Here is a 55,364-nt window from a genome sequence, read left to right as displayed (position 1 = left end):
CGCCGTCGACTGGATGCGTAAGGATCTCAGCATCGTGCTGGCGGAAGCCCGCCGCAATGAGGCCAAGCTTCCGCTAACCGCACTCGTCGATCAATTCTACGGCGACGTCCAGGCCATGGGCGGCAATCGCTGGGATACTTCGTCGCTGCTGGCGCGGCTGGACAGGAAGTAATTTAGTCCGCCGCTCTTTACTAAGCGCCATTGCAAATGTGGCGCTTAGTCCTCCTGCGACTTCGCGGTATCCAGCAGCATGTAGTCCAGCGGCAGTTCCGTCGAATACTTGATCCGCTCCATCGCGAAGGCCGAGGAGACGTCACGGATTTCGATCTTGGCGATCATGCGCTTGTAGAAAGCGTCATAGGCGGCGATATCCGGAACGACGACGCGTAGCAGATAGTCGACATCGCCGCTCATGCGATAGAATTCGACCACTTCCGGGAAGTCGGCGATCACTTCGGAAAAACGTTTCAGCCATTCGATCGAGTGGCTGTTGGTGCGGATCGAGACGAAAACGGTAACCTTGGTGTTGACCTTTTCCGGATCGAGCAGCGCGACGCGACGGCGAATGACGCCATCCTCTTCCATCTTCTGAATACGGCGCCAGCATGGTGTCGTCGACAGCCCGACCTTCTTGGCAAGATCAGCCACGGCCAGAGTGGAATCTTCCTGCAGCAGGCGCAGGATTTTGCGGTCGAGACGATCCATTTCGGCTATCCTTTCGAATTATATTCTCTCTATAGCGCGTTTTTGGCGAAAGAAAAGAAACTTGTTTCAAGAAACGAGGATTTTCACACGTTCTTGTAACACCGGCAGCAACTCCGCCTCGAACCAGGGATTGCGCTTCAACCAACCGCTATTGCGCCAGCTTGGATGCGGCAGCGGCAGAATGGCCGGCGACCGATTGGTCAGAAGGTAGCGCCGCCATTCCGAAACAGTTTCGGTCATCGACGCCATCCGCGCCGCGCCGAGGTGCCAGGCTTGTGCATATTGCCCGATGGCGAGAACGAGTTCGATCTGAGGCATCGCCTCCAGCGTCCTCTGCCGCCAGAGCGGCGCGCATTCCTTGCGCGGCGGCAAGTCGCTGCCGGCTGTGTCATAGCCCGGAAAACAGAAGCCCATCGGGACAATGGCGAAACGATCGGGATTGTAGAAGCTGTCGCGGCCGACGCCCAGCCATTGCCGCAACCGGTCGCCGGATGCGTCATTGAACGGCAGGCCACTTTCATGGACGCGCAGCCCCGGCGCCTGCCCGGCGATCAGGATGCGTGCCGTCTCCGACAACACCGCCACCGGCCTCGGCTCATGCGGCAACCGATATGCCTCGCCGCGCATCGGCGTGTCGCGACAGATACGACAGAGGGCGATTGCATCGCGCAACGCCTGCAACTCATCGCCCGGCATCGTCATTGACCCCATCCCACCAGCTTTCGCAGGTAATCGGCCAGTCCGCCGAGCGGGTCACCGCCGGAAACATGTTCCATCTGTTCCTCGCGTCGATAGTCGCGCGGCCGTTCGAAATCGCCGGCCCAAAGCCCGGCCTCCGCTTGCCGCGCCTGAGCCTCCTCGGCGGCATAACCGCCATAGGATACAGCCATGCCACTGCGGACCATAGCGGCGTTGATGTCGATATCGCCAGCCTTGCAGATCACCAGCAGCCGGCCGTAGCGATCCTTTTCACTACCACGGCATTCGGGCGCACCCGTCTTCATAAGTCGATCAAGGGCCTTGCGCGCCTCTTCGCCGCAGGCCCAGCCTGCATTATTGCGCTGACATTGCTGCCGATATTCCGGCGCATCGATGCCACGCAGCCGAAACCGCTGGCCGCCTTGAGCGAGCGTATCGCCGTCGACGACATAAAACCTTCCGGTTTGAACCAGTTCCGGACGATTGTTCAACTTCAGCGCCAGCAAACCGAGCAACACCAGCAGGGCGAACGTCGTTACGCCGTCACGAAACAGGCGCCCAGATCGCGTCACGCTTTTGCCTCCTTCACGAACAAACCCTTGGTAAAGATGGCAAACAAAACATTTCAGGCAGCATCTTCTTAAGATTTGACCGCTAGTCTGTAGCCTTCCGCAAGCCAAGTTTCAACGCAACCATGAGTACCGGCGTCAGCACATCGACAGATAAAATCATCGTCGACCGATCGCGCAGTCACCGTAACCGGGCTGTGTCGAAGGCCGTGCGGCAGACGCGCGAGCGCCTGCAATCCGGCCATAGCCGGAGTTTCGACCGCGAACTGATGATGATGCATGTCGACACCCTGTTGCAGGGCGCCTCGGTCATGCCGATCTTCGTCATCATCGTCGCGGCCCTCGGCGCCTACCTTACCCGCGACGCGCAAATCTTCATCTGGGCCATTCCGACCCTGACGATGCATGCCGTCAACATGCTGCTTGGCCGCCGTGCGAAGAAGTACGAGATGACCGTCGGGCGCGCCAGGAAATGGCGCCAGATCCTGCTGTTGGGCCAACTCTTCATCGGCTTTTGCTGGGCGTTCTTCGCCATGCAGGACTGCTCCGCCTGCGGTGGCGACAGCTTCGTGCTCTACAAGGGCGCGGCGCTGTTGGTGGCGATCTGTATTACCACCATGGCGAATTTCATGCTGCCGCGTGCGGTGCCCTTCGCCTTCGCCCCGGCAATCGTCGCCCTTGCCGTCAAGGCGACACTGACCCGTGACCCTCTCGATATCACGCTTGCCGCCGCAGTCACCGTCGCCGCTATCTTCTTCACCTTCATCACCAACCGGATGTTTCAGTCCAACCTGAAGATCCTCTCCTTCCAATCGGAGAAGGATGACCTGATCGCCGAGCTCGAGGTCGCCAAATCGATGTCGGATGAGGCCCGCCGCCGCGCCGAAGAGGCCAATCTCGCCAAATCACGCTTCCTGGCCTCGATGTCGCATGAACTCAGGACCCCGTTGAACGCTATCCTCGGCTTCTCCGAGGTCATGTCAGCTGAGGTCATGGGGCCGCTCAACAACGCCACCTATCGCGAATACACCACCGATATCCATCGCTCCGGACAGCACCTGCTCAATCTCATCAACGAGATCCTCGATCTTTCGCGCATCGAGGCCGGCAAATACGAGCTGAACGAAGAGGCGATCTCGCTGCTGGATGTCGCGGAGGATTGCATCGGCATGGTGCAGCTGCGCGCTCGCGGCAAGAATATCTCCATCTCGCCACAGTTTGAGCTACAGCTGCCCTCCGTCTGGGCCGATGAGAAATCCATCCGGCAGGTAATCCTCAATCTCCTGTCCAATGCCGTAAAATTCACGCCCCAGGGCGGTGAGATCACCGTCAAGGTCGGCTGGACTTCCGGCGGTGGGCAGTATGTGGCAATCAGGGACAATGGACCCGGCATACCCGAAGAAGAAATACCGGTGGTTCTGTCCGCTTTCGGTCAGGGTTCGATCGCCATCAAGAGCGCGGAACAAGGAACGGGCCTCGGCCTGCCGATCGTGCAGGCGATCCTTGCCAAGCATGACGGTCAGTTCATGCTGAAATCCAAGCTGCGCGAAGGCACCGAGGTCATCGCCATCCTGCCAGCCAAGCGCGTGCTGCAAAGCCTGCCGGCCGTCGAGGACGCGCCGTCGGTCGAACGCCGCAAGAAAAGCTTTGCCTGACACTTGAGCCGTAGACGACTAGCGGAAAAACAGGTGGTAGCCGATGGTGTACAGCAGATAGAGGCCGGACGCGACGAGCATGCAGAAAACGGCAAAGGATCCCAGATCCTTCGCATGCTTGCCGACATTGGAAATCTCAGGCGAAATCCGGTCGATCACTTCTTCAACCGCGGTATTCATCGCTTCGACCGCGAAAACGCCGAGAAACAGCACGACGGCAATCATGATTTCGCCAAGCGTCGCGCCGACCGCGATCAACAGGATCAAGGCGACCCCTGCGAACAGGAGTTCCTGCCGGAAAGCGGATTCCTGCAGCAGGCGCTGAAAGCCACCCCAAGAATAGCTGGCAGCGGCAAAAAAATGTCGGATACCTGTTTCCTTGGTTACCGCTGATTTCGAAAACTCGGCCATCTTCGCCCTGTCCGCGCAGTCCTGACTGCAATTTAGCTGCCTTGCGAATACAGTCTCGTCATCGCCAAGGCAAGCCGACCACTGAGTCGGCCCCAGAATTTGTTACGGCTTTATGACATAAATCGAAAGTCGGACGGAATTTTGGAGGCGAGGCGCGCAATCGTCGCGCCTCGCTATTTTATCCGTCAGTGTTTGTTGGTAACGCCAGCGCTCTCAAAGGTCGCCATGCCGGAATGGCAGGCGGCAGCGGCCTTGACGATACCCGCGGCAAGGGCCGCGCCCGTGCCCTCGCCGAGCCGCATACCAAGCGCCAGGAGCGGTGTCTTGCCGAGCTTGTCGATCGCTTTCAGATGCCCCGGCTCCGCCGAGACGTGGCCGATCAGGCAATGATCGAGAGCGGACGGATTAGCGGCCTTGAGGATCGAGGCAGCTGCGGTTGCCACGTAGCCGTCGATGATAACAGGGATACGCTCCATGCGGGCAGCGAGAATGGCGCCGGCCATGGCCGCGATCTCGCGGCCGCCGAGGCGACGGAGCACTTCCAGCGGATCGGAGAGATGCTCGCGATGCAGCGCTGCGGCCTTTTCAACGGCGGCGATCTTGCGCTTTAGCATCTCGCCCTCCGAGCCGGTTCCGGGGCCGACCCATTCCGCCGCCGTGCCGCCATAGAGCGCGTAGTGAATGGCGGCTGCGATCGTGGTGTTGCCGATGCCCATTTCACCGATGCAGAGCAGATCCGTGCCGCCGGCGATCGCCTCCATGCCGAAGGCCATGGTCGCGGCACAGTCGCGCTCGGAAAGCGCCGGCTCTTCCGTAATGTCACCGGTCGGATAATCGAGCGCCAGATCGAACACCTTCAGGCCGAGATCATAGGTGACACAGATCTGGTTGATCGCGGCACCGCCTGCGGCGAAATTCTCCACCATCTGCTGCGTCACCGACGGCGGAAACGGCGTGATGCCCTGCTTGGTGACGCCGTGATTGCCGGCGAAGATCGCGACGAGCGGGCGGGTGACGGCCGGCGCTCGGCCAGTCCAAGCCGCGAGCCAGAAGGCAATCTCCTCAAGGCGGCCGAGCGCACCCGGCGGCTTGGTGAGCTGCGCGTCGCGCTCGCGCGCCGCAACCAGCGCTCGGGGATCCGGGCCTGGGAGGTCGCGCAGCAGAGTGCGGAAATCGTCGAATGGCAGGCCGGTAACGCTCATGAATGCCGTTCCTTGTCTTTTGGTCTCAAATCAGGTTTTTTGCGTGCGACTCTATTAGTCTTCGGCACGGGCGCGAACAACTGCAAAAAGCGCCCGATGCTGTCGCGGGAATAACGGTGCGAGAATGAATATTCGGGAATATACGAGCGACGTCGCCCGCGCCGTGGCTTTCTTGAGCCGCATTCCCGTGCCCGCGTCCTTCTTCGAGGGCGATGACGGCAAGCTTGCCCGCGTATCGCGTGCCTTTCCCCTCGCCGGCCTGCTGATCGCCCTGCCCGCCGCAATCACCTTCGGCGTGCTGCTGGCCTTCGATGCCGATCCGCTGATGGCGGCACTTCTGGCGCTCGCCATCCAGACGGTAACGACGGGCGCACTGCATGAAGATGGCCTCAGCGATACCGCCGATGGGCTGGGTGGTGGCAAGGATCGCGACCGGGCGCTTGCCATCATGAAGGATAGCCGCATCGGCACCTATGGCGCGGTGGCGCTGATCCTGTCCTTCGGACTGCGCGCTGCCGCCCTTGCCGCTATCGGCCGTGGCCTCGCTCCCCTCGACGCGGCGCTGACCATTCCGGCCGCTGCCGTCTTGAGCCGCGGCGCCATGGTCTGGCACTGGTATGCCCTGCCGGCGGCCAAGCCGGACGGGGTTGCTGCGTCAGCCGGCAAGCCGGACTATGGCCCCATGCAAATCGCATTGATCGCCGCGCTGATACTTTCGGCCTTTCTGCTCTGGCCGAGCCTCAGGCTTCCAGCCTTTGTCCTTTGCCTTCTTGTTACAGTAGTGGCGGCATTTCTCTTCACCCGCCACGTGCGTCAACGGCTTTCTGGCCACACCGGAGACACCATTGGCGCTGCGCAGCAGATTTGCGAGATCGCCGCTTTCTGCACCCTTGCCATGTGCGTCTGAAGCATCGATATATGATTTTATGCTAACACCTTGCATTCTTGTCTGTTCCATCGATTTAAACACCGGCTATTGCTTCGGCTGCGGGCGCACGCGCGAGGAAATCGGCGGATGGATGACCTATAGCGACGCCGAACGCTTTGATATCATGCAGGTCCTGCCGGACCGTCTCGCGACTGTCGAGCGCAGGCCGCGCCGGGAAACCCGCCGCCAACGGCTGGCGCGGGAGCGCAGCGCCGTATGAACCGCCTGAACATCGCCCTCGCCATCATCGGCATCGGTCTTGCCCTCCTGCTCTTCAACAATAATAGCGGCATGACCTTCGGCCTGCCCAATGACGATTTTGCCCGCATCGTTTACCTGCTGCCCCTTTCGCTCATGATGGCTGCAGGCATCTGGGCAAGCCGCCAAACCGTTAGCCAGTCGCTGCGCAATCTGCTGGTCTGGCTTGTGATCATCATGGCGCTGGCGACCGCCTATGTTTACCGGCGCGACGCCCAGGAAGTCGGTAGCCGGCTATTCGCCGGCCTGGTGCCCGGACATGCCGTCGTCGTCACCACCAGCGAAGGCGGTCAGGAGGTCATCCTCCACAAGCTCTCGAACGGTCATTTCCAGGCACAGGTGATGATCAACGGCCAGCCGATCGACATGCTCGTCGACACCGGTGCCAGCTCCATCGCGCTGTCGCGGGAGGACGCAGAGCGCGTCGGCATCATCCCGGAAAACCTCACCTATTCCATGACCATGATCACCGCCAACGGGCGGGCAAGAGCCGCCCCCGTCGAACTCGGCTCTGTCGCCATCGGCCCGATCGTGCGTCGCGATGTCAAGGCGACCGTCGCCGAGGAAGGCAAGCTCGACCAGAGCCTGCTCGGCATGAGCTTCCTTGAGACACTGGGATCGATGCAGATGCAGACTGACGAATTGCGGCTGCGGGATTGACGGTAATAGTTCGATGAGGCCCGAAGCATTGCGGGCCGAATGCACGCTAGGGATGACGGCATATATCCCAGTATCGGTCCCGAAAGTTCAGTCGTCATGCCACAGACCAAAACCAACGCCACGACGGAGCTTCTGCTCCTTTTGATGCTCGCGACCCTCTGGGGCGCCTCCTACACGTTCATCCGGATCGGTGTGGCGACGATCCCACCGATCACCCTTATCGCAGCACGCACGCTTATTGCCGGTGGCGTGCTATTTGCAATTATCCGCTGGCGAGGGCTCAGCCTGCCGAGAGATCCGTCGGTATGGCGTCGCTTCCTCGTTCAGGCTTGCCTCAACAGCGTTATTCCCTTCACGCTGATCGCCTGGGCCGAACGTACGGTTGATGCCGGCCTGGCGACCATCCTGAACTCCACCACACCGATCTTCACCTTCCTGCTTGCTGCCATACTGCTGCGCAACGAGCGCGTCACCGCATACAAGCTGTTCGGCATCGCCATGGGATTGGCAGGTATCTGCCTCATCGTCGGCTTCGACGCCTTGAACGGCTTCGGTCGGCAATTGCCCGCGCAGCTCGCCGTCGTGCTCGCTTCGGTCTGCTATGCGGGAGCCGCCTTGTTCGGCCGCAATTTCAAGGGCCTCGATCCGATGATGCCCGCCGTCGGTTCCCTACTCTGCGGCGCCGTCATCCTCATCCCGGTTGGCCTTGTCGTGGATCGGCCATGGACGCTCGCGCCCTCCACGGCATCGATCCTGGCACTCCTGGCGCTCGCCATCCTGTCGACTGCGCTTGCCTTTTCGATCTATTTCCGGCTGATCCAAACCCTCGGCTCGATCGGCACCACCGCGCAGGCCTATCTGCGCGTCCCGATCGGTGTGGCCATCGGCGTCGTCTTTCTTGGGGAGCCTCTGACCCAGACGGCTGGCATCGGCCTTGTCTGCGTCATCATCGGCGTAATGGCCATGACGATGGCGCCGCGGAGAAAGACCGTCAGCGAATAAGAGCTGGTGCGACGCTACATCAGTAACGTCAGGTCATCCCATACGAAGATGATGTTTTCGGATCGCCAGACCGGGCCGGGATCAGTGTAATGCCCGGTCATTCGCCCACCGAGCAACTGATAAAACGCTATTGCCGGATCGTTGCCGACGACGACACCGAGCGCCGCGCCGGGATAGTCCAAAGCCGCCAGATGCAGCGCCAGTTCGCGCATGAGGCGGCGACCGACGCCCTGACGCTTGATGGCGGGATCGACGTAGAGCGATCGTATCTCGCCCCGCCCCTCGAAAAGCACCAATGACGGCGCGCCGGCCGCGCCAATGCCAACCAAACGCCCGTTCTGCTCGGCGAGAAGCACCAGCTGATCACGGCCCGGTTCGGACAATGTGGCCGTCCATCTCGCTCGCCGGAAAGCCTCATCCATGATGCGAAAGGCATCGGGCGTGGCCAGCTCCCGATAGGTTTCCCGCCAGACGGCAAGGTGCAGGCGGGCTATGGCCGCAGCATCCTCGGGAACGGCTGGCCGAATAGTGATTTCCATCGTCAACCGGCACCTTCCAGCACGGCGCCTCGCAGCGCTCCCACCAGATAGAGCGACCCGGTCACGAGGATCCAGCCATCATCTTCCGATATCTTCATCGCAGCCCGGTCCAGCGCCTTGCGCGGATCAGGCTCGGCTTCGCAGGCTATCCCCATGGACGTTGCCAGTGTTGCCAATTCATCGGCGGGGTGAGAGCGACCGGACCCGGACGCTTCCGTAAAGACGACATAGGCGACGGATCGGGACAGGACCGTGAGGAAGCCCTCAGCATCCTTGTCGGACGCCAGCGCGACGATGGCGACGCATTGGCCGCTGAAATCGGAAGAGCGGGCAATATCGCGCAGGACAGCCTCGATATTGAACGGAACATGCGCGCCGTCCATCACCATCGGCACCACGCGCCGCGCGGTATTCGACACGGAGGGAAGTGTGAAGGCAAACCGCTCCATTCGCCCCGGCAGACGCGCATTGTCCCTGACCGACTGATCGAGCAGCCGCGCGCCGATTGGCGCGCCGGTCTCGGTGCCCTCGCGCACGCATTCGCCCTGCTGTCCCAGATGATCGAGAACCAGGCCGACCAGCGCAGCATTCTTGTCCGCGATCGTCGCATCATCGGCGATGTCGGTGCGCAGCACGCGACAACCGAGTTCATCGGCACGCTGTTGCAAGACACGACCGGCGGCGTCGGTGGCAAGGAGCGTAGTGGCAAGCGTCGCGCCAGGCTTCAATATGCCGACCTTTTCGCCGGCGATCGCCTCGCGCGTACTCCCAAGAATTTCCGTATGCTCAAGCTCGATATTGGTGACAATGGCAACTTCGCCGAAGACCACATTGCTGGAGTCCAGTCGCCCGCCGAGCCCGACCTCGACAACGGCCCAATCCAGACCCGCATCTTTGAACACGACAAAAGCGGCGGCCGTTATCACATCGAACCAGGTGGCGTCCTCGCCCGGCGTTGCCTCGCGCTTTGCGGCTTCGTAGCTGTCCAGCACCTTCTCCAGCGCTTCCGCCAAGCGGTCGTCCTCGACCTCCTGACCCATCACACTGATACGCTCGTTCACACGATCGACATGTGGCGAGGCATAGCGGCCAACCCGCCATCCCGCCCGCAGCAAGGCGGCGGCGGCAAGCGCGCAGACGGACCCCTTGCCCTTGGTGCCGGCGACATGGATGGCACGGAAACTCTGGTGGGGATTGCCCAGGCGCTGCATGAGATCGAGCATGGGCTCCAGCCCGACACGCATTTCCCCGCGCGGTTTGCGCTCCCAATTGGTCAGCCGATCGAGGCGCGAGAGAACGTCTGGCAGTGAACGGCGCTGGGGGATTGTGGGCATGGAACACCTGCAGAAAGGATCGACTTGGATGCCCAGGCATGCTGCATGGCCGTCATCTCGCCCCCGCTTCCCGATGACCTACCATCCTGCTCCGCCTGCTGTATCGGCGCCGAGTTTATGAGCCGCGAGAACAGCGATTGCAACACTCATGTTTGCGGGAAAAATGTTCCGCCAATCAGTTCCGCAACCGATATCCCGTCTTGAATATCCACCAAAGGGTCGCAAGGCAGATGACGAGGAAAAACGTGATCATGGCAAGGCTCAACACCGGGTTGACGTCGGCAATGCCATAGAAGCTCCAGCGGAAGCCGCTGACGAGATAGAGTACCGGATTAAGGTGACTGACCGCCTGCCAGAAGGGCGGCAGCATGTTGATCGAATAGAAGCTGCCGCCGAGGAAGGTCAGCGGCGGTACGACCAGCATGGGAATGAGGTTGAGCTGCTCGAAATTCCCAGCCCAGATGCCGATCATGAAGCCGAACAGGCTGAAGGTCACCGCCGTCAGCACGAAGAACAGGATCATCATGAACGGATGTTCGATGGTGATATCGACGAAGAAATTAGCCGTCAGCAGGATGATCAGCCCGATCAGCATGCCCTTGGTCGCGGCCGCGCCGACATAACCGAGCACGATCTCCGTCATGGCGACGGGCGCGGACAGAATCTCGTAGATCGTGCCGGAAAATTTCGGGAAGTAGATACCGAAGGAGCCGTTGCTGATGCACTGGCCGAGCAGCGTCAGCATGATCAGCCCCGGCGTGATGAAAGCGCCGTAGGAGACGCCCTCAACCTGCTGGATGCGCGAACCGATCGCGGCACCGAAGACGATGAAATAGAGCGACGTTGAAATGACCGGCGAGACGACGCTCTGCAACAGCGTGCGGCGCGTGCGCGCCATCTCGAAACCATAGATAGCCTTGATCGCCTCGAAGTTCATTTGCTCTCTCCTACCAGCGATACGAAGATGTCCTCGAGCGAGCTCTGCCGCGTCGACAGGTCCTTGAAATGAATACCCTCGGCCGCCAGGCGCGACAGCAGCACCGCGATGCTGGATTGCTCGTGCTCCGCATCGAAATCGTAGATCAACGTCATGCCGTTCGGCCCCAGCGACAGGCCGTTGCCATCGAGACAGGTCGGAACAGATTCCAGCGGCTCCGCCAGATCTAGGATAAGCTGCTTGCGGCCAAGCTTGGCCATCAGCGACTTCTTGTCCTCCACCAGCAGCAGCTTACCGCCATTGATAACGCCGACACGGTCGGCGATCTCCTCGGCTTCTTCAATGTAATGCGTCGTCAGGATGATGGTGACGCCATTGGCACGCAGCCGCTCGACGACGTGCCACATATCCTTGCGCAGCGTCACGTCGACACCCGCCGTCGGCTCGTCGAGGAAGAGGATCTCGGGCTCATGCGAAAGCGCCTTGGCGATCAGTACACGTCGCTTCATGCCGCCGGAGAGCTGGCGCAGCATGTTGTCCTTCTTGTCCCATAGCGACAGGTCGCGCAGAACCCGCTCGATGTGAGCCGGATTCGGCTTCTTGCCGTGCAGACCGCGTGAAAAGCTCACCGTGTTCCATACCGTCTCGAACAGGTCGGTGGTCAGCTCCTGCGGAACCAGCCCGATCATTGCGCGCGTGGCACGAAACGCCGTCACCACGTCATGACCGCCAACGATCACAGTGCCGCCACTCGGATTGGCGATGCCGCAGACGATGGAAATCATTGTCGTCTTGCCGGCGCCATTTGGTCCAAGCAGCGCCAGGATTTCACCCCGTTCTATATCGAGGTCGATACCCTTCAGCGCCTGAAACCCGTTGGAATAAGTCTTGGTGAGACTACGGATGGAAATGATCGGGGCCATGATGCAGGCAAAGTCCGGCTTTGTGATTATTTTCGCGGCGTTTGCCCGCTATATAGCCGGGAACAGGCTTTTACCATCCCGCATGACGGAACAGTGCGTTCGCCTAAACGAATAAGTTGTCATCAAACCGTGACTTTCGTCGGGCATATGTTTGCTTAGGTGAGCAACGGTTGTCGCAACCCCGCCCAACGCCTCTTGGTGACAGCGTCAGCGCCGATGATACTTGAAGACTGATTGCCCTCGTATCCATATTTCATGCGTCATTGCGCGATATAGTTTTTTTCCGGAGCCAGCAAAGATCCCCTGTCGTTGCTGAGCGCCACTATAGCCGGCCTTCGTGCCGGCTTTTTTCTTTTTTGCCGGCTAAGTACCGATCAAGCATCGAAAGGCCCGCGGATCACCAGCTGCCGTTCACGCCGCAACCGGCCGGCGGCAACGTCTTGTTTTCAAAACGTGCCTTTAGCATCGCACAGCCCTTCTCGCGGATCGGACCTGGCATCATCGTGTTGAGACCAATGCCGACTTCATCGAACGGATCATCCGCATAGGCGACATAGGCATACCAGCGGCCGCCGATCACGAGAACAATCGCAACAAGGGCAGCGACCAGCGCCCTTCCAAAGCTACTCTTCCTTCTCGGAACGTCTTCCATCGGATGGGTCTCCTAATTTAGCGAGCCGCAGTTAACTGCGATTCCCTTCATAGGTAAACCGCGTTTATCCCAGCAAACCGGCCATTACATGCTGCAATAACGTCGCCCGCCCTTGCGATCCCTGAGATCGAAGTGGAAATGGTTCCAGTGTTCGGGATTGCTGCCGGGGCCGAGCACGGTGTCGAAATAGCGGCAGCTGTCGCTCCGCACCGCCTTCAGCAGCCGCCCTTCGCGGAAGGAGAACAGCCCCTTCTTGCGCACATCGATCACATGGCCGTTTTTCAGGACGAAGGTGCCGACATCTATGGCGTTGCCATGGGCATGTTCCGACATTGGGTTGTAGCGTTGCCGGCTATTGTTCATTCGCCGGCAGGAATAGCCCCCCAAGGGAACGATCGTGCCGATGCCTGACCAGTAGCGCGTGCGCGCCGCCGGTGCCAATTCGTTCTTGACCCATTTCGCGAAGGCAAGCGTCACCTGGCAATTCAGGGTCACCGCCGGCCTGACGGCGATATTGCCCGAGAGGCCGCTCAGCGAAACCGGGTAAGGAACCTGGCAGGCCGGGCCGTTCGAGATCGACGGCTTGTCGGTATAAACGACCCCCATGCGCTGCAACTCCTGCCGGCAGGCGATTTCCGAGGCCGGCATGGCGCCCGGCGATGACTGCGGCGCCTCCATCTGCCGGTCGATGCGCGGCATCGGATTGTCGACGCGAGGCAACATTGCCACCTGCGTATCCGGCTGCTGCCGGCGGATCGGCGACTGGTTGAGTTCGGCCTGCGCGGATGGACGCTGAATGATGGAGCGGTTGGTCTGTACCGGCGCGTCGGAACCGATGCCGTCGACAACAGGCTGATCGGTCTGCCCTTCGGCTATGTTCTGCTCTTCTTCCTGCGCCAGCCCAACGACCGATCCGGACTGCGCCTCCTCGCTCGGATCGACGCCGAGTTCGGCATCCATGTTGACGCCCTGGGACTGCGCATTCGATTGTTGCGCAAGACCCTGCTCGACATCCGTGGTGGTCACGGCCTCATCACTGCCGTTCGTCGGCAGGCGGCCCTGCCTGGCCACAGCTTGCGGGTTGCCGGAGGAATCGTAGGTGTTGGCATAGTTGGCGGACGCTGAGTTCACGGGCGCCTGGCCACCCTGATAGGTGAACTGCCGCGACTGCACGCCGCGATGCGGCTTGATCGAGCTTACGCGGCTGCTGTCGATGCCGGACGGCGGCACCAGGCTGTCGGCCGTGCAGGCGACCAGTGCCGACGACAACAGCAAAGGCAGCGCCGCGCGCCGCAGAAAGGATAAATACGCCATACTTCGGATCCGCTCTCGCTGCCCCAGCCACGGTCGACAACACTTACGAAGATTAAATAAAAACGGTGAATGAATACTTACCGCCCATGAGGGACATCCGGTGGGGTGGCCGCGAATTGCGGGAGGCGTGCTGGAAAAGGTCACCCTCGGGCACGATTGCCTGGTGACGACATGTTGAGGCAGCTTTCCCATCCCGGTCCGATTGCGTAGGCTACTCGCCGGAATCAAGCCTTGATCGATAGGAGCGAGTGAATGAACGACAGCCCCAAGCCGAGAGGCGAATTGACCCTGCGCACGCTGGCCATGCCCGCCGATGCCAATCCCGCCGGCGATATCTTCGGCGGCTGGGTCATGGCGCAGATGGACTTGGCAAGCGGTATTCGCGCCGCCGAGCGCGCGCGCGGCCGCGTCGTCACCGCCGCCGTCAAGGAGATGGCGTTCGAGCTGCCGGTAAAGATCGGCGATACGCTGAGCGTCTACACCGAGATTGAACGCGTCGGCCGTACCTCGATCACGCTCGTCGTCGAAGCCTGGGCGCACCGTTCACGCTATAACCAGATGGAAAAGGTCATCGCCGGGACATTCATCATGGTCGCGCTCGACGAGAACGGCGCGCCGAAACCGGTTCCCGCGGAGAGCTGACAGGATGATGGAAGCCGCACGGACGCCCGAGGTTTACGTCTACATCAGGACGGTCATGAGCATGGTCATCGGCCTTTCGCTCGCCCAGCTCCTGACGCGGCTTGCCGGCTTCGTGCAGGCACCGGGCAAGCACCGCGTCTATTTCGTTCATCTCGGCTGGGTCTTGTCGATGTTCCTGTTCATCATCCATTTCTGGTGGTGGGAATATCGGCTGCAATCCGTGGCCGAGATCAGTTTCGGCGTCTACCTCTTCCTCATCTGCTTCTGCTGCCTGTTCTATTTCCTCTGCGTGCTGCTGAACCCGCCCTCGGTCGAGGACTATGGCGGCTTCGAGGAATATTTCATCTCCCGCCGCCGCTGGTTCTTCGGCCTGCTCGCCGTCACCTATGCCGTCGATCTCATCGACACGCTGCTCAAGGGGGAGACCTATTTCCGATCGCTTGGCTGGGAATACCCGACCCGCAACGTCGTCTACATCGTCCTCTGCATTATCGCCGCCATCACCGCCAACAGGCGCTTCCAGGCCGCCTTCGTGACGATCGGCTTGATCTATCAGATCACCTGGATCTTCCGGCTCTACGATGTCCTGCCGGGATAAAGGCAGCGATCAGCATCTGATCGGCAGCGAGAAAACAACCATCGTCCCCAGGCGTTGCAGCCAGCGGCCAAGACATCGCCATATTGTTCAGATCGATTGCGCTTCAGCGCGCAGGCGGGGAGAATAAGTTTTGAAAATCGGAAGATTGGCATTTGGACTGGCGGTAGCCCTTTCGCTCGCGCCACTTGCCCATGCCGAAGATCCCGCGCCGGCGCCTGGCGACACCTCGATCTCGCTGAAATATTGGGTGCAATTCGCAAAGGACGGCAATGCCGCCGCCCAATACGGCCTCGGCTATCGTTACGCCAAGGGCCAGGGCGTGGAGCATGACGACGCGCAGGCGGTGCAATGGTATCGAAAGGCCGCCGCGCAGGGAAACGTGCAGGCCGAATACGCCCTCGCCTACATGTATTCCAACGGCCTCGGCGTCGATAAGGACCTGAAACAGGCAAATGCCTGGTATCGCAAGGCCGCCGAACAGGGCTATGCCGACGCGCAGTATGCCATCGGCTATTCCTATGCCAACGGCCGCGGCACGGATGTCGATAACGAGCAGGCAGTCGGCTGGTATCAGAAATCCGCCGCCCAGGGCCAGGCACAGGCGCAATATGCGCTCGGCTACATGTATGGGCACGGCCTCGGTGTGCGCGAGGACGATGCGATCGCGCTCGGCTGGTATCGCAAGGCGGCCGATCAGGGTCGCGCCGATGCGCAATATGCGCTTGGCTACATGTACGACAAAGGTCTCGGCACGGCTGCGGACCAAAGCCTGGCGATCGACTGGTATCAAAAATCAGCGGATCAGGGCGACCCCCAGGGTGAATACGCCCTCGGCTATGCCTACACCAATGGCCGGGGTGTCGATCAGGACGATGGTCAGGCCTATTCCTGGTACAAGAAATCCGCCGAGCAGGGCCGTGCCGATGCGCAATACGGGCTTGGCTACAGCTTCGCCAACGGCCTCGGCGTTCCCCGGGATTACAAGCTGGCGCTGCAATGGTATCGCAAGGCGGCCGATCAGGGCCGCGCCGATGCGCAATATGCCGTCGGCTACCTCTATGCCAACGGCAAGGGTGTGCCGGTTAACGACAACGTCGCTGTCGAATGGTACCGCAAGGCCGCTGCTCAAGGCGACGCGGAGGGCGAATACGCCCTTGCCACCATGTATACCGACGGCCGCGGCCTTTCCAAGAATGACGGCAAGGCGCTGGAATGGTATCGCAAATCGGCCGAACAAGGCCATCCGGACGCGCAATATGCGCTCGGCTATATCTATGACAAGGGTCAAGGCACGGCGCCGGACAAAGGTCAGGCGGCAGCCTGGTATCGCAAGGCGGCCGACCAGGGCAGCGCGGGAGGTCAATATGCCCTCGGCTATCTCTATTACAACGGCAGCGGCGTTCCCAAGGACTATGGGCAGGCGGCTGATTTCTTCCGCAAAGCCGCAGAGCAAGGCAACGCCCGCGCCCAGTACGGCCTCGGCTCCATGTATTATAGTGGCGACGGCGTGCCGAAGGATATCGGCCAGGCCACCAAATGGTTCCGCAAGGCAGCGGGCCAGGGGCTGCCGGAAGCGCAACATAGCTTGAGCTACATGGCAGCAAATGGCGAAAACCCGCTCAAAAGCGCCAGCCCAGAAGGCAATAAACCGACCACGACGACCAGCCAAAGCGAAACACCGGGCTGGGTCATTCTCCAGATACTGGCGACGCTGTTGCCATAAGCCGATCATGTATGTGTGCGGAGGCGCCTTGCGCCCTCGCCTGTCACATCATTTAGTATTCACACACAAAAGACGACTGATTGAGGGGTAGATTGTGCATTTTAAGCGAGCAGCCATCGCACTGTTCTTCGCGCTGGCATCAAGCGGCCTTGCCCATGCCGACACCGGACAAAATGCCTATGACCGGGGCGACCACAAGGCGGCGCTCGATTATTGGCGCCCGCTCGCAAACAAGGGCGACGCGGCGGCACAACTGAAGCTCGGCGAAATGTACAAGCTGGGCGATGGCATCGAGAAAGATCTCAAGCAGGCTCTCAAGTGGTATCGCAAAGCAGCCGAACAGGGCAACGCAAAGGCCGAATTCGATCTCGGCGCCATGTACGATAAGGGCGAAGGCATCGCCAAGGACCATGCACAGGCCATCCTCTGGTATCGCAAGGCGGCAGATCAAGGCTATGCCGACGCGCAATACAATCTCGGCGTCATATATGACGAGGGCGAAGGCGTGCCCAAGGACAGGACCCTGGCTTTCGTCTGGTACAGCAAGGCGGCCGAACAGGGAAATGCCGCCGCGCAGTTCAATGTCGGGGTGATGTACGACAACGGTGATGGCGTCGATCAGGACAAGAGCCAGGCCATCGCCTGGTATCGGAAGGCCGCCGACCAGGGCAATGTCGATGCGCAGTATAATCTTGCCATCATGTATGACAGCGGCGAAGGCATAACCAAGGACAGCGGTCAGGCTCTCTCCTGGTATCGCAAAGCGGCCGATCAGGGCAAGATCGAGGCGCAATACAACCTCGCGGTCATGTACCGCGACGGCGCCGGCGTGCCCAAGGACGGCGCTCGGGCCGTCACCTGGTTCCGCAAGGCCGCCGACCAGGGCGACGCCGACGCGCAATATAACCTTGGCACCATGTATGCCGATGGCGATGGGATCGCTGAAGACGACGTCGAAGCGATCGCCTGGTTTCGCAAGGCAGCGGATCAGGGAGACGTCGAGGCTGAATATAACCTCGGCGTGATGTATCGCGACGGCGAAGGTGTTGCGAAGAACGGTCCCGAAGCGGTCGGCTGGTTCGAAAAGGCAGCTGCCGAGAACTACGCCGATGCGGCTCTCAATCTCGGCGTCATGTATCGCGATGGCGACGGCGTACCCGCGGATCGGGCGAAGTCCCTAGAATGGTTCAGCCGCGCCAAAGCCATGAGCGGCGACGATAGTGAACCTGACGGCAATGAGGACATGCCGCTGCAGCGGAAAAGCATTCCGATCTGAGGCGAACGGACAAACAAGGCCATCTCCAACCTTGCCCGGGCACCGGGGATAGGCCTAGCTCTTGCATGAACTGAAATCACGGATGGGAGATATCTCCGGATGCGGCTCAAACAGATAGGCCTCGGACTGGCGCTGGCACTCTCGATCACCTTCCATGCCCAAGCCGAGGATGGGCAAGTGGCCTACGACAAGGGCGACTACGGCAGCGCCCTCGCCTCCTGGCAGCCTTTGGCGGACAAGGGAGACGCGGCCTCGCAGGACAATATCGGCAGCCTCTATGCCCTCGGCAAAGGCGTTCCGCAGGATTATGCCCAAGCTATCGGCTGGTTTGCCAAGGCCGCCGATCAAGGCCTGCCCAAAGCGCAATTCCATCTCGGCTACGCCTATCTTCGCGGCGACGGCGTCACGAGGGACCGTAACATGGCGATCGCCTGGTTCCGCAAAGCCGCCGCTCAAGGATATGCGCCGGCACAGAGCATTCTCGACCAGATGAACTGAGTTCGACGGTTCCCGCTCAGAGCATATCCCCCGAAGCTCCAATGGTTGCTCCATCGCATGATATCGCAGCCTCATAATCGACGGCAAGCCAGTAATCCCCTGATCGTCTGGCGCGGTCAAACCCTTTATGATCACTTCACCAGCTGCAAAATGATGAGGGGCTGAGCCGCCGCGCCTCATCTTTACCGCAGATACGGCATTGCTAGCTGGGCTCGATGCGTGAAGAATATCGCAAACATCTTCCCGATTCAGCCACCAAGGGATTGACCGCAGTGATCAAGATATCCGCCGCATTGCCCTCCTCGCTTCTGCCGCCACTCCGCATGAGATTATTGGCCGCCGCAATCATCCTGCCGCTGTCGCCCTTGCCCATGGCAGCCACGCCGGCGCAGGCAGCGCCCGGTTCCTGCTGGTCGCTGCTGCAGAGCAAATTCGGCCCGCAGATCGAGAAATCGGTAAACGAAGCGGACCCCTGCAAGAAGCTGCCTGGGCTCGATCGCAAGGAGAAATTCGAGGTCAAATCGCTGGATGTGTGCAGCGCCCCCGGCGGCGTACAGATCAACGCCCGCGCCGACCTCGCCTGCAAATCGCATGGCGTGTTGCAGGCAACGGTGAAAGGACAGCTAGAAGCCTCGGTGACCGTCGATGTCGGCGCCTGCCGCATCACCGATTCGCATGTCGGCATCAGCGGCCCGATCGGCGATCTGATATCCTCCGTCGGTGGCATGCAGGAGCTTGCCCGCGGTTTCGCGCAGGCGAAAATCTCCGAGATTTGCGGCAAATAAGATGGCGGCCGGCGGCACTAAGCCGCCGGCCATGCTTCGACGGGGCACGGCGATCTAGATCGGCATCGTGCCGGGGGTCTCCTCCACTCCCTTTCCGCCGAAGCGAATATCCTTCTTCTCGAAGCCGAAACCGGCAAGCACCGCCACCACGGCGGCGACGATCACGGCTACAATCAATAACGCGAAAGCATAGTCACCGTTCCAATGCACCGCCAGGCCCGCCTGAATCGACGCATTGCCCGAGGCCAGCAGATTGCCGAGCTGATAGGCGAAACCGGGGAACGTGCCACGTATCTCGTCCGGCGATAATTCGTTGAGATGCACCGGCACGATACCCCATGCACCCTGCACGAAGAACTGCATCAGGAAGGCGCCGATAGCGAGCATGACCGGCCCATGCGCGTAGACCCAAAGCGGCGCGATCGGGATCGCCAGCAGCGCCGCAATGACGATGCCCCGCCGCCGGCCGAGGCCCTGCGACAGCGCCCCGAATGTCAACCCGCCGATCATCGCGCCAATATTGTAGACGATCGCGATGGCGCCGACCGTGTGGCTGTCATATTGCCGCTGGGTTTCGAGGAAGGTCGGATAGAGATCCTGCGTGCCGTGACTGAAAAAATTGAATGCCGTCATCAGTAGCACCGCCCACAGGAAGAGCGGGATATTCTCACGCAACACAGTGAAGAACGGCCGTTGCGGCCTCTTCTGCCGCTCCACGAAAGCCGGCGACTCCTCGACGTTGCGACGGATATAGAGCACCAGTAGCGCCGGGAGAGCGCCGACCATGAACATGCCGCGCCAGCCGATCACCGGGAACAACAGGAAGAACACGATCGACGCCAGCAGATAACCGGAGGGATAACCTGCCTGCAGGATGCCGGAGACGATGCCGCGTGATTCCGGCGGCACGGTCTCCATCGTCAGCGATGCCCCAACGCCCCATTCGCCGCCCATGGCGATGCCGAAGAGCGCCCGCAACAGGAGGAACATGGTCAGGCCGGTCGAAAAGCCGGTCAGGAACTCGAACACCGAATAGAGCAGCACATCTGCCATCAGCGTCGCGCGCCGGCCGTATTTGTCGGCCGCAAAGCCGAAAATCAACGCCCCAAGCGGCCGCATGGCGAGCGTCAGGAAGATCGCCACCGCAACCGCCGGAACATCGGTATGAAACTCCTCTGCGATATGCTTGAGAACAAACACCAATATGAAAAAATCGAAAGCGTCCAGCGTCCAGCCGAGATAGGCGGCGATGACGGTGTTGCTTTGCTGGGGGGACAAGGAACGTAAGCTATCCAATGCGGTCATCATGATCCTCCGACCGGATGGCGGCGGCGAGGCGGGCAAAGTCCGGATGCCGTCGAAGCTGGGGGAACCCGGCCTTGGCCGGGTATATCGACGTTGCGGCCGGCTCCTCCCTTGGCGCCTTTGAGGATCGCGCTATGCCGACGAGATCAGCGATAACGCACCAGCCAGCTTGGCTTGTAACATATTTGACATATTGGGCGAACGGAAAAATCCACCGCTTGTTTCCCTTTTGTACTCTTCCCCTCTTCACATCGGCGCTGACTCTCGCCATATTCGCCCGATGGCCAGATCACCGAAAAAGTCCCCCGCCCCGACCGGTTTCGAAGAGGCGCCGCAAGCACCATTTGAAGGCGCGCCGCTCAGCGGCAGCGTCGCCGACTGGGTGAAGCAACTGGAATCGGAAGCCGAGACATCCGGCATCGAGACGCAGCGGCAGATCGCCTCGAAGGCCGGCAAGCATCGCAAGAAGGTGGAAATCGCCGCCTCGAAATCGGGACGCGGCACCTCCATGGGCGGCTCGACCGATCCGAAGACGCGCGCGGCTGCCGGCCTCAATCCGGTGTCCGGCATGGATACCTCGCTGGAAAATGCCGCCGATGCCGGTACGGCCGTCACCGCGACGGTCGAAGCATTGTCGGCGCTGATCGAGAGCGGCAATCCGCTCTTCAAGGACGGCAAGCTCTGGACGCCGCACCGCCCGGCCCGCCCGAACAAATCCGAAGGCGGCATCCCGATCCGCATGGTCTCCGACTATGAGCCGGCCGGCGATCAGCCGACCGCCATCCGCGACCTCGTCGAGGGTCTTGATAATGGCGACCGCAGCCAGGTGCTGCTCGGCGTCACCGGCTCCGGCAAGACCTTCACCATGGCGAAAGTGATCGAGGCGACGCAGCGCCCCGCCGTCATCCTCGCCCCGAACAAGACACTGGCCGCGCAGCTCTATTCCGAATTCAAGAATTTCTTCCCCGACAATGCGGTGGAATATTTCGTCTCCTACTACGATTATTACCAGCCGGAAGCCTATGTACCGCGCTCGGATACCTTCATCGAGAAGGAATCCTCGATCAACGAACAGATCGACCGCATGCGCCACTCGGCGACGCGCTCACTTTTGGAACGCGATGACTGCATCATCGTCGCCTCGGTCTCCTGCATCTACGGTATCGGCTCGGTCGAGACCTATACGGCGATGACCTTCCAGATGAATGTCGGCGACCGGCTGGACCAGCGGCAATTGCTGGCCGACTTGGTGGCACAACAATACAAGCGCCGCGACATGGATTTCATTCGCGGCTCCTTCCGTGTGCGTGGCGACACGATCGAAATCTTCCCGGCCCACCTGGAGGATGCCGCCTGGCGCATCTCCATGTTCGGCGACGAGATCGACGCCATCACCGAATTCGATCCGCTGACCGGCCAGAAGACCGGCGACCTGAAATCGGTGAAGATCTACGCCAATTCGCACTATGTCACCCCGCGCCCGACGCTGAACGGTGCCATCCGCCATATCAAGGAAGAGCTGAAAATCCGGCTCGCCGAACTGGAAAAGGCCGGCCGCCTGCTGGAGGCACAGCGCCTGGAGCAGCGCACCCGCTACGACGTCGAAATGCTGGAAGCCACCGGCTCCTGCGCAGGCATCGAGAACTATTCGCGCTATCTCACCGGCCGCAACCCCGGCGAACCGCCACCGACCCTGTTCGAATATATCCCCGACAATGCGCTGCTGTTCATCGACGAAAGCCATGTCTCGGTCAGCCAGATCGGCGGCATGTACCGGGGCGACTTCAGGCGCAAGGCGACGCTGGCCGAATACGGCTTCCGCCTGCCCTCCTGCATGGACAACCGGCCGCTGCGCTTCGAGGAATGGGATGCCATGCGCCCGGACACGATCGCGGTCTCGGCGACGCCAGGCGCATGGGAAATGGACCAATCCGGCGGCGTCTTTGCCGAACAGGTCATTCGCCCGACGGGATTGATCGACCCGCCGGTTGAAGTCCGCTCCGCCCGCAGCCAGGTCGACGACGTGCTCGGCGAAATCCGCGAGACCGCCGCCAAGGGCTATCGCACCCTCTGCACCGTGCTCACCAAGCGCATGGCCGAGGACCTGACGGAATATCTGCATGAACAGGGCGTCCGCGTCCGCTACATGCACTCTGATATCGACACGCTGGAGCGCATCGAGATCATCCGCGATCTCCGTTTGGGTGCTTTCGACGTGCTTGTCGGCATCAACCTCCTGCGCGAGGGTCTCGACATCCCCGAATGCGCCCTTGTCGCCATCCTCGACGCCGACAAGGAAGGCTTCCTGCGCTCGGAGACCTCGCTGATCCAGACCATCGGCCGCGCCGCCCGTAACGTCGACGGCAAGGTCATCCTCTATGCCGACAACATCACCGGCTCGATGAAGCGGGCGATGGAGGAAACCAGCCGCCGCCGCGAAAAACAGATGGTCTACAACACTGAAAACGGCATCACGCCGGAATCGGTGAAGGCGAGGATCTCCGACATTCTCGACAGCGTCTACGAGAAAGACCACGTCCGCGCCGATATCGGCGGCGTCTCCGGCAAGGGCTTTGCCGATGGCGGCCATCTCGTCGGCAACAATCTGCAGGCCCATCTCAACGCGCTGGAGAAAGCCATGCGCGACGCCGCCGCCGACCTCGATTTCGAAAAGGCCGCGAGACTGCGCGACGAGATCAAGCGCCTCAAGGCCGCCGAACTCGCCGTCATGGACGATCCGATGGCAAGGGAAGAGGCGAAGAGCATTGAGGGGAAAGGACCGTCATCCTCAGCCAAACGCAGCGCGAGCCCATCATCCTCGGGCTCGACCCGAGCACCGGCTGCGGCAGACGGAAACGCCGATCAATCCACATCCTACTTCACCAAACCAAGCCTAGACGAAATGGGTCCAGGCAGCGACGCCGGCACGCCGCTCTTCCGCAGGAACACCCTCGACGAGATGACCGTCGGCCGCACCGAAAAGCCGGTGACTGGCAAGGTGCCGGACAAGCCGGTCATCCGCGCGAAGCCGGGTGTCGGATCCTATGAGGATGCGGTGGACGAGAAGCAGAGGAAGAGCCGCACCAAGGGCAAGACCGGGCGACCTGGGCGGTAGAATACACGCTCCCCTTGTTGAGATCGCGCTTTTGCCTACATGCTGCCGGGTGAGGAGAAGCCCCGCCGAGCGGAGCAAGCGACAACAACAACGGGAGAGAGACATGCAAGAAGCCCTCGTCGTCCGCCGTGAAACCCATATCGCGGCGCCACCTGCCGCCGTGTTCGCCCTGCTGACCGATCCGGAAAAGATACTGCGCTGGATGGGAACGGAGGCGCAGATCGAGCCTCAGCCCGGAGGGCTCTATCTCGTCAATGTCACCGGCGCCCGTTTTGCACGCGGCTCCTTTCGCGAGGTGGTGCCGGTGCATCGACTGGCCTACAGCTTCGGCTGGGACGGCAGTGAAATCGTGCCGCCGGGATCGAGCCTGGTCGAGATCGACCTGATCGAGCAGCCGGACGGAACATTGCTGCGCCTGACCCATACCGGCCTGCCCAACGCCGACCAATGCGCCGGCCATGCGGAAGGCTGGGCTCATTATCTCGGCCGGCTGGCCGAAGTCGCGGCTGGGCGCACGCCGCCTCCGGACTCGTTTTCCGGCAGGATATGACATCTTTCCGCCGTCACTTCTCTTGAGCCGATCGCCCTTCCAAGGTGAACGACGCTCATGGCGCGGATGACAACCCTTGGCTGCCATGGCATGATCGCGGCATGGATCTGCCCGCCCCCCTTGCCTGGCTGGTTGACGAGGCCGGCACCTCGCCCGGCCCTGAATCCTTCCTGGCCGATCTCGGCGGCCGGCTGCTGGCCGATGGCCTGCCGCTGGCAGGCGGCGCCTTGACGCTCGCGGTGCCGCATCCGATAATCGCCCGCCGCACCTGGCTGTGGCGGGCAGAAACCGGGGCGGTGATCGAGGCGCTGGGTTTCGCCGGCAGTCCGCTCAGCCAAGCCGGTCACGATTGGCTGGCCGGGCTCGGCCCAGTACAGGAAACGACGATCGGCGCTGCGCTGGACAGTCCGTTGCTGGGCTGGGCCGGAACCCGGCCCTTCAACCCCGCCGAGACCGACCGGCTGCACGAGACCGCCCGCTTCGCCGCCGCACCCTTGGCTGCCTTGTCCGCGCGGGCGGCACAGGCAGCCTTGCTCGAAGCCTATCTCGGCCGGCGAAGTGCAGCCCGCGTTCAGGCCGGCTCGCTCTCCCGCGGCACCGGCGAGACCATCCGCGCCGCGCTTCTCTGCGCCGACCTGCGCGATTTCACCGCCCTGTCCGAAGTGACGGAGCCGGCGGCGATGATCGCCATTCTCGACTCCTGGTTCGACCGCGTCACCGGCTCGGTGAACGCCTTCGGCGGCGAGGTGCTGAAGTTCATCGGCGACGGAGCACTGGCGATCTTCCCCGTCACCAGCACGCCGACCGAAGCCTGCGACGCGGCCCTGCGCGCGGCAGCCGCCGTCCGCGCCGGCATGACCCATCTCGACGGCGTGCGGCAAGCGCAAGGGCTGCCGCCGCTCCCCTTCGGCATGGCCCTGCACTTCGGCGAAATATTATGGGGCAACATCGGCGCCGCTGACCGCCTGGACTTCACCGCCATCGGCCCCGCCGTCAACCTGGTCAGCCGCCTCGAAGGCCTCTGCAAGCCGCTTGGCTACAATGTGCTGATCTCAGGGGCAGTTGCGGCGGAGACGAAGATGGCGCTGATGCCGCTGGGCGAACATGTGTTGCGCGGGATTGCGGAGCCGTGTGGGGTTTTTACTTTGGTAGAGGGGTGAGATCGGTGGCGACACCATTAAAATTAAATCAGTAGTGATTAGGTTGAATTTAAATCCCAGCTCAATCAACGTGCAAGTCAGCAATGCTTTTCGTGCAAATGGCATTTAGTTATGCGCTTTCGGGTGGCGATCGTGGTCCTCTCCTTTCCAACCCCTTGAAATCCCCCTCCAATCCCTCCTCTTTCTTGGCTCTGCCCTAATATTCCCCCTTGCCTTTTGCCGCAAATCCTGTCACCCATAGTGTGCTCGGGCATTTGCATGCCGGTGACTGGACTGATTTGGCAATGCCGACTGCGCGAGGCAGCCTCAGGGGGTTAACCTCTGCGTAGACGTTCTTTCCCCGTACGTGAACTTCTCGACTGGCTTTCGCATTTCGCGGGGGCAAAGCCGTCCGGGAGATCTCGGGCAATATTCAGACTGTAGGGAAAAGGACTATCCCAATGGCCACCAAGGGCATCGTAAAATTCTTCAACCAGGACAAGGGTTTTGGTTTCATCACTCCTGATGGCGGCGCTAAGGATGTATTCGTCCATATCTCCGCTCTCCAGGCTTCCGGCATCCAGTCGCTGCGCGAAGGCCAGCAGGTCACCTTCGACACCGAGCCGGATCGCATGGGCAAGGGCCCGAAGGCCGTCAACATCCAGGCTTCCTAAGTCTTAGTTGATATCCGGATAAAGTTTCGAACGGCGCGGTGCAAACCGCGCCGTTTCGCGTTTGTGGAGATGGGGCAGCCCTCGTCCTGAAGCACGCTTGGCCTATCTCCCTTACCGCAGGTCCATCGTCTGCCCCGGAATATCCCAACACTCCGTCATCCTCGGGCTTGACCCGAGGATGACGGAGTGTGAGGTAATCTTTAAACACGAAACTGCTCCCGTAAGCGCCGGTCAATTAGCCCTCACGGTGAGGCGGTCCGAAGGGCCTTCGAACCACGAGGGCAGGCGGGAATCACCAGCCCCTCAGGCGCTCACCCGCTCCGCATCCCCGCCAAAATCCACCGCCGCAAACGCCGCCGCGATCACCTCCGGCTCTGCCCCCGGCTTGTTGGCGTCGGTCGACAGGATCTGGCGGTAGCGCCGCGAGCCCGGAAGACCGGTGAAGAGACCGACCATGTGGCGGGCGACGTGGTGTACGCGGCCGCCACTCGCGATGTGGCGTTCGGTATAGGCCATCATCCGGTCGCGCAGGTCGTTCCAGTCCGGCTCGACGGCCGCTTCGCCGAAGAAGCGATGATCGACATCGGCGAGGATGGCGGCGTTCTGATAGGCGGCGCGGCCGAGCATGACGCCGTCGACATGGGCGAGATGCGCCTCCGCCTGATCCAGCGTCTGGATGCCGCCGTTGATGCCGATGAAGACATCGGGCCAGCGCTGCTTCATGCGGTAGACGATGTCGTAGTCCAGCGGCGGGATCTCGCGATTCTCCTTCGGCGACAGGCCTTTCAACCAGGCCTTGCGTGCGTGTACCCAGATAGCGTCGGCACCGGCATCGAGCACGCGGGCGATCAGCTCCGGCAGCGCCTGTTCCGGCTCCTGCTCGTCAACGCCGATCCGACATTTCACCGTCACCGGCGCCTTTGACACCGCCTTCATCGCCGCGATGCACTCTGCCACCGTCTCCGGCGTCAGCATCAGGCAGGCGCCGAAGGTCCCCGATTGCACACGGTCTGACGGACAGCCGACATTGAGATTGATCTCGTCGTAATTATAGGCTTCGGCGATCTGTAGGGCATTGGAAAGCTTGGCCGGATCGGAACCGCCGAGCTGCAACGCAACAGGATGCTCGCTGACATCATGCCCCAGCAGGCGGTCGCGCGGCCCATGGATGATCGCATCCGCCACCACCATCTCGGTATAGAGCAGCGCATGGCGGCTGATCTGCCGGTGCAGATATCTGCAATGGCGGTCAGTCCAGTCGATCATCGGGGCCACGGCGAAAATCTTGCGGCCTGAAATGCGGGCTTTTTCGTATAAATTCAATTCGTTATGGCCGATATTTTTTGTCACGATATGTCAGACTTTTTCTGGCTGTTGCACCGTTTTTCAGTGTGCGGTACAACAATGTAGCACTTCCAACGAGGTATGTCGTACCGATGGGCACTATAAACGCTCGTAAGCGCAAGGACGGATCAGTCGGTTATACCGCGCAGATACTTCGAAAGAAAGGCGGCGCGATTGTGTTGCGCGAAGCCAAGACGTTCGACCGTCGTCGCGAAGCGGAAGCGTGGATTCGCTTCCGTGAAGCCGAACTGGATAAGCCGGGCGCTCTGGAGCGGGCGCAGGCACCCTCTAGTACACTGGCTGATGCCATCGATATGTATATTAAAGAGAGTGAGAAGTTGATCGGCCGCACGAAAGCCCAGTGCCTAAAATCGATCAAGGATTACGCGATTGCTCAGATGGATTGTGCTGCCATTCGCAGTGAGCACATCGTGGCCTTCGCCAGGGAGCTACTGGCCGGCGACAGGAAGCCACAGACCGTCGGCAATTACATTTCTCATCTTGCTGCAGTCTTTCGCGTTGCGCGACCAGCTTGGGCTATGCAACTGGATCAAGCAGCGATGAAGGATGCTCAAATAGTTCTTGGCAAACTAGGCACGATATCGAAATCGGCTGAACGGGACAGGCGCCCTACCCTGCCAGAGCTCGACAAGCTCATGGAGCACTTCATAGATCGGCAAAAGCGTGCGCCGCGGTCTGCACCGATGCATAAGATCATCGCCTTCGCCATCTTCTCGACGCGGCGGCAGGAGGAGATCACACGGATAGAATCGATCGATCTGGACAAGTCGCACAGCCGAATACTGGTGCGCGACATGAAGCATCCTGGACAGAAGCAGGGCAATGATGTCTGGGTCGAACTTCCACCAGAAGCTTTGAGAGTAATCGAATCTATGCCTCGGAAAGGTGACAGGATATTCCCTTACGGTACAAACGCGATCAGTGCCGCGTTCACACGAGCGTGCAAGCTACTTGAGATCGACGATCTGCATTTCCACGATCTTCGTCATGAAGGCGTGTCGCGCCTTTTTGAGATGGGCCGCACCATCCCTCTCGCCGCCAGTGTTAGTGGTCACCGCTCATGGAATTCGCTGCAACGCTATTCGCATCTACGCGAGGTGGGCGATAAGTTTGCGGGGTGGAAGTGGCTGGAATCGGTTTGCAATTGACCTCACCCAGGCACGTAATGAAGCGGCCTTCGCGATTGAGTTGCTCTGCCAACCAAAGAATGGCATTGCCATGAGTGCGAGCAAATTCAAGAAAAGTATGGATGCACATCACGTCGTTGGCGTCATTGGCGTTCTTGACACTCTCACAAAGGTTGTAGATTTATCAACTCTGTGATCTACCAAATGTGTATGCCAATGGTATTTCTATGAGCCTAACTGAACTAGACACACTTTTCGGTCCAGCCACGCCACCACCTTACGTGGGGCCAGGCGAAGAAACGTTCTCGCCTCGAACGCTTGCTTGTCTCGACGCGCAAAGCGCCAAGCTCATAAAAGACCTCTTTGCCACTGCAACTGAGGGCCTCGGGCTGACGCGCCTGACCCACGAATGCTGCATCGTCCTGTGGTTGTTAGATGAGAATGGGGAAATATGGTTTGCGCTTGAGGAGGTGACATACACCGACGAACTAGGACAGCGATACCACCATCCAATTTCTCGCTCGATACCATTTGATCCCGCAATAGAATTTTTAAGATTGGGTCATCCCTCCCTTATAGCGGGCGAACGTCGCGCACGCATCGGGGGTGAGATTGTGTATGACGAATCGTTTGGCACTAACGGATGGATAATATCTAATAAATCCGGTCGATACGGCAGTAAAAATCGACCACAGAAGCGGGAACACCTGGAAGCGGCGGCGCGAGTTTGGGAGAAATTTGGAATTACCATGGACATCCACTATCTTGGTGTTGAGTGAACGACCTCGGTAACCATTTCACTATAGGATGATGCGATGAGATTAGTAACTTGGACATCGCGGCCATCAACCACGAGATCCCTAGCTGCGAGCTTGGGGCATCCCAATGGCTTCAAAGTATTTATCCAAGCACTGAGCGAGTTTTTGCACGAGACCATACTCGATGGCGGTGCAGCGAATGATCTAGTTACGTCGACCGCGCTAGAACTATCTGCGGCTGAGGTATGGAGCAAAATATCCGCAAGCGAGATCGCCGCGATTTTTGCCAATGCCCCGAAGCAGACGGTGGACCTTTTTTTGGATGGGATACCGTCAACATATAAGGTGCAGTTGTTCGAGGAAAATCGCAAATGGAAACTCCGAAAAGTCACCGATATATTAAAGGCTTATACTGAAAGCCATCCTGTGACGCATGTTGCGGTTCCGGCGGCAATTTCCCCGGCTCTACATAATATTCTCCACATAGCTAGCGAGCGAAAGTATCGAATGGGCGTCCGAATAACTCAGGCCGAAGCTGTTCCTAGTGAAAGGGAAATTGTATATTCCGTTTTGGAGGTTGACCACGAAGCCCGCGAGAATTTCGTGTTTCTTGGCTCTTTTGAAGTAGACCCAGAACATCGCCAAAACCCCGCCATCAATCCAACCGCTCCACTTCTTGTCGACAAACTGAATTGAGGCTGACGTGAGTGAAGTAAGCACATCCGAAAATAGGAATACATCCGAAGACGATCCTGAGCATGACTGGTTGCTTGAAATGTTGGTGCAAGTGGCCAATGATGCTGGGGGGAAGTTCAATATTACAATCAGTGTCGGAGGTACACTTATTTCGGGCACTTTGATCGGCGGAGCAGAATACTTCGAATCGTTTGCAAACCAGTATTCAAGCTTATTCACTGGCGAGTTAGCGACAAACGTTCGCCAGCACTATATAGGATTTGGCCGACAATATCTTGCTGAGAACAGAGATGGAACTCCGCTTCCACCGGCCGCCTATCTTCATCTCAGTGATGCAAGATTCTTTGATAGCGCCGGCAACAGCATCCCGAGTGATGTCGGCGCGACATGGCGCGGTCGGTTGTCAAGTGTCGATGGCTTCTTTCTAGGGCGACTTGAAAAAGGTCCGCCGAAGTAAACATCTTGAGATGACCGCAATTCGGTTTAAGTTTTAATTCCAATCGGAAACCAAGCAAAAAAACCCGCCGGCTGGTGAGGCCGACGGGCAGGCTTGTGGTGGCGATGGTAATAGGGAGCCGTCGGCGCCCAGAGAGAAGCACCAACGGCCGCCGGTACGGTTGGGGCGCACCGACTCGCCTGCCGCGTGATGGCCGGCAGGGTCTGAATCCTTAAGCAAGCTCGAGAGCATCTGCAGTCGAGCAATCGAAACTGCGAGCCGTCAGAGCGTCTGCGAATACCCATCTGAACGGTAGATTTTCGTCGGCGACGTCGATCCAGATGTTATAAAACTGGCAACCTTTGGCGGTTGAGTGCCTGGACAAGATCACGCCAGGCGCCCCGTGGTAATCGATGCGCTGGCCGATTTGGAACTTCCACCGAAAATCAAAGATGCGCCGCTGCCGCATAGGCGCGTTCGCGTGCTTGAATTCCGGCTTGATTGCCTCGATTTCCGACTCAAAGACATCTGCAGGTGCTGCGTCGCCGCCGCCAAAATCGATGGTGTATTCATCCTCACAATCAGCCGTCTGCGTTCTGCTAACGACCAGCGCGGGCTCGCCGGTCGCGGTCAAACAGACGAAATCACCAATCGCAAACTGGAATTCCTGAGCATTCTGATTGGGTCGTCTTGCGATCAGCGAGCGTGGCAATGCGCGTCTATTGGAATGAGCGATGGGCTGATGGATTGTCATGGCGGCCTCCTTGTTGCGTCCGGGTGGATCATTTGTTACAACACGATACAAAATACATCGACTTTCAACAAAGTCAATACATTTTGCATTGGATGATATAAAATGATCACACCTTCTCAATGTCGCGCGGCTCGCGGGATTATAGGATGGTCACAAGCTGAACTTTGCGAGGCGGCGGGCGTAGGCCGCGCAACGCTGGCAAACTTTGAGGCAGAGAAGACAACTCCATACGAGCGCACCCTTCGAGACGTGGAGCGAGCCCTAGAAGCCGCCGGCGTCGTCTTTCTTGACGGCACCTACTCAGGCTCTGGCGGTCCGGGCGTGCGTATTGCTTCGTCTGCGAGCTCACCGATAGACACTGATGACTCCCAGACAATCCAATATCCAGAATTCTTAGAAGGCGACGGCGGCCCAGGGAGCGGCGGATGACGGATAACACGGCCACGAAAATCAATGACCTTTTAGCGTCAGTCAAAACCGTCCGCGACCGGTACGAAAAAGGTCGGATGGAGCGAGAGACCGTACGCGAATGGGTGTTGCGGCTCGGCTCATATCCATCGCCGCATGGCGATCGGGTACGAGAGGCATCGGAGTGGTTTAGGACACACCCCGAGAGCGAAGCGTCGGCCGATACAAGGCAAATAGACATCGCGAAGCTAGCCGCGATCCATTCCGAGCGCACATGTCTGGCGTTGTGAATGTCTTTGCGAGAAATACCTATGTCGGCTGCCGATGGAGGGGCGTCAACCAAACGTTCCGACTGGAAACGTTTGCCAATCGTTGCAACTTCGCCTCGTGATCGCGGCATCTTGACCGCTCCGTTGCCAGACAATACCTTCTAAACGCGGCCCACCAATCCGCACGCCACCACATCGAGGAGACAACGTTACTGCAGTCGGCATTCGTGCCGGCGGCGATTGTTTGTTTTCTTGCTGGAGGTGCATGTGGTGCTCAAACTCGTCAGAAGAAAAGACTCTCCCAACTGGTGGCTCCGTGGAACGATCCGTAGCATTTATGTCTACGAAAGCACTGGAATCGCTGACCGGGACGTCGCCGAAGTCATCCTCACCATTCGAAGCAAAGAGGTGCTCGACGAGAGCATATTCGGAAGGAAGGTCAACGCCACATTTGAGCAGGCGGCGGAATCATATCTGAAGGGTGGCGGATCGCTGAGGTTCTTGTCGGCGATCTGCAAACACTTCGGCACCAAGCCTCTTCGAAAACTCCGCCAGAACGATCTCGATGCAGCTTCATTGAAGCTTCTGCCAAACGCGTCGCCAGAAACGCGAAATCGCCAATGTTACACCCCGTTCATCGCAGTATGGAACCATGCGGTGAAGAACGATTGGGCTGATGTTCGGCAATGGTCACGACCACGCAAGCGTAAGGGAACGGTACGTCACCGAGGTGAGACTCGGAGTGGCACGCGGCCTGCACCCTATGATCGTGCAGCACAGTTTGTGGCCGCCATGTCCCCCGCTCCAGCAATGGTGATGACCGCACTGTTCTATACTGGCATGCGGCCGATCGAGCTATTCACGCTCGAGTCCGCGGACATAGATGTGGACCGGCGGTGGATTGTTATCGGCAATTCAAAGACAGGGGAACCACGCGGTGTGCCCATGCATGACTTCCTGGTGCCCCTGTTTGAATCGTTGTTGAAGCGGCGTGATAAATCTCGGCAAGTGTTCAGGACCTTTAGGGGACTTCCCTATGTGATCTCGGCCGAAGGCGGTGGTCAATTGAGCAACGGCATTGTCGGCACCCGTAAACGTCTTGCGAAAGCAGGTTTGCAAATCACCGACGTCAGTCCGTACACCGCCCGCCACTCTGTTAGCACGCAACTCGTCGTGAACGGCGTCCATCCCCACATCAAAGACCAGATCCTTGGCCACGCGGCCAACGATATGAGCCGCCACTATACCAACGTGGCGCAGGCACCGCTGATAGAGGCAATCAATACATTACCCGTCCCTGATGCTTGGCGCAGGTTGGACTGGTGGAAAGACCCGCTACTGCTTTCACGGCATCACGTAAAATGGGGTAAGTAATGACCGATCTGCTTTCGGAGCTTCCTCTGTTCGCCACAGACCAACAGCTAGCGCTAGCCATCGTTGGAAAAGAGCGCGCCTCCATGTGGATAAAGACCGTCATTCCAGCACTAGAGCGGAAGGGCTTCCCTCGCATCGATCCGCTCCACGACGGTCGACCTGTTCCGCTAGTCAAGAAATTCTATGATGGGTATTTTGGCATAACGGCCGGCTTTTCTGCGGCCGCGCCTGATGGAAAAGAGAATTTGGGCGTGTGGAAGAGATCAAGAAGCGGCCGCACGGAGTCCCAATCATGAACGACCAAAAAATCCAGCAAGCCGCCCTGTACTACGTCCGATTCACGACGCCTTTGAACCCTGATCTCGGATGGCGTAGTGAAGATGTACAGCTTGCATTCATGGCAGGCATGAAAGAGCAGCCAATTCGTCGGCTGCTCCCCATAAAAGAGGTTGCGGAGCTCCTTGCCGTCTCCATAGCAACGATCCGAGATCTAGTCCGACACGGCGAACTCGCGCATGTGAAGGTCGACCGCGGCACAGAACGCAGCCGTCTGGTCTTTGCTCCGGAGGAAATTGAAAGCTTCATCAAACGGCATACCCAGCGTGATTTTCCGATCTCCGCCCCGAAGACGGTACGTTATGGCACGCGCAAGCGCGCACACGAGCTCGCCGTCGAACGTGCGATTGACGGTCAAACAGGATTTTTAGCTCGATATGAGGCCTTGGTTGCGGCGCGCAAGGCAGCCAAGGCGGCAAAAAAGAAATGACCCGCACTAACTTTAAGGGCCTAGCCAAGGTCCAGCGGACGCTTTCGGACGGCACGTTGCAGACCTACTGCTACGCTTGGCGCGGTGGCCCGCTTCTTAGGGACGCGGACGGAAAGCCGCTTCAACCCGACGACCCCGCCCTTCCAGCTGCCTTTTCGGCTGCCCACGATTGCCGGCGTAATCCGAAGACGAACGACCTATCAATGTTAATCCGCGAGTTCCGCAGTTCATCCGATTTCCGAATGCTGAGCAAGGCAACCAGCAAAGACTATCTGATATACCTCGACATGGTCCGCGAAAAATTCGGACGCCTCTCGTTGTCGGAGATCGAGCAGAAGGAGACGCGCGGCAAATTCAAAAACTGGCGCGACACTATGGCTGAAACGCCGCGCGCGGCCGACTACGCCTGGACAACCCTCGCCCGCGTTCTATCGTTTGCCAAAGACCGTGGCCGAATTGCCATAAACGTCTGCGAGCGAGGCGGCCGGTTATATCACGCCAATCGCCGCGATCGGATTTGGACGGTCGATGACATAGCAAAGTTCACGGCTGTGGCGCCTACATATATGCGTCTGGCTATGTTGATGGCTCTATGGACTGGCCAACGCCAAGGCGATCTTCTGCGCGCACAATGGAGCTCTTATGATGGCAAGGTGCTGAAGATGCAGCAAAGCAAGACCGGCGTTCGCGTGATCATTCCAGTAGGCGCAACGCTGAGGGCAGAGATAGGTGAACGCGGTGGACGCCACGGAACGATATTGGTGAATACGCGTGGCGACACCTGGACGGCGGAGGGGTTTCGCACCGCCTGGCGAAGGTGCTGTGATGGCGCGCATATCAATGGCCTGACATTCCATGATTTGCGCGGCACAGCGGTGACACGGCTCGCTCTCGCCGGCTGCACCGTAGCCGAGATAGCGGCGATTACCGGCCATTCCATGCTCGATGTGCATCAAATCCTTGACGCCCACTACTTAGGCGGAAAGCTTGACCTCGCAGAGCGGGCGATCGCGAAATTGGAGGCTGCTGAGGCGATACGACCGGGAACATAATTTCTCGATCTTCGTTTTGCGCACGCGGGTCTACCCCACTACCCGCAGCTCTAGTTGTTTACGCACGCAACTGAGCTTTGGGCCTGCCGTCATTCGTCCCCTGCTAAGCGGCAGGCTCTTTTTCGCTTATTGCGCGAAACGGAATTTAAAAGATTGACCGCATTGATTGGTCACTATGCCGTTACCTGTTCCACCAAACTGTGCCACTTTTCGCGGTAGGGTTCCAGCCAACCGGCGCCGCATCCGATAGGAACTCCAACCTTATCATAGTTTGGAAGAAACCGCCGGAAATCGCTGTCCTTGTGCTGCTGTCCATTCTTGCCGGGTTTGGACAACCAGACCGCATGACCCCTTTTTAAAACGTCGGCTACCGTTGCGCTCGGCACCAAAAAACACATGGGCGGGTCAGTGAGCGACTTACCGAAATCGAGGAAAGCATAAAATAATCTTGGCGCTATGATCGCCTCATGCTTCTTGCTCATATGCCATCCGCCGTCAGAGCCTTTATCGAGCCGCGTCTTCACCTGAACCGCGCAAAGACGATCCCCGATACCATCCGTCACCACGATATCGCAGTTGGGCACACCCACGGGCGCCAGTGCAGCGATGAGACCACGGCGAAGTAATTGACACATCACGTAATGTTCGCCTGCAGCGCCGAGAACAGTTGATATAGCAACCATGATATCCTCCCCAAAAAAATCGCGAGTACCAAGTCACCATACGCAGCGAAGTGCGCCCCGAGGCTACCTCATCAACAGATGTGCGGGACGTCCCTTGTCGAAACGAAGAACGTCCCGCGGTGCGTAATGAACTTGGTTCCTTTGAAACCGTGGTACGCATACCGGAAATCGGCCTATGCGCAGGAATGAACTGCTTTGGCACCTATTTGGTTACGCGAGCGAAGTGGCCAAACCTGGACTCGGCATTATAATGCCTGAAGAATATTCACGACCTGTTCCACTCATTTTTCACCACTCCAGAACCATCGTTCATGTACCGCACCTAACTGGCATTCAGGTCTGGTTATCCTATCGAAGGTTCTGCCAAAGGCTCATCGCGTTGTTTGTAGATGCCGCCCTTCTTCAACAACGCCCAAATTATTCTCGCAGTCTTATTGGCAAAGGCGACTGCAACGACCCTATACGGTCGCCTTGAGATCAACCGCTTTAACCAAGGCTGCCCTTTTTCACGCTTGCGAGCCCAGGCAATAGCCGATCTTGCCCCCAATACGAGCAATGATCGCAACTCCTTATTGCCCATTTTCGAGATGCGGCCGAGGCGGGACACACCTCCTGTCGAACGAGTCTTTGGCGCTAGACCGAGCCAGGCCGCAAAATGACGGGCAGATTTAAATAGGCCGGCATTTGGAACATAAGCCTTTATGGTCGATGCGATAAGTGGCCCGACACCAGGGATGGTTGTTAATCGGGATATGTCTTCATCTTGTTTAGCATGGAGCGCGATTTCCTTATCAAGTTTTCCGATCTGCTCCGAAAGCGCTTTGATCTGCTCATTGATAATTGAAAGCGAAGAGACCACATTCGGCGGCAATTGCTCATCATCCTTGGCATCAATTTTCTCTGCCAAGGCGTCCCAGTTCGCGTTGCCTTCCGGAACGACCAAGCCGAACTCAGCCAAATGAGCACGCAGCGCGTTAATGGCTTTCGTCCTCTGGCGAACGAGGAGTGCACGGGTCTTAATCCGAATAGTCACGGCTTGCTGCTCTCGCGTCTTCACTGGAACAAAATGCATGCTGGCATGCATAAGGGCAGTATTGATGGCCTCAGCGTCAGTGGCATCCGTTTTGCCCCGCTTTACAAAGGGCTTAACATATTGCGCAGGGATCAATTTGACCTCGTGCCCCAACGCGCCGATTTCCCGTGCCCAATGATGGGCGCTTGAGCAGACTTCTATGCCGACAACACAAGGCGGAAGCTTCTCGAAAAACGATTTCACCTCTACACGTCGAAGCTTCTTGTTAAACAGGCTCTTGCCTAGCGCGTCTGAGCCATGCACCTGAAACACCTGCTTGGCGATATCCAATCCAACAGTTGCAACTTCTTTCATCGAAGGCCTCCTGGCGAAGCGGTTTGCATTTGAATTTTAGGGCGCTGCCGCTGCAGGCGCCCTCGCCAGTGGGACTCTCGATCGCTTGAATGTCAATTTTTCGCTTCGGCTTGACTCTCCGCTAAAATGAGAACATTTTGAGAACAAACGCGAGCTGCGCCCCGGCCTGAGTTTACCTACAACTTGATGATGAGAACCGCCCGACAGGCGGGACGGAGATGTGTGTCCGATGAGTGCCGAAGCCGCCGTAATACCCGAAGAGCCGGAATTTGATCCAATCGAGGCAATCCTTGCCGCCCATAGCGGAGATGCAAGGGCCGCCATTGAGGATCTCGTGCACAGAATCCAGCACCTGCGGCATCAGCTCTCGCTTGCCTCTGGCGTGATGAGCCGGGGCATAACGCGAGGCTGGACGCCAAGCCTTGACCAAACCTGAAGGAGAGACATGATGAGTAGCGCCATCTTTAAAAACGGAGACGCACGCATGTCAGGGGATATGGCGGGTCAGCTTGAGCACGTAGCCGACCGCATAGGAGACGCATCGCGCGCCGATCTGCAGGTGATGCTGCGACGTGCGGCGCTGCTGATACGGAACGCCGCGCCGATCGGCCTTGAAGCGGAAACAGAGGATGCCTTGCTTTCCATCGCAGGAGAACTCGGCATGACGCGAAACGACATGATCCGGCACATCGTCAAGGAATGGCTGGAAACGAATGCCTATCTGCCGGTGCGCGAATTGGACGAGGATGGCGACATAGACGGGCGCGCTTAGGAAATTTCCCTAAATTGAAAAATTCTCGGCCAGCGTCGATCGGCCGAAGTGGATTGCAATTCGACATTCTCTCAAAAATTGCTTATTGTTTTACTAATGCTCTCATTCATTGCAGCCACTTTACCAATAGCTTTTTGGGCGGAGGATTCTATGCGGTTAATGACGACGGTCATGATACTCGGTTTGACTTTTTCACCAGCCACAGCTCAGAATAATTCCTGGTCCAAATCTGAGATATGTGAGGCAGGAGGAATGACGTATTTTTTCCTGAAGTCCGCCCCTCTCATTACTGAATTGGACGACGGCTGGGTTCGTCTTCAAAGCTCAGCTGATAATATCTATGACTGCCAAATCATTGATAATACAGTGTCCTTTAGGTGGATTAGCAAATCTAACACCTCTATGACAAGTAACAGCACGAAATGGTCCATGCGGGATGGGAGATTGATAATAGTCTCCGACATAATGACCCAAACTTTCGAAAGATCGTCCGATGGTTTGAAGCTATTGGATTAAATCCATGTACGCCGCTTTTTCCGGCATAAGTTGACGAATGCCTATCTGGCTTTCATTTCCTCGCTCGGGCCGATCAAACTGATATCTGAAAACGAAAAAAGCCGCCCAACCGGTTAGGGCTGGGCGGCTTGCTGATGTGCTGATTAAAATCGTCTAGCCCCCTGGCGGAAGCGCAAACTGATTCATGATTTTTATGACATCGAAATTTCCCCAGCAACGCTGTGAGAGTTGACTGCCGCTTGGCGGAAAAGCTGCATGTATCACCTTGATTCCCTTCGTCTGAAGAAAGTCGGCGACCGGCACAAAATCCCTATCAGCTGAAGCTAGGACTGCTATTTCATAGCCGTTTGACCAAGCCAGACTGATCATTTCCGTTCCAATGCGAGTGTCGACTCCCTTTTCTTCTGTACCTCGCGGGTCGGAACCGCAATGTATACAAGCGGTCTGCTCGCCTTGACAGTGAGGGCATTTTGCGTGAGTTCGCTTCTTCTGCCGCTCAAGAAGTTCAACATGAACGCCAGGCTGCTTATCAAGCCAAGTAGTGTACCAATTTTTGAATTTGACATCGTTGGGCTTGGCCGGATCATACGACCCGAACACATGCATCGCCTCATATGCGCAAGCGACTGGGCCACCAACTAACGCAGCAGCCTCGTTCGTTAGAACTGGCGCAACTTTCTTCCAATCAATCTTGTGATTTTCATCGACGCGCCGCAAAGACAGGGAAAAGTTCCAGAAATCCACAAAAATTCTGATTCTGGGAGACCTTACAACCTGATCGGCCATGCGCCCTCAAAAATGAATACGGGGACGCCATAAATGGCATCCCCGGGGTCAATATACTCAGTCCGCTTTGTACCGTCGCGCGGGAGGCTTTCTGAGGGGTTTGTATGGGCCGTACATTTACTCTCCAATTCTTAATAATCAACCCTGTTTTTAACAGGTGTTATATTTTCGAATTGGTGTTTCATTACCCTCTACCCGTTGTTGTGCGGCGCGGTGGGTTTTCATAGAGACGATCGAGGCGATCGCTGAGACCGGCTAGCCCGCTATCGAGGCGACTGCCGACGGTTTCGATCGCTCGCATGATTTGGTTGGTCTGCTCATGCATGCCTGCCTTGGTGGCGAAATTCTCAGCCGAGTGCACCTTGTGATCGGAAAGGCCTTTGTCGACATTATCGACCTTTTCACGCAGCGCTGCGAACTTGCCGTCAAGAAACTTGAACACACCAAAAATCGTGCCGAATACGGTGATGCCGAACAGCACCACGCCCATCAGTTCGGCGCCGGTCATTGCATGGACTCATTAGTTGTGTTTGTAATCGAAAACGCAACCGGAGAGAAAGCATGTTCGAGAGCAAAGAGATCGCGATGCCATGCCCTAACTGTGGTCATAAGACCAAGAAAAGCATCGCTTGGCTGAAGTCTAACGATAAGTTCTCCTGTGACGGATGCGGTAGAGGCATCACTGTCCAGGCGGACGAGCTCTTCGCCGGAATCAAGGAAACCGAGAAGAGCATCGCGGACCTCAAGAAGAATCTGAGCCGCATCGGCAAGCGACGCTAGAAAGTCGCCACTCTCGGCCTTCAATTTTACGACTGTATCGCTCATTTCTTGCCAACCAGCCTGCCGTCACGATCGGCGTAGAAGTCTCTCAAGGCACCATGGCGGCGCCGGCATTCAACGAGAGACTGGCGATCTTTCATCCAGAACTTCTCTGTCTTGCTTTGGCTCAATGGCGCCCTGCCGATATCGACGGGCGCATCGCAATCCTTCGTCAGCGCGCTATCCGGAGCGGAAAGCTTCGGTGGCGGTGGCGGAACGGCGAGTTTATCGGATCTGGTTAATGCGCCGCACGCTGTCAGCACCGAGAGCAGAGCGGTTAGCGTCAGGATCTTGATCAGCTTCACGCTGTAGCTCCTCGATTTGGATTTGGAGGGATTGATTGGCGGCCTGTATCTCAGCGATGCGCCTGGCTTCAGCGGCCTTTGCTGCATCATTCACAGCGCTCTGGCGATCGATCTCGTCGGCGCGAGCCGTTGCGGCGTCGGCCTTCATCTGGGCAATCTGTGCGGTATAGTGAGTCTCGGCACGTCCATAGCCACGGTGATCAGCCAGGGCGTACGTGCCGCCGAACGCCGCGACCATCAGAAGGGAGATCACAGCCCATGCCGCCAGCTCACTGCCGCCAAGCAGTTTCGCAATAATGGAGATCATGTTTTCTCCTGAGAAGATGTGTCGACGAGCGGGAAATCTCCGCCACCGGCAACAACGCCACCGGCAATGTTGGCCACTTCCGGCGCCGGCTGCGCGTTGCGAACGAACGCCCGGTAGTCGGCATGGCCGATGCCCATGTAGGCGCCCGCCACAAGGCCGATGAAGGCGAAGCCGCTGGCAACAACTGCCGCGGCCTGCAGGTAGACAATGGCCAAGAAAATGGCCGCCCATGCCAGAAGGACATTGACGGCCACAAGCCACTTGGAAAAACGGCGACTGCTTGTGCTTCGGGCCGTGCTCATGCGGCGTCATCCACAGCGTCTAGCAGAGCTTTATAGATCAACGACCAATAGCCAGCGATCATCTGCGCCTTGTCTGTGCCATTGATGATGCGTCGAGCGTTCACCGGGTCATTGCGCGCGCCGAAATAGTTGGCGAGCTTGCGACCGGTATACCAACCCTCGACCATGCCACGCACCGCGGCCTGTGCCGCCATGTTGGTGTCTGTCAGGAGCAAGTTGTAATTCTTTACGAGCGCGCCATCGAGCCCAAGCTCCTTATCGGTGCGCTCGTAATTGGCGTCCCACGTCGTCTGCACAAAGCCGCGCCCATATGGGATCTGGCCACCGTTGCGACCTGGCTTGCCGTATGACCTGCCCTTGCCGCGGCCATACTCGGCGATCGGCTGCATGGTCTTGGCGGTCTCGTGATAGGCCGTGGCAAACACGTATGCGACTTGCGCCGCAGGCAGGCTTGCTGAGGCGGCCAGCAGCGCGTTGATGCCATCGACCTGCGGCTGCGTCAGTCGACCGCCGAACAACGACGAAGCGACCGCCGCGAAGAACTTCGCGTGGTTCATTTTTTGATGATCCTATGAATGAGAAAGGCAACCGAGATTGATTTGCAATCTCGGTTGCCTCTATGCCTACGAAACGTTGGCTATGTAAGCGAACAGCGTTTCTGCATATTGCTCACGAATTGGCGACGGATCAGGTCCAGGATGGATAGTATCGGCTATCTGCGCGCGAGCAACGTTGTCCGCTACCGTCGGCGTGGCATTGAGCCACCAGCCAATTTCCGAAGAGACGTGCGCCCAAGCCGGGACGATGTGCATGTTGGCGTCGCCGTTCGTCAAGATCCAAGAGCAGACTGCCCTAATGACCTTGTTCTGGCGAACCCATGCTCCCGTCCCGTCGAGGGTGTTGGACTCAGGCCCAGGTGGAATCCACCAAGCGATCATGGCACTCGGAAGCGCAGCGCGGATCTGCGTCATCATCACTCGGATACCGTCGAGGGCGTTTTGTACGGCCACGGCATCGGTTTCGAATACACGATCGTTGGTGCCCAAACCGATAATCACGATGTCCGGATTGACCCCGGCGAGATAGTTCGTGATGTAGTAAGAGAAGTCGAAAACGTAGCCGTTGAAGATCAGGTTCGCCGCATCGCCGCCAGTGGACGGCCGGATAAACGGGTTAAGACCGACCTTGGTGGCCTTGCTCGCCGCGTTATAGGCCGCCACGCTCGTCGGCACAGTCATCTTGACGGTCAGCGCGTGGGTGTGGTCGCCGAACTCACGGCCGCCTCGACCTTCGCCAGGAAGACCGTCGGTAGCGTTCTCCGAGAAGTATGTGTCAGTCGAGTTGATCGTACCGAGCCAAGTCGCGGTGATGCCCATGGCTGTCAGCTTCGCGTCGACTCGACGAGCCAAGCCAGCGTTGGTCAAGCTGTCACCAATGAGCAAGACCTTCTTGGCCGCAGTCTTCGAAGCCGGCGCGACATGGATGGTGACCGGCGACTCGAGTCGCTGCGTCTTGTCAGCTCCAGGCCCGAGGAGGCGAGAGACCACCTTGCCTGTCGTGCCGCACAAATCCGGGTTGATTAAGAACTGTTCGTCACCCTCGACGAAGTGCGGATACTTGTCCGTGCCCTTCAGGGTGTAGAAGCCGGAGCGCAAGATAAAGTCGTCACGCAGACCGACCGTGTTCTTCGGATAGTAGGGCAGCGGACGGCCAGAGACCGCCCAGATGTCCTTACCGATAATCGGACGCATACTGCCATAGTCCGGTGCATAGTCGTCACGGGAGATCCATGGCCATTCTGTGTCGCCGAACCATACCTGACCGCCAGCGATTGCATGGGTGCCTGCGGTCATGCCTGCCGGTCCGACGTAGAAACGGTTCGCGCCGTCGAAGCCAACAGCCGCGCTGCCACTGAAGATCGCCACGTTGGAATTGATTTTCTTCTCCATCGACAGGGTGACGTTGCCGAGGAACGTCTCGTCCTTCCAGAAGTGGACGAGATATGGGCCAGTGCCGAAGTTGTCGGCGACAGCCGTGTGCAGGTAGAAGCGAGCGAACACTTTGGTCTTGACGCGCGTCGGCTGACCGATGTCTCCGCCATAGTAGATGTCTGTGTCGGTGGATTTGACGCAACGGGTGAAGCCGAGGGCAACCATGGCGGCTGGTGCGTCGGTCACGTAGTCGTTAGTCAGGAGGCGAGCCGCCTCGTCTGGGTACTTGCCGTCGCGCCACTGGTTCTTGACGATGTTAGCGACCGGGAAGTGTTCCGATGAGATGACATTGCTTGAACCGATGCCACCCTTGCGAGCGATGCAGTAGTTGCGATATCCTTCAGCGTTCGGAAAGCCGCTGCCACCAATGATCTGCTTGATCGCGGTGCCGCCTGCCTTGTCTGCAACGTTGTCATACCAATAGCCCTGGACGGCGTCTTCAGTCGCAGCGAACTCGAAAAACTTGCCAGTTGTGGGTTGAACGAACCCGAGATTGCCACCATCGTGATACTGATAGAATCGCGGAATAAGTACGCTCTCGCCGTCATGGACGATGGCACCCTCAGCCCAGATTTGTCCGGTATCCGATTTATTCATCTCGATCACACGTACGGGCGATGAATAGAAGCCGTTGGTGGAGATGGTAAGAAGTTGAATGGCTCCCCACGCAGCATCGAGCGGCGGCACAGATGGATAATCCACCCGTACAAGCGGCGATGATGGAGTATCCATATCATAATAGAACGTGATCTCCTGCGGTGCGCTGTCGCCTGGACGATAGCGCGGAATGGTAATCGCCTCATATCCTGGAAATAGTGTATCCGCTGTACCAGTATTGGCGTCCAGAGCACCATCATTACGAGCAAAGAACTTACGTCTGGGTATATACACGCGAGCAGTGCCGTCGTAAATGCCATACTGATCGAGAATAATAGGGCGATCGTTGAAATAACCCTCCCAGCTCCCTGCCAGTTCCTTAGTTGGGCGCTCATCAAGTTCAGATTGGATTCCAGCCGCGTTGATTAGATCGCCGACACGTACCCAAGCAGCACCGTTCCATCGATACTCACCCGTATTGGCTCCGTCATTGAACACCTGTCCAGGCTGATTCAAATGTGTGCCTGGTGTAGCGTTCAGCTGCGAAAGGTTGTCTGCACGCAATATGCCTGCTGATGATGCATCTACCGAGCTCTGAATAACCACGCCAGCAGCTCGAATCATGGACTTATCTGGCGTTGTAGGGCTAGAAGATGGTCCATCAGGAAAAGCAGCGTTGAATGCTGCAACAATTTCGCTAGACATGATTTCCCCAAAAGAAAACGCCCCGGCGCTAGCCAGGGCGATGATTTGAATTTTCGTTGGTGTTAGATGACGCGGACAGTTACCGGGCCGCTCGACGGGCCGATCACGCCGGAGCCATTGAATGGCGAAGCGTAATAATCCCACGTCCCTTGCGGCGCCGACGTCACGGTCTGCAGATAGAGAATCGCGTTATCGACATTGCCAGAGAAGCCGCCGTTTCCGTTGAAGCCGAAAACGTTGCTGCTCGCGCCTGCGGTCAAAACATCCGAGAACGAACCGTTCGCCGTGCGCCCTGTACCGTTGACTGTCGTGCCACCTTGGAAACGAGGCGTGACCGTTCCGGTACCAGTATAGCCTGTCACATCAAATGCCACTCGATAAACAGAACTTGGCGTCAGTGTCACCGGCTGCGTAATCTGCGACTGTGTTGGCGTCACATGTGTCGCAACACCGCTTGCAATGCTCCATCCTGTTCCCAGCGTCCACGGCCCTGGACTGGTGGCGAAATCGCCATCCGTAAGCAGGTTTGTGCGCGTCGCATCACCATCGACGTAACTGTATGTCCCGTTTGGAGATACGGCCAGCGTGGCAATTCTCAGCGAAGTGGCTGGGTCAAATGAAGCACCAGTCGCAACTCTGAATATCTGCACCGTGCGAACATGAGCATCATTTCCGGTCGTAAAGCCAAGCGTCGCGCGACCGAGATGCGGGGCCGCATCAGTGTTGCTGAACGACGACAGTGCAATCGGCATCACCGGATCAACTGTAGACGTCAATTGCGCAGTTATCGACCACGGCCCATATGAATCATTCGAACCAATGAAGGCCGCCTCTACGTCAAGCAACGTGTCTTGAGGCACCGTGTTGGTGTTCAGGTCGACATATCCGCCTGCCGGGGGCGCGTCAGGAAACTCCTGCTCCACCCATGCGCCTGGATTGCCACCGCCCGTATCGTGGACGCGATAGCGCACCACAGGCGTCAAGCTGTCATCTGCCGGATCGATGATGACGACACGGATATAAACCGCGCCACCGTTCGGCTTTGCCTGTACCAGATTAATGACCGGAGCAACGATCTCGTCGGAGCTCAGCGCCTCTGGAACTGGTGGCTGCGCGCCCTCGTCAACGGATGGGTTCCAGTCGTCGATCGTATCCGGATGCTGATTGATTTCCATCGTAAAGCCGCCGCGCGTAATCGCCACGGTCGACCGACGATTTTCGACCAACTTTCCATCCAGTCGCGGTAGCCTAATTGGCGTATCAAGCCTCACCCAGCGGCTATAGATCGCGTTGATGCCAGACATGCGGACATCGATCGATCCCTTGACCTTTTGCTGAATGCGAAGCCAATCACGCTTGCCGAGCCGGCGAGCCTGGCGCCACTGATGGCACCAGCCGTAATCGGCCTCTTGCGACAGAACGCGACCGGCCTCGAGCTGAGCTGCCGTGTCCTCGAAATAGTCCGTATCGCAGGTAGAATAAGCGGTCTGCGGATAGGTGAACTTCGGAACAAGACGATTGCATTCATCTTCAAAGAGGACATCGTAGCCGATCTGGTGGCCGATGATATCGGCGTCACTCAGCGTCGCAACTCGGCTCTCCCTGAACTTGCCAACGGTAAGCAATAGCGCCCCGTCGCCGCGTTCGCACATCCACCCATCACAGGTCGCAAGAATGGAATTCGTGCCGACCTTGGGGCCATTCTCTGTCGTGTCGAAGCCGTTGCACTCGTAGCGCTTTTCAGAACCGCCACCGTTGAGAGGAACGTCCTCGTCGCAAATGTTGGCCTCTTCGACCCACATATCTAGGACCGGAAGAATGGCCTTGTGATAATCGCGACGGTTGCCGAATTCGTTGAAGCATTCGTGCCAGCAGAGAATGAGCACGCTGTTGCGCGTCCACGTCCATGTTGCCGGATTGTCTGGATTCTGGCCAGGATCTCGAAAATCCCAGCAATAGGCACCATCGATCTCAACCGACAGAGATGGCGCCCCATATGGAAAGCGCTTCTGCTGGTTCTTGGCCTCGCTGCTCTCCGCAATCAGTGCGACAGACGCTTGTCCGTCGCCGCGGTGATTGTTGGTCCAAATTCCATCGGCAGAAAGTGCCGACACGAGCTGCGTGTATGGCGTCTCCGGGTCGTTGCCGACCTTGTGCAGAATGCGGACGTTGTTGCCGTAGCGGCCATTGTCGTCATTGGTGGTGACACCATCGACGTCAATCTCGACCTCATCATCATGAAGCCAGTAGCGATTGACTGCCTTAATGCGATGGCCAGCGAGCGCCTGCACCGAATAGAGGTACTTTCCCCGCGCCTCCCAAAGCATATAAGCACCGGCGATGCGGGTGCGGCCGACAGCCCAAGTGCGGTACGGCACACTCTGCGTCTTCGGAACCTTGCCGTCTTCTGGCTTCGGCGGCTTTGGCGCCATGAGCGCCTGAATGCCGATCGACAGAGCCGTGACGGCGATTGCTGACGCGATCGAGGCGAACGTGATGGTCGACGTGCCGATCGTGATGCCGGCCGTACCGAAAATAACCGTGAAAATCGGCGTGAAAATTGGATCGTACGCCGGCGGCGCAGGCATTAATGACGTGCTGCTGTAGAGATAAATTTCGCAGACGCGCCGGTAGACCTCCTCAGAGGGCATATCTTCGTAATGTCTCTTGAGGCTCATACCATAAGCCTCCACGCAGCAACGAATTCAGCTTTCTTGCCGACCACGCCGGCCGGCCCGAGAGCCAGCCAGATCGGCCCAAACCGAATGGCGCCGATTTCTTTCATTTCGCCGGCAACGCCGGCAGGAGCGACGACAACGCCGATATCGCCATCTTGTGGGTCATCGGTACGCTTCATGCTCGCGCGCGCAGCCATGCGGTCCACGAGGGCAACAATGCCCCCAGCCGCCGAGATGATCGCCGCAGCCTCTTCCTCTGTGCGGTAGGTGCCGCGGTATTCGGCCACAGGATCGATGCCAGTGACTTCCGCCACCCATGTGGCGCAGAACATCAAGCAGTCGTCGCCGCCTTGGCCGCCCCACCGAAAACGGTGCGGCAGAGCCACAAATTCGCTCAATGTCATGGGGTCTCGCTCTGTCTGTAGCGGTCAGCAGCCGTCAGTAGTTCGGCCAAACCGGAGCCAGCCCGCGCGCCAGGCGCTGGACCTGCTTGCAAAAGTCGTCAGTGGGCGAAATTGCTTTTTGCATCGCGTCGGACCACAGCGACCGAGACGGCCGCGAGCGCGTGACGCTACCGGTGACGACGGAGAGGCTTAGTGTGATCGAAGGCGAACCATCGCCGGGGACGGCGTCACTTGCCTCGGAAACGTGCGAAGCTGTGCCTTTCCAGATGGGAATGATCAGTCCCATGGGCTGGTAGTATTGGTCCAGCGTGGCAATACCCAACTGCACGGCCGCTCCGCGCAGGGGCGGAATGCTGTCGAGTGCTTTAGCGCTTGTCGACGGATCGATGCCTGATAGGGTGAATTCCACGCTATCCGCCGTGCCATTCACAAGCACCTCGAGCGTCGGTACGCCGATCAAACGACCGCCACCCATATAGACCGTGCCGTCGGCATCAATGCTGTCAAAGCGCGCTGGGATATCGTTTACGCCAAACCAGATATGCAGCGCCGGATCGGTATCGATGCGAAGGAATATGCCGAGCTGAAAGCTGCCGCGCATGGCAGCGATAGTGTCATCTGGAATCCAGCCCACGCAGCCTCCTGAAATGAAAAAGGCCCGCATGCGCGAGCCTGAAATTGGGAATTTGGGTGGGAAGGCAGCGGCGACAACGCAGATGCGGCGGCTAGAAAGCCTCTGAAAACTGGATCGTCTGCTGCGTCACGAAGAACGCCTCAATGACCGATGGCAGTGTGAAATCTGCCTTGAACTTGGCCACGAACCGCGGTCGCGCAAGATTGACTGGCGTCAGGGTTTCCGTCGCTTGTCGCAACGGCGGCTGAATAGCCACCTGAAAGTCGCTATAGGAAACGCTGTAACCAGCAGACGTATCGACGCCACCACCTATTTTCGTGCAGTCCCAATCGCGATAGGCGCGCCAGCCTTTGACGGAATGATTGATGGAGAACCAATCGCCCTCGATATCGCGCGGCGCGCCGAATACCCTGATCTTGATCTGCCCAGCATTAAGCGCGGCATTTTCCAGGGTATGACCCCACACCGTAGCTTGGCTATATCCGCTTCCGTCCGAAAACAGCGAACCATCGGAATGCGTAATTCCCGTGGCGATTGGAGTTGGTAGGCCGCCAATCGTTGGAAATGGGCCATACCAATCCGTCGGGATCGGAACGACGATATTGCGAAAACCACCATTCAGGCGAGCGCCCAAGCGGTTGATGTATCGCATCTGCTCTTTACTGACGATCTTGCAGTCTTCCAAAACGGCGGTGACGATACCGCCACCGCTCATTTCGATTGTCTGGCTTTCTCCGGTGCCATTTCGGCCACCGTCGATAGCTGATCCCACAACATCATAGATAGCCTTGGGGCAAGCAAGAAAGTCCAACAACAGATCGGGTTGGCTTGTGAGAATACCCATTCCTAACCCTTCTGAGCGTTAAATCGGCTTTGCAGCGTGCCGAAGCCGCCGCGCTGTTGTTGGGTGTTGTAGGTGCTAAGACCTTCGCCAACGCCTTGCTTTACGAGCGTGCGGACATGGTCATCGCCGTTGGCGCCAGTGATGTGAACCTGCAACACGCCTGGCTGGCTTGAGCCGCCATTGACTGCCGCTCTAGCGCGCAACGCTGGCGCCGTTGGTGCGGATACCAGCGCTGGTGTCACGAGGCCGCCATTGGCATAGCCCTTCATCATCGTCGACAAAGCTGGCACGCCGATCTTGTCGACGATGTGCTTCGGCACGACGAATTCGCCGGCATGCACAATCCCGGCCGGCGTGTTCTTGCCGCCAGGGCCGGTGTAGCCGCCGTCAGCGAAGAGGCCTGGCAAAAGCTTACCAGCCGACGCTGCATTCCACTGGGAACTCTTGGATGCGCCACCAAACAGGCCACCCAACCAGCCAAATATGCCGCCACCACCGCCACTGGCGGCGGGAGCTGCTGGGAAAATACTGCCGGTTGCACCGGTGAGTTGTTGACCAAGCTGGCCTACGCCGGTTCCGAACGTACCAAGACCCTTGGTCGCGTTGCCGGCCGAGCTTGCCAACTTGTCGAGTGCTGCCGCAGAATCCGGCACCTCGAAATGCATGGCATCCTTTTTCGAATTCCACGCGCCTCCCCACGACAGTCCGTTCTTTGCCGCAAGCTCACCGACATTCGACGGAAGATCGGTTACGAGGTTTTTGCCCATAGGGTTTTGCTGCGGATTGATATCGATCGCATCGCCAAAAGCATGGTTCGAAAGTTTGTTCGTCCCTGCGATATTCCGATAGTTGTATCCGCCTATGGATTTGATCTTGTAGCCGGTGGCCTCGAGGTCTTTGACGAAACCCTGAAACTGCTGCGCATACTTCGCATTTACGTCGGCGCCCAACCCGTTCGAGGTTGCGATTCTGGCGAGACTGATGCCGGTTTTTGTGGTGCCGGCACTTGATATGGCTGGCATCGGCTGAGTTGCGATCGGCGCCGGAGAGATCAGACGACCTACAGTTTGCGTCCCAAGACCGGCCACTTGCGCGCCGACACCGGTAACAGCAGTCGCGGTCGACTTGTTGCCGCCCATAAGCAGGCTGGTGAGACCATTGGCAATCTGCGAAAACAGATTGTCCAAAGCCTTGTTCGCAGCATTCATCGCAGCGTTTTTGACTGCATCGCCCAGCGCTTCGCCAAGGCTTTTTCCCTTGGTTGTCAGGCCGCCTTCAAGATCAGTGAAAAACGTCTTGATACCGTCGCGCAGGTTCTGGCGATCAATATCCTGCCCAATCTGTTGACCTGTGTCGCTGTTCGGATCACCGGCAAGACCATATTGGCGCTGGGTCTGTATGATCTGCTGGTCGCGCGCCGACATACCGGCAAGTTTATTCTTGTCAGCCAGATCATAATTCAGCTGAGCCTTTGCCCTGGCATCGACAAGTTCGCCGTAGCTGGTCGTGGCACGTTTGATAAGATCAATCTGGCTGCCGAACGTCTTCTGAAACTCGGCCTCGCTTGTGATGCCTTGCTTCACTGCCTCAGCGCGCAATTGGGCCATCAGTTGATACTGCTGAGTGGCTGCGGCGGCTGCGCCACCGGTCTTGCCAATCATCGCAATATCTTGCTGCTGATCCTCAACTAGCTTTTTGAGGCTCTGCGTACGTTCGCGCTCAGCGTCCGCCAGTTCCTTCGTGATTTGAACACGAGCAATCAGCTCGGCGTTGTTAATCCGCTGCTGACGCAGGTCTGTCGGCTCTTTCGGATCGTACTGAGCCTCTGCGGCTGCTCTTGCCGCCGCAACACGCTCCGCTGGCGATCGCGCGTTGATGCCAGCCACCTGCGCATTGAGAGACCGCTGAGCCAAGTCCTTGGCGCGCTGTGTGTCACGCGCGTTTGCCTCGGCGAGTTGCTTGGCGGCTTGCGATGTGAAATCGATCGGCAAGCCAGCCGACTTCAGTTGATCCGCGATGTTGCGCTGTTCTGGCGATCTATTGAACTGATCGCTCTGAAACGACAAGTCACTGGAAAGCTGCGCCCTGGCTCTCGCCTCGGCAAGCCGTCCATATTCGTCGGCATTCTGCTTGATCAGCGCTATCTGGTCGGCATAGACCTTGAGAAACTCTTTCTCGTCGGTGATGCCACGCTTTGCCGCTTCTGAGCGGAGATCCGCGGTGAGCTGATACTGACGACGAAGTGACTCTGCCGCAGCGCCGACCTTTCCAACGAGACCAAGATCCTGCTGCTGGCTAACGATGGCTGCATCAAGCGATAGTTTTCGCTCTCTGGCTGCCTCGTTTAGCTCTCTGTTGGCCGTAACATAGGCGTCAATGCCAGCCTGATCGATACGCTGCTTGCGAGCCGGCGAACTTTCATCGTTGTGCTGTGCTGCCGCTTCTGCCCTTGCAGCCGCTACTCGCTCTGCCGTTGTCCTGGCAGCCTCGCTGGCAAGCCTGGCGTAGAAAGCCTGCGAAGACTGCCTACCTGCCACCGCCTGTTGAGACTGATAAAGGGCATAGTCGCTCATATCCTTGGTGTTTGTTGTCCCCTGCGACAGCAGCTGCTTGTTGGGGCCTATATCGTTGAATAGAGCATCTTGAACACGCTGGTATTCCTTCAGCTGATCGGCTGCCTGCTTGAGTTTGTCGCTCTCAGCGATGACGTCATTGCCGGCCTTGGCTAGGCTTGGATTGGCCTCAACCTTACGAGCGATGGCGTCGTAGAAGGCATCGAAGTCAGCCTTACCGGCTTTTACATCGGCGCGAAGCTTGGCAAGTGGTTCCTGAAATTCAGTGGTGGTAGCCTGAAACCCTCTGAAACGGCCGCCGATCGGCGTGCTGCCGACCTTGGAATTCCCGAAGTAATCCTTTGACTCGGAAGCCACAGCCACAGAAAGAGCGGCGGCGTTGCGCAGCGCAACAGCATCGACAAGACGCTTATTCTCTCTGCCGGCTTTTGCTGCCGCCTCTGCAACGCCGCCATATGCTTCAGCAACGCGCTTAAGCGAAGCCTCATGGTCCCTCATGGCGTCGTCGAGCGACTTTACCTGCGGCAAAGCCTTCATAACAGCTTGAATAGCTGCGGCACCTACAGCGATGAGGCCTATGGTTAGAAGGCTAGTCATACCTAACAGCGAACCAAAGGCAGCTGCCATCCCCGATATAACGCCTTTATTACCCCCAGCGTCTTTTAATTGCTGAATTACTTGCGATGCCTGCGTGCCCTGTTGAAGGGCAATTTGCCAGGCACTTTGACCAGCAAATGACTGCACCAAGACATCCTGCCCCTGTGCGGCAAGATTGGCAGTCTGGAACGAGTTTGTACCATGGCTTCCCTGCTGCTGTGCAGTATTGCGGCTCTTGATGGCTGCGATGCTGGCAAGCGTGGCCTGGCGCTCACGGGAAAGCGACGCGGTATATTCGTCGACGCCGATCGCATTGCTTCGATACAACGTGCGGATTTCCGCAATGTTCTTCTTGTAGTTTGTGACGGTCGCAAACAGCGGGCTATATTTTGCCCGCAAACGATCCAGTTCCTTTCCCTGGTCAACAAGAGCTCCGGTCCACTCCTTGGATGCAGTCGTCCCAATTCCAACCATGGAATTGATGCGCTGCTGCATGGAGGTCGAAACGCTCTTGTCGATCGAGCGGCCAAGGGCATCAAATTTCTTGACGACCTGATTGGTTGCCGTGCCGATATCGCCAACGAACTTGTTGACGTTGCGCTGCGCGGCGCTCATGTCGGAGCTGACGGTAAAGACTAGATTATTGTCGTTGTCAGCCATGCTTTGCGCCCTACAATAGAAAAAGCCCGCGTGATGGCGGGCTTGGAGGATGAGATGAGCAGATTTTCATTTGCTGCAGTCTTGGCAGCGCTGCTGATGTTGTCATCGTGTGCAAACACGCTTCACGGCATGGCGCGGGACGCAAAGGATACCGGCAACGCTATGGATTCGAGCACCCACCGGGTGCTGAAAGCAGGCGCCAGCGGCAATGCAGCCGCCAACTAGCCGTACTTCGCCAACAATCCAGCCATCTCGTTTTCGGTCGGTGCGGCTGGCTCAGTCTCGCCGCCCTGCGCCTCGTTGTGACCACGAATGGCCTCAAAGAATTCCGTCATGGTGGCATCCCAGAAATCGGCAGGCCGCCACCCAAGGCCGCCTATGCCGATCCGCATCCATTGGCGCCAGGGAAAGTCCTCGTCGGCATCGTGGGTGTCGTTTAAGCCGCCTCGTCGACGGCTCCCGCGTTTCCCTCATCACCATCGAAATGATGAGCCAAGATGGCAGAAAACGCCACGGCGCAGGCCGTGAAGTGCTGCAGCTTCAACGCTTCCAGCGCCTTCACGACATCACCCTTGACGGTGAGCAATTCGATCCCAGCCCATGTAGCGGCAGCCTCGACGCCCGACAGGCGCAAGAACAAGTCGTTGAGCGACTTACACTGCAGTCGACTGGAAACGGCAGCTAATCGGCTCATCTCAGCGGCCAAGACTAGCGGAACATCGGCGATCCAAAGCGGCGCCTCGCCCCTCGCCTCGTTTACCGAGAGCGGGAACGGCTTTGTTACTGCCTTGGTGGCAACCACGCCCTTTTTCTCCTCTTTCGCCATGGATTACACCTCCGCCGTAAAGTCGAGAATATCGGCGGCCTCAAAGGTTGCGCTGAACTGAAGATCATTCTCCATGTCGCCGCTTGCCGTGAAGCTGGTCACGAAATACGAGCCCTCGAAGGTGCCGAGGCCGGGGACGATGACCTGTGCGTTAAAGACGGTCGCATTGATGACGTGGGTCATGAATGCCTTCATAGCAGCGCTAGAAACGAAAGTTCCGGAGCCCTGAAACGTCCGGCTGGTAATACCTGGACGACCAGTCTTCTGAACCGGGCCGCCAGGATTCGTGCAGCTCGGCTTGGTGGTGTCCACCGAGTTTGCGGACAGATCGAAGCTTCGATCCTTCAGGCCGCACAGATTCGAAAATACCTCTGGGTCGGCGCCATCGCCTACCTTGATGAGCAAAAGTCTACCGAGCTGTTCGCCGTCGGCCATGGTGGTCTCCTAAAGATGTGGTGGTGGGTTAGATGGTCGACGCCTAAGCCAGTGGCTTGTGCGTGGATGCCACGAATTCGATAACCGCGTGGCTGGTCAGCCCGTCAGCGTCGCGAAACGTTCGCGTCTGTCGGTGCATGATTGAAACAAGTCTGTTGGTGGGCAGCGCCAATGGCGCCAGATGCAGGCTCTCGACGACCGCATCCGCCATCTTCTTTACGGCTGGATAGCCAACCTTTCGCGACCAGGCGTGCAGCGTCAAAAACACCTGCCCACCGCTAATGCAGGTCGCATCGTCACGAATGGTCTGTGCCTCGCCGAGTGTTACGTATCCCTCTTTGGGGGCTGCCCAGCATTCTTTTGGCGGAATGTCGTAAACACCGTTGGCCAGGGCCATCAGCGCAGCATCAGCCTTCAGGCGAGCGTCAATAACAGCCTGCAATTCCAGTTCAGCGCTGGCCATCGGTCACCTACTTGAAGGCTTGGCGGAATGCCTTGTTGATGGCGTTTCGCTTGATTCTGTTGGCTGTCGCCTGAAAAGCGCGCCATGTCGGCCAAATGTGCGGTTGCGCCGGGGTGCCTGGATGCAAATGGCCTTTGCCCTGCACCGCATCCGATCGGCCCTTGACCGTGCCGCCGCCTGGCGCCGTGTTGTGCGGTGCGGTGCCGAATTCCAGGAAGCGCCAAATAAAGGGAGCAAAAAGGCCAGCTGCGTCTTTGTCCTTGGTAGGATTATCGCTAAAGCTCTTTGCCTCTGGCTTGTTCTTCAGGAAATCGCCCTCAATGCTTTCTGCGTATTCCAGCGTGGCGCCTCGAGGAGCAACGTCACTGATTTTCTCGGCCGCCTGCTCAACGATCTGAAGATTGGCTTCCGCGGCATATTTCAGCGCGTTCGGCACAATGGCTTGCAAATCTCTGGTAAGCTTGGCTCGACCTTGAACTATCGTTTTGAGCGCCATTACCGCACCCAAACACCACGCTTTGAAACGTGACGCCCCAGCCAATCGGAGAAAGCGTTCCGCCACGACTGCAACGGAATGGAATAGTAGATCAGCCATCCGACAAAGACGACCGCCCTCACCCACCAGCGCAGGCCAAACGTCACGGTGATTTCGTTGATTGAGTTCACGTCGCCACTCCCTGCGTTGCCATGATCTCGATCCAAGCATTCTTGTTGTTCGGATCGACGGCCGCCGTGATGTTGAATATCCGCGATGGATTGCGCGCATCGACAACGCGCCAATCGGTATCGACCTCGCGCGCAGCAAAGCAGCTTCGAATGCGGATGATGAATGGTTGCGTCCCGGTCAGTCTGGCGGCAAGGACTGGCTCGCCGCCCTTCAGCGGAATGAGTTCAGCTGCCGCGGTGAACATCGTAGCGAAGTCGCCTGACTGCTCATTGCCGTAGCCGTCGTCAATCGCCTCGCGGCGCTGGAAATTCAGCT

At 58.4% G+C, this 55,364-nt stretch carries 61 protein-coding genes and 1 pseudogene (2 of these 62 only partly in view); 27 read left to right on the top strand and 35 right to left on the bottom strand.

Going from position 1 to position 55,364, the window contains the following annotated elements:
- On the top strand, positions 1 to 172 hold the 3' end of the coding sequence (locus RRH01S_RS02785; RefSeq protein WP_012651661.1) for an NAD(P)-dependent oxidoreductase. Its footprint begins 701 nt before the window's first position; only the last 172 of its 873 coding nucleotides appear in the window; its start codon lies off the left edge, out of view; its stop codon occupies positions 170 to 172.
- Positions 173 to 216: 44 nt separating this feature from the next.
- On the opposite strand, the gene RRH01S_RS02780 is transcribed toward RRH01S_RS02785, so the two are convergent.
- The 3 genes from RRH01S_RS02780 to RRH01S_RS02770 form a co-directional block, all read right to left on the bottom strand.
- Complete coding sequence (locus RRH01S_RS02780) at positions 217 to 705, bottom strand: Lrp/AsnC family transcriptional regulator (protein WP_007696539.1); 489 nt, start codon at positions 703 to 705, stop codon at positions 217 to 219.
- Between the two features lie 66 nt (positions 706 to 771).
- Complete coding sequence (locus RRH01S_RS02775; protein ID WP_012651663.1) at positions 772 to 1,401, bottom strand: uracil-DNA glycosylase family protein; 630 nt, start codon at positions 1,399 to 1,401, stop codon at positions 772 to 774.
- Between the two features lie 2 nt (positions 1,402 to 1,403).
- Positions 1,404 to 1,976: a thermonuclease family protein gene (locus RRH01S_RS02770; RefSeq protein WP_012651664.1), complete on the bottom strand. Its 573-nt coding sequence runs from the start codon at positions 1,974 to 1,976 to the stop codon at positions 1,404 to 1,406.
- Between the two features lie 122 nt (positions 1,977 to 2,098).
- On the opposite strand from RRH01S_RS02770, the gene RRH01S_RS02765 reads away from it, so the two are divergent.
- The gene (locus tag RRH01S_RS02765; protein ID WP_007696548.1) at positions 2,099 to 3,628 is read left to right on the top strand and encodes a sensor histidine kinase; all 1,530 of its coding nucleotides are present in this window, start codon (positions 2,099 to 2,101) and stop codon (positions 3,626 to 3,628) included.
- 18 nt (positions 3,629 to 3,646) lie between these two features.
- On the opposite strand, the gene RRH01S_RS02760 is transcribed toward RRH01S_RS02765, so the two are convergent.
- Both RRH01S_RS02760 and cobT read right to left on the bottom strand, forming a co-directional pair.
- Positions 3,647 to 4,039 (bottom strand): diacylglycerol kinase, encoded by a 393-nt coding sequence (locus tag RRH01S_RS02760; protein ID WP_007696551.1) that lies wholly within the window; start codon positions 4,037 to 4,039, stop codon positions 3,647 to 3,649.
- A 185-nt stretch (positions 4,040 to 4,224) separates the two neighbouring features.
- Positions 4,225 to 5,241, bottom strand: a complete 1,017-nt coding sequence (gene cobT, locus RRH01S_RS02755; protein ID WP_012651665.1) for a nicotinate-nucleotide--dimethylbenzimidazole phosphoribosyltransferase — start codon at positions 5,239 to 5,241, stop codon at positions 4,225 to 4,227.
- 124 nt (positions 5,242 to 5,365) lie between these two features.
- Between cobT and RRH01S_RS02750 the strand changes: the two genes are divergently transcribed.
- From RRH01S_RS02750 to RRH01S_RS02735, 4 genes are all read left to right on the top strand, one after another.
- Entirely contained in the window at positions 5,366 to 6,148 is a 783-nt protein-coding gene (locus RRH01S_RS02750) for an adenosylcobinamide-GDP ribazoletransferase (protein WP_012651666.1), read from the top strand.
- A 19-nt stretch (positions 6,149 to 6,167) separates the two neighbouring features.
- Positions 6,168 to 6,389, top strand: a complete 222-nt coding sequence (locus RRH01S_RS02745; protein WP_007696559.1) for a DUF1289 domain-containing protein — start codon at positions 6,168 to 6,170, stop codon at positions 6,387 to 6,389.
- Positions 6,386 to 7,087 carry a TIGR02281 family clan AA aspartic protease gene (locus RRH01S_RS02740; protein ID WP_007696566.1) on the top strand — a complete coding sequence of 234 codons (702 nt, stop codon included), beginning with the start codon at positions 6,386 to 6,388 and terminating at the stop codon, positions 7,085 to 7,087. Before RRH01S_RS02745 ends, RRH01S_RS02740 begins: the two co-directional genes overlap by 4 nt.
- A 96-nt stretch (positions 7,088 to 7,183) precedes the next feature.
- Positions 7,184 to 8,089, top strand: a complete 906-nt coding sequence (locus tag RRH01S_RS02735) for a DMT family transporter (protein WP_042469894.1) — start codon at positions 7,184 to 7,186, stop codon at positions 8,087 to 8,089.
- Between the two features lie 14 nt (positions 8,090 to 8,103).
- On the opposite strand, the gene RRH01S_RS02730 is transcribed toward RRH01S_RS02735, so the two are convergent.
- From RRH01S_RS02730 to RRH01S_RS02705, 6 genes are all read right to left on the bottom strand, one after another.
- Positions 8,104 to 8,628: a GNAT family N-acetyltransferase gene (locus RRH01S_RS02730; protein ID WP_012651667.1), complete on the bottom strand. Its 525-nt coding sequence runs from the start codon at positions 8,626 to 8,628 to the stop codon at positions 8,104 to 8,106.
- A gap of 2 nt (positions 8,629 to 8,630) precedes the next feature.
- Positions 8,631 to 9,962: a bifunctional folylpolyglutamate synthase/dihydrofolate synthase gene (locus RRH01S_RS02725; protein WP_042469893.1), complete on the bottom strand. Its 1,332-nt coding sequence runs from the start codon at positions 9,960 to 9,962 to the stop codon at positions 8,631 to 8,633.
- A 175-nt stretch (positions 9,963 to 10,137) separates the two neighbouring features.
- Positions 10,138 to 10,899 (bottom strand): ABC transporter permease, encoded by a 762-nt coding sequence (locus RRH01S_RS02720; RefSeq protein WP_012651669.1) that lies wholly within the window; start codon positions 10,897 to 10,899, stop codon positions 10,138 to 10,140.
- The gene (locus tag RRH01S_RS02715; RefSeq protein WP_007696580.1) at positions 10,896 to 11,822 is read right to left on the bottom strand and encodes an ABC transporter ATP-binding protein; all 927 of its coding nucleotides are present in this window, start codon (positions 11,820 to 11,822) and stop codon (positions 10,896 to 10,898) included. Before RRH01S_RS02715 ends, RRH01S_RS02720 begins: the two co-directional genes overlap by 4 nt.
- A 397-nt stretch (positions 11,823 to 12,219) precedes the next feature.
- Positions 12,220 to 12,474, bottom strand: a complete 255-nt coding sequence (locus RRH01S_RS02710; RefSeq protein ID WP_007696584.1) for a hypothetical protein — start codon at positions 12,472 to 12,474, stop codon at positions 12,220 to 12,222.
- 84 nt (positions 12,475 to 12,558) lie between these two features.
- Complete coding sequence (locus RRH01S_RS02705) at positions 12,559 to 13,788, bottom strand: extensin-like domain-containing protein (RefSeq protein ID WP_012651670.1); 1,230 nt, start codon at positions 13,786 to 13,788, stop codon at positions 12,559 to 12,561.
- 252 nt (positions 13,789 to 14,040) lie between these two features.
- Between RRH01S_RS02705 and RRH01S_RS02700 the strand changes: the two genes are divergently transcribed.
- From RRH01S_RS02700 to RRH01S_RS02675, 6 genes are all read left to right on the top strand, one after another.
- The gene (locus tag RRH01S_RS02700; protein WP_007696590.1) at positions 14,041 to 14,430 is read left to right on the top strand and encodes an acyl-CoA thioesterase; all 390 of its coding nucleotides are present in this window, start codon (positions 14,041 to 14,043) and stop codon (positions 14,428 to 14,430) included.
- Between the two features lie 7 nt (positions 14,431 to 14,437).
- Positions 14,438 to 15,028 (top strand): hypothetical protein, encoded by a 591-nt coding sequence (locus RRH01S_RS02695; RefSeq protein WP_012651671.1) that lies wholly within the window; start codon positions 14,438 to 14,440, stop codon positions 15,026 to 15,028.
- A gap of 130 nt (positions 15,029 to 15,158) precedes the next feature.
- A complete protein-coding gene (locus RRH01S_RS02690; RefSeq protein ID WP_012651672.1) occupies positions 15,159 to 16,751 on the top strand; it encodes an SEL1-like repeat protein in 1,593 nt (530 codons plus the stop codon).
- A gap of 94 nt (positions 16,752 to 16,845) precedes the next feature.
- Positions 16,846 to 18,027, top strand: coding sequence for an SEL1-like repeat protein (locus RRH01S_RS02685; RefSeq protein ID WP_012651673.1), 1,182 nt, complete (start codon positions 16,846 to 16,848; stop codon positions 18,025 to 18,027).
- A 99-nt stretch (positions 18,028 to 18,126) separates the two neighbouring features.
- Positions 18,127 to 18,525, top strand: coding sequence for a tetratricopeptide repeat protein (locus RRH01S_RS02680; protein ID WP_012651674.1), 399 nt, complete (start codon positions 18,127 to 18,129; stop codon positions 18,523 to 18,525).
- Between the two features lie 272 nt (positions 18,526 to 18,797).
- Positions 18,798 to 19,310 carry a hypothetical protein gene (locus RRH01S_RS02675; RefSeq protein WP_234711635.1) on the top strand — a complete coding sequence of 171 codons (513 nt, stop codon included), beginning with the start codon at positions 18,798 to 18,800 and terminating at the stop codon, positions 19,308 to 19,310.
- Between the two features lie 54 nt (positions 19,311 to 19,364).
- On the opposite strand, the gene RRH01S_RS02670 is transcribed toward RRH01S_RS02675, so the two are convergent.
- A complete protein-coding gene (locus RRH01S_RS02670; protein ID WP_012651675.1) occupies positions 19,365 to 20,615 on the bottom strand; it encodes an MFS transporter in 1,251 nt (416 codons plus the stop codon).
- 280 nt (positions 20,616 to 20,895) lie between these two features.
- Between RRH01S_RS02670 and uvrB the strand changes: the two genes are divergently transcribed.
- From uvrB to RRH01S_RS02645, 4 genes are all read left to right on the top strand, one after another.
- A complete protein-coding gene (gene uvrB, locus RRH01S_RS02660; RefSeq protein WP_012651676.1) occupies positions 20,896 to 23,730 on the top strand; it encodes an excinuclease ABC subunit UvrB in 2,835 nt (944 codons plus the stop codon).
- A 103-nt stretch (positions 23,731 to 23,833) separates the two neighbouring features.
- Positions 23,834 to 24,280: an SRPBCC family protein gene (locus RRH01S_RS02655; protein ID WP_012651677.1), complete on the top strand. Its 447-nt coding sequence runs from the start codon at positions 23,834 to 23,836 to the stop codon at positions 24,278 to 24,280.
- Between the two features lie 101 nt (positions 24,281 to 24,381).
- Positions 24,382 to 25,440, top strand: coding sequence for an adenylate/guanylate cyclase domain-containing protein (locus RRH01S_RS02650; RefSeq protein ID WP_012651678.1), 1,059 nt, complete (start codon positions 24,382 to 24,384; stop codon positions 25,438 to 25,440).
- Between the two features lie 440 nt (positions 25,441 to 25,880).
- Entirely contained in the window at positions 25,881 to 26,093 is a 213-nt protein-coding gene (locus RRH01S_RS02645) for a cold-shock protein (RefSeq protein ID WP_007696646.1), read from the top strand.
- Between the two features lie 303 nt (positions 26,094 to 26,396).
- On the opposite strand, the gene dusA is transcribed toward RRH01S_RS02645, so the two are convergent.
- On the bottom strand, positions 26,397 to 27,392 hold the full coding sequence (dusA, locus tag RRH01S_RS02640) for a tRNA dihydrouridine(20/20a) synthase DusA (RefSeq protein ID WP_267880578.1): 996 nt from the start codon (positions 27,390 to 27,392) through the stop codon (positions 26,397 to 26,399).
- 137 nt (positions 27,393 to 27,529) lie between these two features.
- On the opposite strand from dusA, the gene RRH01S_RS02635 reads away from it, so the two are divergent.
- The 4 genes from RRH01S_RS02635 to gvpU all read left to right on the top strand — a co-directional run bounded on the left by RRH01S_RS02635 (position 27,530) and on the right by gvpU (position 30,496).
- Positions 27,530 to 28,606, top strand: a complete 1,077-nt coding sequence (locus tag RRH01S_RS02635; protein WP_042469889.1) for a tyrosine-type recombinase/integrase — start codon at positions 27,530 to 27,532, stop codon at positions 28,604 to 28,606.
- Positions 28,607 to 28,812: 206 nt separating this feature from the next.
- On the top strand, positions 28,813 to 29,364 hold the full coding sequence (locus RRH01S_RS34155) for a hypothetical protein (protein WP_131597808.1): 552 nt from the start codon (positions 28,813 to 28,815) through the stop codon (positions 29,362 to 29,364).
- A 36-nt stretch (positions 29,365 to 29,400) separates the two neighbouring features.
- Entirely contained in the window at positions 29,401 to 30,039 is a 639-nt protein-coding gene (locus RRH01S_RS02630) for a hypothetical protein (protein ID WP_131597806.1), read from the top strand.
- Positions 30,040 to 30,046: 7 nt separating this feature from the next.
- Positions 30,047 to 30,496 (top strand): gas vesicle accessory protein GvpU, encoded by a 450-nt coding sequence (gene gvpU, locus RRH01S_RS34150; protein ID WP_131597804.1) that lies wholly within the window; start codon positions 30,047 to 30,049, stop codon positions 30,494 to 30,496.
- 211 nt (positions 30,497 to 30,707) lie between these two features.
- On the opposite strand, the gene RRH01S_RS33105 is transcribed toward gvpU, so the two are convergent.
- Positions 30,708 to 31,229, bottom strand: a complete 522-nt coding sequence (locus RRH01S_RS33105; protein ID WP_052365168.1) for a hypothetical protein — start codon at positions 31,227 to 31,229, stop codon at positions 30,708 to 30,710.
- A gap of 102 nt (positions 31,230 to 31,331) precedes the next feature.
- Between RRH01S_RS33105 and RRH01S_RS33370 the strand changes: the two genes are divergently transcribed.
- The 5 genes from RRH01S_RS33370 (at position 31,332) to RRH01S_RS02600 (ending at position 35,098) form a co-directional block, all read left to right on the top strand.
- Complete coding sequence (locus tag RRH01S_RS33370; RefSeq protein WP_080705406.1) at positions 31,332 to 31,658, top strand: helix-turn-helix domain-containing protein; 327 nt, start codon at positions 31,332 to 31,334, stop codon at positions 31,656 to 31,658.
- A 515-nt stretch (positions 31,659 to 32,173) separates the two neighbouring features.
- On the top strand, positions 32,174 to 33,280 hold the full coding sequence (locus RRH01S_RS02615) for a tyrosine-type recombinase/integrase (RefSeq protein ID WP_042469883.1): 1,107 nt from the start codon (positions 32,174 to 32,176) through the stop codon (positions 33,278 to 33,280).
- Positions 33,280 to 33,576, top strand: a complete 297-nt coding sequence (locus tag RRH01S_RS02610) for a hypothetical protein (RefSeq protein ID WP_042469881.1) — start codon at positions 33,280 to 33,282, stop codon at positions 33,574 to 33,576. The genes RRH01S_RS02615 and RRH01S_RS02610 overlap by 1 nt, the downstream gene beginning before the upstream one ends.
- Positions 33,573 to 34,046 carry a helix-turn-helix domain-containing protein gene (locus tag RRH01S_RS02605; protein WP_042469880.1) on the top strand — a complete coding sequence of 158 codons (474 nt, stop codon included), beginning with the start codon at positions 33,573 to 33,575 and terminating at the stop codon, positions 34,044 to 34,046. The genes RRH01S_RS02610 and RRH01S_RS02605 overlap by 4 nt, the downstream gene beginning before the upstream one ends.
- A 203-nt stretch (positions 34,047 to 34,249) precedes the next feature.
- Positions 34,250 to 35,098 carry a tyrosine-type recombinase/integrase gene (locus RRH01S_RS02600; RefSeq protein WP_234711634.1) on the top strand — a complete coding sequence of 283 codons (849 nt, stop codon included), beginning with the start codon at positions 34,250 to 34,252 and terminating at the stop codon, positions 35,096 to 35,098.
- A gap of 173 nt (positions 35,099 to 35,271) precedes the next feature.
- Here the strand turns inward: RRH01S_RS02600 and RRH01S_RS02595 are convergent, their stop codons facing one another.
- The gene (locus RRH01S_RS02595) at positions 35,272 to 35,781 is read right to left on the bottom strand and encodes a hypothetical protein (RefSeq protein WP_042469876.1); all 510 of its coding nucleotides are present in this window, start codon (positions 35,779 to 35,781) and stop codon (positions 35,272 to 35,274) included.
- Positions 35,782 to 36,124: 343 nt separating this feature from the next.
- Positions 36,125 to 37,168, bottom strand: a complete 1,044-nt coding sequence (locus RRH01S_RS02590) for an IS110 family RNA-guided transposase (RefSeq protein WP_042469874.1) — start codon at positions 37,166 to 37,168, stop codon at positions 36,125 to 36,127.
- 445 nt (positions 37,169 to 37,613) lie between these two features.
- Here RRH01S_RS02590 and RRH01S_RS02580 point away from each other — a divergent pair, with 445 nt between their 5' ends.
- Positions 37,614 to 37,940, top strand: coding sequence for a hypothetical protein (locus tag RRH01S_RS02580; protein ID WP_042469870.1), 327 nt, complete (start codon positions 37,614 to 37,616; stop codon positions 37,938 to 37,940).
- Positions 37,941 to 38,609: 669 nt separating this feature from the next.
- On the opposite strand, the gene RRH01S_RS02570 is transcribed toward RRH01S_RS02580, so the two are convergent.
- The 12 genes from RRH01S_RS02570 to RRH01S_RS33360 form a co-directional block, all read right to left on the bottom strand.
- Positions 38,610 to 39,242, bottom strand: a complete 633-nt coding sequence (locus tag RRH01S_RS02570) for an NYN domain-containing protein (RefSeq protein ID WP_042469865.1) — start codon at positions 39,240 to 39,242, stop codon at positions 38,610 to 38,612.
- 184 nt (positions 39,243 to 39,426) lie between these two features.
- Positions 39,427 to 39,750 (bottom strand): hypothetical protein, encoded by a 324-nt coding sequence (locus tag RRH01S_RS02565; RefSeq protein WP_042469863.1) that lies wholly within the window; start codon positions 39,748 to 39,750, stop codon positions 39,427 to 39,429.
- Entirely contained in the window at positions 39,747 to 40,067 is a 321-nt protein-coding gene (locus RRH01S_RS34145) for a hypothetical protein (RefSeq protein WP_131597802.1), read from the bottom strand. Before RRH01S_RS34145 ends, RRH01S_RS02565 begins: the two co-directional genes overlap by 4 nt.
- Positions 40,068 to 40,286: 219 nt before the next feature.
- A complete protein-coding gene (locus RRH01S_RS02555; protein WP_042469859.1) occupies positions 40,287 to 40,673 on the bottom strand; it encodes a hypothetical protein in 387 nt (128 codons plus the stop codon).
- Complete coding sequence (locus RRH01S_RS02550) at positions 40,670 to 40,975, bottom strand: hypothetical protein (protein ID WP_042469858.1); 306 nt, start codon at positions 40,973 to 40,975, stop codon at positions 40,670 to 40,672. The genes RRH01S_RS02555 and RRH01S_RS02550 overlap by 4 nt, the downstream gene beginning before the upstream one ends.
- Positions 40,972 to 41,532 (bottom strand): lysozyme family protein, encoded by a 561-nt coding sequence (locus RRH01S_RS02545; protein WP_042469856.1) that lies wholly within the window; start codon positions 41,530 to 41,532, stop codon positions 40,972 to 40,974. The genes RRH01S_RS02550 and RRH01S_RS02545 overlap by 4 nt, the downstream gene beginning before the upstream one ends.
- Positions 41,533 to 41,598: 66 nt before the next feature.
- Entirely contained in the window at positions 41,599 to 44,268 is a 2,670-nt protein-coding gene (locus RRH01S_RS02540) for an SGNH/GDSL hydrolase family protein (protein WP_131597800.1), read from the bottom strand.
- 62 nt (positions 44,269 to 44,330) lie between these two features.
- On the bottom strand, positions 44,331 to 46,946 hold the full coding sequence (locus tag RRH01S_RS02535; protein WP_042469851.1) for a phage tail protein: 2,616 nt from the start codon (positions 46,944 to 46,946) through the stop codon (positions 44,331 to 44,333).
- Entirely contained in the window at positions 46,943 to 47,350 is a 408-nt protein-coding gene (locus tag RRH01S_RS02530) for a DUF6950 family protein (RefSeq protein ID WP_042469850.1), read from the bottom strand. The genes RRH01S_RS02535 and RRH01S_RS02530 overlap by 4 nt, the downstream gene beginning before the upstream one ends.
- Positions 47,351 to 47,384: 34 nt before the next feature.
- Entirely contained in the window at positions 47,385 to 48,014 is a 630-nt protein-coding gene (locus RRH01S_RS02525; protein WP_042469849.1) for a hypothetical protein, read from the bottom strand.
- A gap of 61 nt (positions 48,015 to 48,075) precedes the next feature.
- Positions 48,076 to 48,828 (bottom strand): hypothetical protein, encoded by a 753-nt coding sequence (locus tag RRH01S_RS02520; protein ID WP_012651409.1) that lies wholly within the window; start codon positions 48,826 to 48,828, stop codon positions 48,076 to 48,078.
- Between the two features lie 2 nt (positions 48,829 to 48,830).
- Positions 48,831 to 52,658, bottom strand: coding sequence for a M15 family metallopeptidase (locus RRH01S_RS33360; RefSeq protein ID WP_234711633.1), 3,828 nt, complete (start codon positions 52,656 to 52,658; stop codon positions 48,831 to 48,833).
- Between the two features lie 54 nt (positions 52,659 to 52,712).
- Between RRH01S_RS33360 and RRH01S_RS02510 the strand changes: the two genes are divergently transcribed.
- Positions 52,713 to 52,883, top strand: a complete 171-nt coding sequence (locus RRH01S_RS02510) for a hypothetical protein (protein ID WP_042469847.1) — start codon at positions 52,713 to 52,715, stop codon at positions 52,881 to 52,883.
- Here RRH01S_RS02510 and RRH01S_RS35080 read toward each other — a convergent pair.
- The 7 genes and pseudogenes from RRH01S_RS35080 to RRH01S_RS02485 form a co-directional block, all read right to left on the bottom strand.
- Positions 52,880 to 53,056, bottom strand: a pseudogene (locus tag RRH01S_RS35080) (phage tail assembly chaperone); the annotation flags it as partial. The gene RRH01S_RS02510 and the pseudogene RRH01S_RS35080 overlap by 4 nt on opposite strands.
- A gap of 38 nt (positions 53,057 to 53,094) precedes the next feature.
- On the bottom strand, positions 53,095 to 53,484 hold the full coding sequence (locus RRH01S_RS02505) for a hypothetical protein (protein ID WP_042469844.1): 390 nt from the start codon (positions 53,482 to 53,484) through the stop codon (positions 53,095 to 53,097).
- A gap of 3 nt (positions 53,485 to 53,487) precedes the next feature.
- The gene (locus RRH01S_RS02500) at positions 53,488 to 53,919 is read right to left on the bottom strand and encodes a phage tail tube protein (protein WP_042469843.1); all 432 of its coding nucleotides are present in this window, start codon (positions 53,917 to 53,919) and stop codon (positions 53,488 to 53,490) included.
- A 43-nt stretch (positions 53,920 to 53,962) separates the two neighbouring features.
- Entirely contained in the window at positions 53,963 to 54,382 is a 420-nt protein-coding gene (locus tag RRH01S_RS02495) for a DUF3168 domain-containing protein (protein WP_042469841.1), read from the bottom strand.
- A 7-nt stretch (positions 54,383 to 54,389) separates the two neighbouring features.
- Positions 54,390 to 54,878, bottom strand: a complete 489-nt coding sequence (locus tag RRH01S_RS02490) for a hypothetical protein (RefSeq protein WP_037220485.1) — start codon at positions 54,876 to 54,878, stop codon at positions 54,390 to 54,392.
- Positions 54,878 to 55,048 carry a hypothetical protein gene (locus RRH01S_RS34300; RefSeq protein WP_161600000.1) on the bottom strand — a complete coding sequence of 57 codons (171 nt, stop codon included), beginning with the start codon at positions 55,046 to 55,048 and terminating at the stop codon, positions 54,878 to 54,880. The genes RRH01S_RS02490 and RRH01S_RS34300 overlap by 1 nt, the downstream gene beginning before the upstream one ends.
- Positions 55,045 to 55,364, bottom strand: the 3' portion of a protein-coding gene (locus RRH01S_RS02485; protein ID WP_042469839.1) for a head-tail adaptor protein. It continues 37 nt past the right edge of the window; 320 of the gene's 357 nt are visible here — the last part of the coding sequence; its start codon lies beyond the right edge, outside the window; it ends in the stop codon at positions 55,045 to 55,047. The genes RRH01S_RS34300 and RRH01S_RS02485 overlap by 4 nt, the downstream gene beginning before the upstream one ends.

The organism is Rhizobium rhizogenes NBRC 13257 (assembly GCF_000696095.1).
In the GTDB taxonomy this organism is placed as follows: domain Bacteria; phylum Pseudomonadota; class Alphaproteobacteria; order Rhizobiales; family Rhizobiaceae; genus Rhizobium; species Rhizobium rhizogenes.
Note: the sequence above shows the minus strand (reverse complement) of the source record. Positions and strands in the feature narration are given on the sequence as shown.

Excerpts from the sequence above, each read along its gene's own strand:
- RRH01S_RS02710 (WP_007696584.1), bottom strand. The coding sequence starts at position 12,474 with ATGGAAGACGTTCCGAGAAGGAAGAGTAGCTTTGGAAGGGCGCTGGTC.
- RRH01S_RS02525 (WP_042469849.1), bottom strand. The coding sequence starts at position 48,014 with ATGCGGGCCTTTTTCATTTCAGGAGGCTGCGTGGGCTGGATTCCAGAT.
- RRH01S_RS02570 (WP_042469865.1), bottom strand. The coding sequence starts at position 39,242 with ATGGCCGATCAGGTTGTAAGGTCTCCCAGAATCAGAATTTTTGTGGAT.
- RRH01S_RS34145 (WP_131597802.1), bottom strand. The coding sequence starts at position 40,067 with ATGAGCGATACAGTCGTAAAATTGAAGGCCGAGAGTGGCGACTTTCTA.
- RRH01S_RS02550 (WP_042469858.1), bottom strand. The coding sequence starts at position 40,975 with ATGAGCACGGCCCGAAGCACAAGCAGTCGCCGTTTTTCCAAGTGGCTT.
- RRH01S_RS02630 (WP_131597806.1), top strand. The coding sequence starts at position 29,401 with ATGAGATTAGTAACTTGGACATCGCGGCCATCAACCACGAGATCCCTA.
- RRH01S_RS02765 (WP_007696548.1), top strand. The coding sequence starts at position 2,099 with ATGAGTACCGGCGTCAGCACATCGACAGATAAAATCATCGTCGACCGA.
- RRH01S_RS02610 (WP_042469881.1), top strand. The coding sequence starts at position 33,280 with ATGACCGATCTGCTTTCGGAGCTTCCTCTGTTCGCCACAGACCAACAG.
- RRH01S_RS02775 (WP_012651663.1), bottom strand. The coding sequence starts at position 1,401 with ATGCCGGGCGATGAGTTGCAGGCGTTGCGCGATGCAATCGCCCTCTGT.
- RRH01S_RS02680 (WP_012651674.1), top strand. The coding sequence starts at position 18,127 with ATGCGGCTCAAACAGATAGGCCTCGGACTGGCGCTGGCACTCTCGATC.
- RRH01S_RS02600 (WP_234711634.1), top strand. The coding sequence starts at position 34,250 with ATGTTAATCCGCGAGTTCCGCAGTTCATCCGATTTCCGAATGCTGAGC.
- RRH01S_RS02705 (WP_012651670.1), bottom strand. The coding sequence starts at position 13,788 with ATGGCGTATTTATCCTTTCTGCGGCGCGCGGCGCTGCCTTTGCTGTTG.
- RRH01S_RS02735 (WP_042469894.1), top strand. The coding sequence starts at position 7,184 with ATGCCACAGACCAAAACCAACGCCACGACGGAGCTTCTGCTCCTTTTG.
- RRH01S_RS34155 (WP_131597808.1), top strand. The coding sequence starts at position 28,813 with ATGAGCCTAACTGAACTAGACACACTTTTCGGTCCAGCCACGCCACCA.
- RRH01S_RS02635 (WP_042469889.1), top strand. The coding sequence starts at position 27,530 with ATGGGCACTATAAACGCTCGTAAGCGCAAGGACGGATCAGTCGGTTAT.
- RRH01S_RS02530 (WP_042469850.1), bottom strand. The coding sequence starts at position 47,350 with ATGACATTGAGCGAATTTGTGGCTCTGCCGCACCGTTTTCGGTGGGGC.
- RRH01S_RS02720 (WP_012651669.1), bottom strand. The coding sequence starts at position 10,899 with ATGAACTTCGAGGCGATCAAGGCTATCTATGGTTTCGAGATGGCGCGC.
- RRH01S_RS02655 (WP_012651677.1), top strand. The coding sequence starts at position 23,834 with ATGCAAGAAGCCCTCGTCGTCCGCCGTGAAACCCATATCGCGGCGCCA.
- RRH01S_RS02750 (WP_012651666.1), top strand. The coding sequence starts at position 5,366 with ATGAATATTCGGGAATATACGAGCGACGTCGCCCGCGCCGTGGCTTTC.
- RRH01S_RS02780 (WP_007696539.1), bottom strand. The coding sequence starts at position 705 with ATGGATCGTCTCGACCGCAAAATCCTGCGCCTGCTGCAGGAAGATTCC.
- RRH01S_RS02715 (WP_007696580.1), bottom strand. The coding sequence starts at position 11,822 with ATGGCCCCGATCATTTCCATCCGTAGTCTCACCAAGACTTATTCCAAC.
- RRH01S_RS02495 (WP_042469841.1), bottom strand. The coding sequence starts at position 54,382 with ATGGCCAGCGCTGAACTGGAATTGCAGGCTGTTATTGACGCTCGCCTG.
- RRH01S_RS02605 (WP_042469880.1), top strand. The coding sequence starts at position 33,573 with ATGAACGACCAAAAAATCCAGCAAGCCGCCCTGTACTACGTCCGATTC.
- RRH01S_RS02520 (WP_012651409.1), bottom strand. The coding sequence starts at position 48,828 with ATGGGTATTCTCACAAGCCAACCCGATCTGTTGTTGGACTTTCTTGCT.
- RRH01S_RS02510 (WP_042469847.1), top strand. The coding sequence starts at position 52,713 with ATGAGCAGATTTTCATTTGCTGCAGTCTTGGCAGCGCTGCTGATGTTG.
- RRH01S_RS02555 (WP_042469859.1), bottom strand. The coding sequence starts at position 40,673 with ATGATCTCCATTATTGCGAAACTGCTTGGCGGCAGTGAGCTGGCGGCA.
- RRH01S_RS02730 (WP_012651667.1), bottom strand. The coding sequence starts at position 8,628 with ATGGAAATCACTATTCGGCCAGCCGTTCCCGAGGATGCTGCGGCCATA.
- RRH01S_RS02540 (WP_131597800.1), bottom strand. The coding sequence starts at position 44,268 with ATGTCTAGCGAAATTGTTGCAGCATTCAACGCTGCTTTTCCTGATGGA.
- RRH01S_RS02580 (WP_042469870.1), top strand. The coding sequence starts at position 37,614 with ATGATGAGTAGCGCCATCTTTAAAAACGGAGACGCACGCATGTCAGGG.
- RRH01S_RS02700 (WP_007696590.1), top strand. The coding sequence starts at position 14,041 with ATGAACGACAGCCCCAAGCCGAGAGGCGAATTGACCCTGCGCACGCTG.
- RRH01S_RS02670 (WP_012651675.1), bottom strand. The coding sequence starts at position 20,615 with ATGACCGCATTGGATAGCTTACGTTCCTTGTCCCCCCAGCAAAGCAAC.
- RRH01S_RS02745 (WP_007696559.1), top strand. The coding sequence starts at position 6,168 with ATGCTAACACCTTGCATTCTTGTCTGTTCCATCGATTTAAACACCGGC.
- cobT (WP_012651665.1), bottom strand. The coding sequence starts at position 5,241 with ATGAGCGTTACCGGCCTGCCATTCGACGATTTCCGCACTCTGCTGCGC.
- RRH01S_RS02505 (WP_042469844.1), bottom strand. The coding sequence starts at position 53,484 with ATGGCGAAAGAGGAGAAAAAGGGCGTGGTTGCCACCAAGGCAGTAACA.
- RRH01S_RS02645 (WP_007696646.1), top strand. The coding sequence starts at position 25,881 with ATGGCCACCAAGGGCATCGTAAAATTCTTCAACCAGGACAAGGGTTTT.
- RRH01S_RS02500 (WP_042469843.1), bottom strand. The coding sequence starts at position 53,919 with ATGGCCGACGGCGAACAGCTCGGTAGACTTTTGCTCATCAAGGTAGGC.
- RRH01S_RS02590 (WP_042469874.1), bottom strand. The coding sequence starts at position 37,168 with ATGAAAGAAGTTGCAACTGTTGGATTGGATATCGCCAAGCAGGTGTTT.
- RRH01S_RS02650 (WP_012651678.1), top strand. The coding sequence starts at position 24,382 with ATGGATCTGCCCGCCCCCCTTGCCTGGCTGGTTGACGAGGCCGGCACC.
- RRH01S_RS33360 (WP_234711633.1), bottom strand. The coding sequence starts at position 52,658 with ATGGCTGACAACGACAATAATCTAGTCTTTACCGTCAGCTCCGACATG.
- RRH01S_RS02535 (WP_042469851.1), bottom strand. The coding sequence starts at position 46,946 with ATGAGCCTCAAGAGACATTACGAAGATATGCCCTCTGAGGAGGTCTAC.
- RRH01S_RS33105 (WP_052365168.1), bottom strand. The coding sequence starts at position 31,229 with ATGACAATCCATCAGCCCATCGCTCATTCCAATAGACGCGCATTGCCA.
- RRH01S_RS02725 (WP_042469893.1), bottom strand. The coding sequence starts at position 9,962 with ATGCCCACAATCCCCCAGCGCCGTTCACTGCCAGACGTTCTCTCGCGC.
- RRH01S_RS02760 (WP_007696551.1), bottom strand. The coding sequence starts at position 4,039 with ATGGCCGAGTTTTCGAAATCAGCGGTAACCAAGGAAACAGGTATCCGA.
- RRH01S_RS02545 (WP_042469856.1), bottom strand. The coding sequence starts at position 41,532 with ATGAACCACGCGAAGTTCTTCGCGGCGGTCGCTTCGTCGTTGTTCGGC.
- RRH01S_RS02595 (WP_042469876.1), bottom strand. The coding sequence starts at position 35,781 with ATGGTTGCTATATCAACTGTTCTCGGCGCTGCAGGCGAACATTACGTG.
- RRH01S_RS02490 (WP_037220485.1), bottom strand. The coding sequence starts at position 54,878 with ATGGCGCTCAAAACGATAGTTCAAGGTCGAGCCAAGCTTACCAGAGAT.
- RRH01S_RS02740 (WP_007696566.1), top strand. The coding sequence starts at position 6,386 with ATGAACCGCCTGAACATCGCCCTCGCCATCATCGGCATCGGTCTTGCC.
- RRH01S_RS02565 (WP_042469863.1), bottom strand. The coding sequence starts at position 39,750 with ATGACCGGCGCCGAACTGATGGGCGTGGTGCTGTTCGGCATCACCGTA.
- RRH01S_RS02695 (WP_012651671.1), top strand. The coding sequence starts at position 14,438 with ATGGAAGCCGCACGGACGCCCGAGGTTTACGTCTACATCAGGACGGTC.
- RRH01S_RS33370 (WP_080705406.1), top strand. The coding sequence starts at position 31,332 with ATGATCACACCTTCTCAATGTCGCGCGGCTCGCGGGATTATAGGATGG.
- uvrB (WP_012651676.1), top strand. The coding sequence starts at position 20,896 with ATGGCCAGATCACCGAAAAAGTCCCCCGCCCCGACCGGTTTCGAAGAG.